Source organism: Ochrobactrum sp. S1502_03, from assembly GCF_044435015.1.
Lineage (GTDB): Bacteria > Pseudomonadota > Alphaproteobacteria > Rhizobiales > Rhizobiaceae > Brucella > Brucella chromiisoli.
Map to the genome: position 1 here is coordinate 1 of NZ_JAYEXN010000025.1, position 47144 is coordinate 47144.

Here is a 47144-nt window from a genome sequence, read left to right on the forward strand (position 1 = left end):
CCGATTGAAATCGAAGGTCATGTTACCCTTTAAATAAGGGGTCCCGTTTGGATGCCGATAACCCCTCAAATGGGGTCCTTATTCCATGCTTAATGACAGCCAGTTGCTGTTGAAGTGCGGCTTGGTTGGGCTGAGGTGCGTGTCGGTAATCTGTATGATCCGCAAGATAAGCTCCTGCGCAGCGCGTTGAATGAGTGAGGCTGCGAATTCTACATGGCTTCTAGGAGCATCAGATGACAAATTGGTTTCAGTTGAATGATCGTTTCATGACAAGCGACTGTCGAACTGATTTGCTTGCCCACTAAAGTTATCTGCCATTATAAAAGGCATTGAGATTGATCATGTGCCTCTCGTTTAGGCGCGTCATTATTCGGTTTTAAAAAGCTTTTTCGCTTGGTTAACTTGTAACATACTGATTTATTTGAGTTATTATAAAAATCAGAGCTATGCGTTAAATGCATAGCTGCATTGTTTTAAAGTTGAGTTGCAAAAACAATAATCACAGGGCATAAAGAATGCATCTCAGCGCTGCGTTTCCTCCTCCCATTTGCGCGCGCTGAGTGTTCCCCTCTGGAGGTTTGCCTCGAAGGCACCTTCAAAACTCAAAGCCAGACATTTGTCTGGCTTTTTTTTGGCTTCGCGCTGAAGTCATTCCTTCCGACACATAAGCGGATACGAAAAAGGGGCCTTTCGGCCCCTTTCATCATTTATATTCGAAGTTGTTAGCGCAGGCTTGCGCAGAAGCGCTGAATGCGTGAGCAAGCTTCTTCGAGCAAGGCATCGGACGTTGCATAGGAAATGCGGAAGTTCGGTCCAAGGCCAAAGGCCGAACCATGAACGACGGCAACGCCTTCAGCTTCCAGCAGTTCGGTGACGAAGTCTTCGTCGGTTTCGATGACCTTGCCAGCTTCCGTCTTCTTGCCGATCAGGCCGGCGCAGGATGGATAGACGTAGAATGCACCTTCAGGTGTCGGGCAGTGGATGCCGCTTGCCTGATTGAGCATCGATACAACCAGATCACGACGAGCCTGGAAGATCTTCTTGTTTTCTGGAATGAAGTCCTGCGGGCCATTGAGCGCTTCAACAGCTGCCCACTGAGCGATGGAGCAGGCGCCGGAGGTCTGCTGACCCTGCACCATGTCCATGGCTTTGATGAGCTGCAACGGGCCTGCAGCGTAACCAATACGCCAGCCGGTCATTGCATAGGCCTTGGATACGCCGTTCATGGTGAGCGTGCGATCATAAAGCGAAGGTTCAATCTGAGCAGGGGTCGTGAAGACGAAATCGCCATAGACGAGATGCTCATACATATCGTCAGTCAGAATCCAGACCTGCGGATGACGAACGAGAACGTCGGTCAGCGCCTTCAGTTCCGCTTCGGAGTAAGCCGCGCCGGTTGGGTTTGATGGCGAGTTGAAGACCAGCCACTTGGTCTTTGGTGTGATCGCCTTCTCAAGTTCGGCGGCTGTCAGCTTGAAATTGTCTTCGATCTTGGTGTTGACGAAAACCGGAGTGCCACCATTGATCGCAACCATTTCCGGGTAGCTGACCCAGTATGGCGCAGGCACGATGACTTCATCTCCGGGGTTCAGGGTTGCCATGAAAGCATTGAACAGGATTTGCTTGCCGCCGGTGCCGACGATGACCTGTTCTGGCTTATAATCGAGGCCATTTTCACGCTTGAACTTGGCAACGATGGCCTGACGCAGCTCAGGAATACCGGCAACGGGTGTGTACTTGGTTTCGCCGCGATTGATGGCGTCGATGGCAGCCTGCTTGATATTGTCCGGCGTGTCGAAATCGGGTTCGCCTGCTCCCAGACCAATCACGTCCTTGCCCTTGGCTTTCAGTTCACGTGCTTTCTGACTGACCGCGATGGTTGCAGATGGCTTTACACGAGAAAGGGCGTCGGCGAGAAATGCCATGATAGATCTCCATAGATGGCAGGATCAGATAACCGGCACCGGGCACGGTCCGGTTTTGCGGACTTTCTATGTCCCATTGGCGCAAGAATCGCAACAAGAGCTTTGCGGTTTCGCGAGAAAATACGGTTTCTCGCGCGATTGTGTTGCTGAAAAGTTCTGATCTATCAGTAATCCGACCCTGTTGCTTCAATGAAACTGATTGGACAGGCTGCACGCAGATCGACATGTTATATCGGCACAGGAGAAGCAGATGCTCACAATCTATTCACAGCTCGATTCCGGAAATTGCTATAAGCCACGGCTTTTGCTTGCAAAACTCGGCAAGCCTTTCAAACATGTTACGGTGTCGGCACTCGACGGTTCAACCCAGACGCCTGAATATCTTGCGAAAAACCCGAATGGTAAAGTTCCACTGCTTGAGCTGGAAGATGGGCGTTTCCTTGCCGAATCAAATGCAATACTTCTCCATCTGGCAGAAGGAACGCCCTACCTGCCAAAAGACGCTTATGAGCGTGCACTGGTTTACCAATGGCTGTTCTTTGAGCAATACAGCCATGAGCCTTATGTTGCCGTGCGCCGCTCCTTGCTGCTTTACCCGGAGCGCGCGCATCTTGCCACGCCGGAGCGGCTGGCATCGACACTTGCGGGGGGCAATAAAGCGCTTGGTGTCATGGAAGAGCAGTTGAAGAAGACGCCGTTTCTGGCAGGAGACAGGCTGACAGTGGCTGATATTGCGCTTTATGCTTATACACATGAGGCGCATCGCGGTGGCTTTGATATGGCGCTCTATCCGGCAATCAATGCGTGGCTTGCGCGTGTTATTGGCGATGACGGCCATGTCCCAATGGGCTGGCTGCCTTGATTTCAGATAAAGAAAAAGGCGGGGTGTTGCCCCGCCTTTTTCTCTGCTTTAGAGGCAAAACTTATGCTGCGACGAGGTTGTCGGCAGACGAACGGCCCGAACGACGGTCCTGTACGATTTCGTACGAAACCTTCTGGCCTTCGTCGAGCGTCGCAAGACCTGCGCGCTGAACAGCGGAAATGTGGACGAATACGTCCGTGCCGCCCTGATCAGGCTGAATGAAGCCGAAGCCCTTGGTCGTGTTGAACCACTTAACTGTTCCCGTAGCCATGGGAAATTCCTTTGTAACATTAGTAGTCGTTAGTCCGTATGCTTCGCACACGTCCCTGTGGATCGAATTTATGGACAGGAGATCGTCAGGAAGCACGGCAGGCCGGGCGGGTCGCAAAGTCACTTGACCGAAAAATCGATGCCAGAATTATATGTGACAATTTTGACCAAGACAAGACAGGCTTTGCTATCTCTAAAGGTCTATTTCTGTATCGCTTTTTCATATTTCAATGTTCAGGTGAACGCTTGTTTCTGCCGAGGCGGGGCCTAACAGGTTTAAAAATATTGCTATAGCATACACCGGGAATTGATTAAGACGCGTTGGAAGAAGTCTGTTATTGAACGCGCGGTTTTTTACCGGCAAATTGTTGCACACATTCGGTGAGGAAAGACGTGGTATCCAAATCAAAGCAGGATAAGCCGCTCAGCGCCGAGCATCCGCTTCGTGACCGGTCCAATAAGGGCAAGCACGACGGCAATGATCTTTTCTCGCATGTGCATATGATGATGAGTGCATTCTGGGTTTCCCCGGTTCGCAACACTCTGATTGCAGTTGGAACCGGAATCTTTGTTCTGATTGTTCTGATCGCGGTCGGGCAGGTCGCCATCAACCGCTGGAATGTGCCCTTTTACAACGCGTTATCGGATCGCAATCTGAGCGCTTTCTTTCATCAGCTGTTGATTTTTTTCGCTATCGCTGGATCAATTCTTATCCTCAACGTGTCGCAGACATGGCTCAACCAGATGTTCAAGCTCAAGCTGCGGGAGGGACTAGCGCGCGATCTGGTGGGGCAATGGTTGCAGCCGGGGCGCGCCTTCCGGCTGGCAAAGGCTGGCGAGATCGGTGTTAATCCCGATCAACGCTTGCAGGAAGATGCGCGGCATCTGGCTGAAACAACCAGCGATCTTGGAATCAATCTGCTGCAATCGACCGTCATTCTGGTTAGTTTTGTTGGGGTGTTGTGGTCGCTTTCGAGCGGCTTTGTCTTTCATGTCGGGGGCTACAGTTTTTCCATTCCCGGCTATATGGTCTGGGCAGCGGTGTTTTATGCGGGTTCGGCATCGCTGCTGTCATGGTTTGTTGGCCGCAGTCTCGTCAATCACAATGCCAACCGCTATGCGCGTGAGGCTGATTTCCGCTTTTCGCTGATGCGGGTCAATGAGCATATCGATGCGGTGACGCTGGCCCGTGGTGAGGCGGATGAGCGGCGAAGGCTTTATCGTGATCTTGATGCTGTCTTGGTCGCAATCAAGCGGATCGTCATTGCGACGACCAATCTGACATGGGTGACGGCTGGCTATGGCTGGTTCACGATCGTTGCTCCCATTCTTGTTGCCGCACCGGTTTATTTTTCAGGCGGACTGACATTTGGCGGTCTGATGATGGCCGTGGGCGCTTTTACGCAGGTGCACAATTCGCTGCGCTGGTTTGTCGATAATTTTGGCGCCATCGCTGATTGGCGCGCAACGCTTTTGCGCGTGGCAAGCTTTCGGCAGGCTATTTTGCGCATGGATGAAATTGGCCATCCTGATCAGCAGATTGCGGTTGCGACCAATGAAGAGGAAAGCCTGACAATCGATAGTCTGTCGATTGCTTCCCCTGAAGGATGTCTCAATCTGGTTGAGAAGAAGGTTGTCATCAATCCCGGTGAGCGCCTGCTTGTAACGGGGGCGACCGAATCCGAGCGCAGCCTGTTCTTTCGGGCACTTGGCGGCTTGTGGCCGTGGGGCAGTGGACGCATCGGAATGCCTGCGGGAAACCGCGTGGTGTTCATTCCGCATGCGCCCTATATCCCGCCGGGCAATCTGCACGATGCGGTTGTTTATCCTTTGAACTCTGCTGACTTTTCAAAAAATCAGGTTGCCGAGGTGCTCAGACTGGCGGGACTTGAGCGGCTGGTGTCGCAGATCGACCGCCCGCTGCGCTGGGATCGGACGCTGACGGCTGACGAACAGCAAAGCCTCGCCTTAGCGCGGCTGGTGCTGCAAAACCCTCACTGGGTCGTGATTGATGGAACGCTGGATGGAATGGATGAAGAGGCGCGCAGGCGCGCTTATGGTATTCTGGAAGGGCCTCTGAAGGATGCTTGTGTTATTCACATTGGGAAAGGCATAGACCATAATGGCTTGTTCAAGCACAAGCTTCATCTGGAAATGGATTTGCAGGCCGATCCATTGCGTTTGCCGTATCAGAACTAAAGTTTTCGAAAGCGTTTCCTGTTTTGATCGAAACATCGGAAATGCGCCATCTATTTTTTCATGCATTACCCCACGCAAAACCGCTTCGTATTTTTGCTGCAAATGCTCCAATAGCAAAGGCCGCAGATTTTCATCTGCGGCCTTTTTCTTCTGCAAGCCGTGCTTATGTGCGGAAGTAATCCTGAAGCGGACGGACTTCCATTGAGCCAGCCTTAAGCGCTGCAATCGCGTCTGCGGCCGAATCTGCACCAGCCATTGTTGTATAATATGGCAGTTTTTGCATCAGCGTTGCGCGGCGGATCGACTTGCTGTCAGAAACCGCACTTGCGCTGTCGGTCGTGTTGAAGACCAGGTGAATCTGGCGATTGCGGATTGCGTCTTCAACGTGTGGGCGGCCCTCAATAACCTTGTTGATCTTGGTCGCTTCCACGCCATTCTCTTCGAGGAACTTCTGAGTGCCACCGGTTGCCATAACCTTAAAGCCGATGTTTGCCAGTTTGCGCACCGGACCAAGAACACGTTCCTTGTCTTCGTCACGCACCGATACAAAAACCGTGCCCTCGCGGGGCAGTTCAACACCTGCACCGAGCTGCGCCTTGGCAAAGGCCAGCGCGTAATCATAGTCGAGGCCCATGACTTCGCCGGTTGAACGCATTTCCGGTCCGAGCAGCGTGTCAACGCCAGGGAAGCGGGCAAATGGGAACACGGCTTCCTTGACCGCAATATGCGGACGCGAAGGAGTCTTTGGCTTGCCACCATATGCGCCGAGCGCTTCTTCAAGGTTTTCACCGGCCATGATGCGGGCTGCAACCTTGGCAATCGGTGTGCCGATGGTCTTGGCGACAAATGGCACAGTACGCGAAGCGCGCGGGTTCACTTCAAGAATGAAGATTTCGCCGTCCTTGATCGCGAACTGAACGTTCATCAGGCCGCCAACATTGAGCGCCTTCGCGAGCAATGCTGTCTGGCGTTCGAGTTCGGTGACGATCTCTGGCGAAAGCGTATGGACCGGCAGTGAACAGGCAGAGTCACCCGAGTGAATACCAGCTTCTTCGATGTGCTCCATGATGCCGGAAACAAAACTGTCCTTGCCATCGCAGAGGCAATCCACATCCACTTCGATTGCCTGTGTCAGGTAGGTATCGAACAGGAGCGGGTTCTTGCCGAGCAGCGTGTTGATCTGGCCGGTCTTGTCGTTTGGATATTTGGCCTTGATGTCTTCCGGTACCAGTTCTGGAACCGTGTCGAGCAGATAGGCTTGCAGGCTGCGTTCATCGTGAATGATCTGCATGGCGCGGCCACCCAGAACATAAGATGGGCGCACAACCAGCGGGAAACCAAGGTCTGCTGCAATCAGGCGTGCCTGTTCAACCGAATAGGCGATGCCGTTCTTCGGCTGATTGAGTCCCAGCTTGATGAGCAGCTTCTGGAAGCGGTCGCGATCTTCTGCAAGATCGATTGCGTCGGGCGAAGTGCCGAGGATTGGAATGCCGGCCTTTTCAAGTGCATTTGCGAGCTTGAGCGGTGTCTGGCCACCAAACTGCACAATGACGCCATGCAGTGTGCCTTTTTCCTGTTCGACGCGCAGGATTTCCAGCACGTCTTCTGCCGTCAAGGGTTCGAAATAGAGACGGTCCGACGTGTCATAGTCGGTCGAAACGGTTTCCGGGTTGCAATTGATCATGATGGCTTCGTAATCGGCATCGTTGAGCGCGAAGGCCGCATGGCAGCAGCAATAATCGAACTCAATGCCCTGGCCGATACGGTTTGGACCCCCGCCGAGAATGACGACCTTCTTGCGATCCGAAACTTCGGCTTCTGAGCGTGGCTGGCCAACAAAAGGCGTTTCATAGGTCGAGTACATATAAGCGGTTGGCGAAGCGAATTCCGCAGCACAAGTGTCGATGCGCTTATAAACCGGATGCACGTCAAGATAATTGCGCAGCTTGGCAACGTCTTCGGCATCTTTGCCAATTAGGCTTGCAAGGCGCGCATCGGAGAAGCCCATCGCCTTCAACATACGCAGATTTTCCGTGTCCTGTGGCAGGCCATGTTCGCGAATACGGGCCTCGGTATTAACGATGCCTTCGATCTGCTCAAGGAACCATGGATCGATCTTCGATACGTCATGGATCTGCTCTGTGCTGAGGCCGAGGCGCATGGCCTGAGCGACCATGCGAAGACGGTCTGGCGTTGGTGTGCCAATGGCTGCACGGATTGCGTTCTTTTCGTCGCCTTCCTCGATGTTCGGGATAGCGATTTCATCCAGGCCCGTCAGGCCGGTTTCAAGGCCGCGCAGCGCCTTCTGCAAGCTTTCCTGGAAAGTACGGCCAATCGCCATGACTTCGCCGACCGACTTCATGGCGGTGGTCAGGATTGGCGATGAGCCGGGGAATTTTTCAAACGCGAAGCGCGGGATTTTGGTGACGACATAGTCAATCGATGGTTCAAACGATGCAGGCGTTGCGCCGCCGGTGATGTCGTTGTCGAGTTCGTCCAGCGTGTAGCCAACCGCAAGTTTGGCTGCGACCTTGGCAATCGGGAAGCCGGTTGCCTTGGAAGCCAGCGCCGATGAACGCGAGACGCGTGGGTTCATTTCAATGACGATCATGCGGCCATTGGCCGGGTTGATCGCGAACTGGACGTTGGAGCCACCAGTTTCAACGCCGATCTCACGCAGCACCGCAATCGAGGCGTTGCGCATGATCTGGTATTCTTTGTCGGTCAGCGTCAGGGCAGGGGCAACGGTAATGGAATCGCCGGTGTGCACGCCCATTGGGTCGAGGTTTTCGATTGAGCAGATGATGATGCAGTTATCCGCCTTGTCGCGGACCACTTCCATTTCATATTCCTTCCAGCCAAGAACCGATTCTTCGATCAGCACTTCAGTGGTTGGCGATGCATCAAGGCCGCGCTCGATGATTTCAAAAAATTCCTGACGGTTGTAAGCAATACCACCGCCGGTGCCACCAAGCGTAAAGCTTGGGCGGATAATCGCCGGAAGGCCGACAACATCCATCGCCTGTGCAGCTTTGGCCAGCGCATGGCTCATATAGCGCTGCTTGCGCTCGACTTCGCCAAGCTGCCATTCAGTTTCAAGCTTATCGAGTGCCTTATCCAGATCGTCGCCTGAATATTGCGCCTTGACTTCGTTGCGCTTCATTTCGTGGCGCTTGCGATCTTCGTCCTTGATTTCGGTCGCATTGGCGAGCATCGACGTCGGGGTATCGAGGCCGATCTTTTCCATGGCTTCGCGGAAAAGTGCGCGGTCTTCTGCCTTATCGATCGCTTCTGCGTTTGCGCCGATCATTTCAACATTGTAGCGCTCAAGAACGCCCATACGGCGGAGCGACAATGCCGTGTTGAGTGCCGTCTGTCCGCCCATGGTCGGCAGAAGCGCATCCGGGCGCTCCTTGGCGATGATTTTAGCAACGACTTCGGGTGTGATCGGCTCAATATACGTCGCATCGGCCAGATCAGGATCGGTCATGATCGTTGCCGGATTGGAATTGACGAGGATGATGCGGTAGCCTTCCTCTTTCAACGCCTTACAGGCTTGTGTGCCCGAATAATCGAACTCGCATGCCTGACCGATAACAATGGGGCCCGCGCCGATGATCAGGATCGATTTGATATCTGTACGTTTCGGCATGGGGGCGTATCCTTGTTCTTAGCCTGCCAGAAAAGCCCGCACGGTTTTCCGGCGGGTTGGCAGAGGTATATTCTGTGGGCTAAGTGGGCCTTATAGGCAATGATGATCCAAAGCGGAACCCCACAAATGCCCTTATTTAAAAGAAAATGCGGGCATTGACCAAAACTTCCTGGCGATGACGCCTGTTATGGTCTCTCATTGATGCGTTTGTTGCAGTTGCGTCTTTGTTTGTGATTCCTGCTCATTTACTTTTTATGTTGCTGTGCCAAGAGTTTGTGCGACAATTGCCAGTAATAGATTGGTGCTGCCCTCTCATGGGCTGGCACGGTGAAGGGGAGTTGGTCCATGCGTTGGCAAGGCCGTAGACAAAGCGATAATGTTGAAGATGTTCGTGGACAACAAGGCGGCGGTGGCGGCTTTAGTGGCGGTGGCATGGGCGGCGGGCCAGGTTTTCGCATTATGCGGGGGGGCGGTATTTCCGGCATTGTTATTCTTGTCGTGCTGTTCTTTGTGTTGCGTGCGATCGGCATTGATCCGATGCCATTCCTTTTTGGCGATGGCAGTATTCAGTCCACGCAAACGAGCCAGCAGAGCAGTGGCGGTAAGGTTGCCAATGATGAGGCAACCCAATTTGCCCGGACGATTCTTGCTGAAACCGAAGATACCTGGAGCGGTATTTTCCAGTCGCGCGGACAGACCTACACGCCGCCGACCATGGTTCTATTTTCGGATGGTGTGCGCTCTGCCTGCGGCATGGCTTCATCGGCTTCTGGGCCGTTCTATTGCCCCGGGGATCGCAAGCTTTATCTGGACCTCACATTTTTCAACGAGCTCGCGACCAAATTCGGCGCATCTGGTGATTTCGCCAATGCCTATGTGATTGCGCATGAGGTTGGGCATCACGTTCAGAGCCTGCTCGGCATTCTGCCGCGCTTCAATCAGATGCGCCAGCAGATGAACGAAGCGCAGGCCAATCAGATGTCGGTTCGGGTCGAATTGCAGGCCGATTGTTTTGCCGGTGTCTGGGGATATTACACCAACCAGAAGGGTATTCTGGAGGCGGGTGATCTCGAAGAAGCAATCAATGCGGCCCACCAGATCGGCGACGACACACTGCAAAAGCGCTCTCAGGGTTATGTGGTGCCGGAAAGCTTCAATCACGGCACGTCTGCGCAGCGCGCCAAGTGGTTCCAGCGCGGCTTTGATAGCGGCAAGATTGATTCCTGCGATACATTCAGCGGTGATGTCTGAAATTAAAGCTGCATGCAGACAAAGAAAAAGCCGGGATCAAATCCCGGCTTTTTCATTTCTTAACAAAGTCTTACTTCGGTGCTCTCAGGTATTGATTCACGCAGCCTGTTCGCGTTCCGGCAGGAGTGCTTCGCCCTTTTTCTCGCGGATCAGATTAATGAACCGACGGAACAGATAGTGGCTGTCCTGCGGGCCGGGAGAGGCTTCCGGGTGATGCTGTACGGAGAACACAGGCTTGCCGATGACGCGCAGGCCGCAATTGGTGCCGTCGAAAAGTGACACATGGGTTTCTTCCACATGGTCCGGCAGGCTGTCGGAATCAACGGCAAAGCCGTGGTTCATCGATACGATCTCAACCTTGCCGGTGGTGTAATCCTTGACCGGATGGTTTGCCCCATGGTGGCCCTGATGCATCTTTTCAGTCTTGGCACCAAGCGCCAGTGCCAGCATCTGGTGGCCGAGGCAAATGCCAAAAACCGGCAAGCCGCTATCAACCAGCTTTTGGATGGTTGGCACGGCATAGCTGCCGGTTGCCGCTGGATCGCCGGGGCCATTTGAAAGGAAGATACCATCCGGGTTATAGGCAAGCACATCTTCTGCGCTGGCCGTTGCAGGCAGAACGGTGACCTTCGCACCGAGGCCTGAAAGCAGACGCAGAATGTTGCGCTTCACGCCGAAGTCGAGGGCGACGACATGGTATTGTACATCAGACTGTTCGCCATACCCTTCACCCAGCACCCATGGTGTCTGATCCCATGTCAGGCTCTGGCCGATGGTGACATCTTTGGCGAGATCGAGGTTTTCAAGACCGCTCCATTGGGCGGCACGGGTTTTCAGCGCTTCGATGTCAAACTTGCCTTCCGGGTCATGCGCAATGACGGCATTTTGCGCGCCGCGCTCACGAATAAGGGCGGTGAGGGCGCGGGTATCGATGCCGGCAAGGGCAATGACGCCGCGATTCTTAAGCCATGTATTCAGGTCTTCCGATGCGCGGAAATTGGAAGGGGTGGTGATGTCCGCTTTGAAAATCGCACCGACTGCGCCGTGGCGGTTGGCGGGCGTCAGGTCTTCAACATCTTCCGCATTGGTGCCGACATTGCCGATATGTGGGAAGGTGAAGGTAACGATCTGGCCGGCATAGGATGGATCGGTCAGGATTTCTTCATAGCCGGTGAGGGCAGTGTTGAAGACAACTTCTGCTTCAATCGCACCCGTTGCGCCAAGGCCCTGACCTTCAATGACGGTGCCGTCAGCAAGTACGAGAACGGCGGTTCGCTTTGCAATTGTCCAGGGTGCTGTTTTCGATGGGGCTTCGGTCATGGCGTGCACTCCTGCGTGGTTTCGCGTTTGCCGTCTGGCGCGCGTTTTGGTTTATCAGTCATGCGGCATGTATCCGTGTTTCAACCTCTCATTGTGAGCAGCTTGAAAAAAGGAGTTTCCGGGGCCATATATGCGCCAAAACACAGCGGGGATTAAACTTCCCGCCGTGAGCACATGCCGATGTCCTGCTAAGCCCTGACAAATAGAGAAACTTGGACGCGCGGTCAATCGCAGGAACGCAAGCTTTTTACGAAAATTTGGGATTGGGTCTATTCCGTCATACCCAGCTTCAACCCCTAATCCTCAACAGGCCCTAAGACGTGTGATTGCTTATGGCCCCGCTTTTGGACTAGAAGCGGTTCTAATTGAACATTTTACAGATATTAGGAGAATAATATGCTGCGCCAGGAGATTTCTCAGGCAATGACCGATGCCATGAAGGCACAGGATAAGCTTCGCTTGTCGACGCTGCGTCTGATCATGGCTGCGGTTAAGGATCGTGATATTGCCAATCGTGGTGCAGGCAAAGATCCGGTCGGTGATGAAGAACTGCTTGGCATTCTGGGTAAGATGGTCAAGCAGCGCGAAGAATCTGCACGCATTTATGAAGAAGGCAATCGGATTGAACTGGCCGAAGGTGAGCGTGCCGAAATCGCGATCATCAGCGATTTTCTGCCAACGCAGATGAGCGATGACGAGGTTAAGGTGGCCTGTGAGGCGGTCATCGCCGATATTGGTGCACAGGGACTGCGCGATATGGGTAAGGTTATGGCCGCTCTTAAAGAACGCTATGCAGGACAGATGGATTTCACCAAAGCCAGTGCGCTGGTGAAAACGCTGCTGCAGTGAGATGCGTAGAACCGCCTAGCGGCGGTTCGATCCTCAACTGAAATGCCGGGGCACGCAAATGGTCATGTCTGCTTGCCTTGGATTGGCGATATTTCGAACGTTTTATATTGCCGGAACTATCTTCCTGAAGCATTCTGGTCGTTCACCCGTCAGGCATTTTGTGACGCAAACAAACCAAAATCGGATGAACGACCATGGAAACCACCCAACTGCATCGCGGTCGGCTTATCGACCATATTCAGCTTGTTGTCCGCGATATCACGGCCAGTCAGAATTTCTACACGGCTGTTCTGGCGGTGCTGGATATCCCTATTGTAACGACGGCGGACGACTACTTCTGGGCTGACGAGCTTGTTGTGTCGTCGGCGGATAGTCCGGCCGCACTCGGTGTATTGACAGGACGCCACCATCTGGCCTTTCAGGCAAAGGATCGTGCAACAGTGGATGCTTTCTATCGTGCTGCACTGGAAAATGGTGGGCAGGATAACGGTGCTCCTGGCGAGCGCCCTTATCATCCCGATTACTATGCGGCTTTCGTTCTCGACCCCGATGGCAATAACATTGAGGCCGTCTACCATGGAAAGGCGCGACGCAGCGCACCCTCTGTGGTGATCGATTTTTAATGCTTGCTGTTACGAGCCTTGTTTCGCTGTTTTCAGGCGTGTGGTGCTGAGCAGGCCCTGTTCCTCAAGAACCGGATAAGCCATTGATGCCAGCAGTGAATTGATCTGCTTGAGATCGCGAATGGTATCGAGATGAATCGTGCTTGTTTCGATGCTTCGGGTCGAACCATCGCGAAGGCGCGAGAAGTGGCGCATGCTTGTCTGCTTTTCCAGTTCGCGCAGATTGTCTTTTTCCTGTACGAGCTGGCGGGCTGTGTGCCCGTCGCGAGAGACGATCACATTAAAGGCCATATGCGCATTGGCGAGCACCATGGCGTGGAAGTGGGTGAGTTCCTTCCAGCCTTCCTCGGTGAATTCGAGCTTGTGATCCATCTTCTTTTGCACATGTGCGAGCATGTTGCGCACGATGATGTCGCCGACCTGTTCAAGCTTGACGCAGGCGCCCATCAGTTCCTGCATGCGCAGCGCTTCAAATTCATCCAGATCCTTGCTTGCAACTTTTGTAAGATAAAGCTTGATCGCGGCATGTTTTGTATCAACCCGGTCATCAAGAGCTGCCAGTTCATTGATGCGTGTCTGATCGGGCTTTTCATAAAGGTCGATAATACGGCGCAGCATCACTTCAATCGTGTCACACACGCCCACGACTTCACGTGTTGCATTGGCAAGTGCCTGTGAGGGCCGGTCGAGAACCGCCATATCCAGTGCACTGTATTCTTCGAATTCAACCGGCTGAATGGGTGCGTTTTTGTCAGCGTTGAGGTGGACGAGTGCGTCGGTGGCGCGCAGAACCAGCCCCGACAGCGGAATGCCTGCAACCATGACAATGACGTTGAACAGAATATGCGCATTGACGACCTGCGAGACCGGATCGCCGCCCAGAAAACCAATCGAGGGTTTGAATGTCTCAAACAGGATCAGGATCACCAGCGAACCGGCACCACGCATCAACAGATTGCCAAGAGGCACGACGCGCGTTTCCGGCGGTGCATTTCGGGTCAGGATGGGGGCGATGATTGACGAGCCGAGATTGACGCCCAGTACCATAACCACGGCCAGTTCCGGCGCGATCAGTCCGCGTGAAGCGAAAGTGGTGAGCAGAATGACGGCTGCGATACTTGAATGAAACAGCCATGTCATGAGCGCTGCCAGAAGATAGGCGGTTATCGGATCGCCGGACAGATAATCGACGATGATGGGCAGCAGCTCGCTTTGGCGAAGCGGTTCCGTTGCCTGCCCGGTCATTTCCAAAGACATGATGAGCAGCCCGATACCCACCAGAATGCGGCCAATCTGTCGCCAATCCCGTCGCTCGGTGGTCATGAAAATCGCAGTGCCGGAAACAAGGCAGAGCGGTACCAGTAGGGTCAGGTCATAGCTTAGAATTTTGACGACAAGTGCCGATCCCAGTTCGCCGCCGCGCACGGCCATCAGGCCAGCGACGCCGCTCACAATGCCTGAACCGACGAAAGAGCCAACCAGCAGCGTTACAGCGGTCGAGCTTTGCAAGGCGATTGCCAGCGCAAGGCCAAAGGCAATTGAAAGCAGGGGATTTTGCATCTGGTTGCGCAGACGACGGCGCAAACGATCGCCATAGGCGCGCTCCACTCCTGTTCGCACCATGCGCGTCGCCCAAAGCAGGAGCGCGACTGCACCAGCAAGATGCAAAAGGACCAGAGAACCGTTCACGAAAAATCCTTTCGGCTTGGGGGTGAAAAATGAAAACTCGTCAGGTTAAGCTTACGCAACGAAAAGAGAAAAAATATGTTCCGGCTAATGATTATTTGAAAGAATATGGGCTGGAAATGGCCTTAAATCAAGCGTTCCTATTGTAATGTGACAGGTATATGACAGTTTTATGAATGTCGGAGCCGCGTCCAATCATTATCCTTATCCGCTTTACAGCATGTGATTAGCGGGGAGGGCCGCTTGTGTGCGATGGACTGTATGATTGTGCGGGCCTATATGTATGTCAGTCTGCATATCATGCTTATCTGACCCGAAAGTGACAATCGTAATGCGTTTTCCGCCCTCCTTTCTTGATGAGATCAGAGATCGCGTGCCGATTTCGACGCTGATCGGAACGCGCGTTTCATTTGATCGGAAAAAGAGCAATCCGCCGAAAGGTGATTTCTGGGGCTGCTGCCCGTTCCACGGAGAAAAGACGCCGAGTTTCCATTGCGAGGATCGCAAGGGGCGTTATCACTGCTTTGGTTGCGGTGTGACCGGTGATCATTTCAAATTTCTGACTGAGCTTGAGGGCGCAAGTTTCCCGGAAGCAGTTGAGCGCGTCGCCGATATGGCGGGCGTGCCGATGCCGGCGCGTGACCCGGAGATGGAAAAGCGCGAAGCACAACGCGCAACGCTTTATGATGTGATGGAATTGGCTGCGCAGTTTTTTGAAAGCCAGTTGCAGGTTGCAGCCGGAGCGAAGGCGCGTGCCTATTTGCGCGACCGTGGGCTTTCCAGTGCAACGCAGCAGACATTCCGTATTGGGTATGCGCCCGAATCGCGCAATGCGTTGAAAGAATTTTTGGCCTCCAAAGGCGTCGCCAAAGATCAGATTGAGGCGTGTGGTCTTGTGGTGCATGGTGAAGGCATCGCTGTTTCTTATGACCGCTTCCGGGACCGCATCATGTTCCCGATTGAGGATTTGCGCGGGCGGATTATCGCCTTTGGTGGCCGTGCACTTTCAGCCGATGCGCCTGCGAAATATCTGAACTCACCTGAAACCGAGCTCTTTCATAAGGGGCGGGTGCTTTATAACGGGCTGCGTGCGCGCAAAGCCTGTCAGCCGCAGGGGGGCGAAGAGGCCAAGGCGATTATCGCGGTTGAGGGCTATATGGATGTGATTGCGCTTGCGCAGGCTGGCATTCATCAGGCTGTGGCGCCGCTTGGAACGGCGCTGACCGAAGAGCAGCTTGAATTGCTTTGGCGCATTAGTCCTGAACCGATCCTTTGTTTTGACGGTGACGGCGCAGGTGTGCGTGCAGCCCATCGTGCGGCTGATCTTGGTCTGCCGAGTTTGCAGCCGGGAAAATCACTGCGCTTTGCTATGTTGCCGGAGGGCCAGGACCCGGATGATCTGGTCAAGGCGGAAGGTCCGTCGGCGTTTTACGCAGTTTTGCGGGATGCCAAGCCGCTGGTCGATCTGGTGTGGACGCGCGAAACGGCAAGCGGCGTGTTTGATACACCGGAGCGTCGTGCAGAGCTCGAAGCACGCTTGCGCGAAATTACCAATCGCATCGCAAATGAGGATATTCGACGCCATTACAGTCAGGAAATGCGCGACCGGGCACAGGCGTTTTTCGGGCAGCGGCGGCAGAACAATGGCGGAAATGCTTTCAATCGCGACAAAGGCAAGGGTCGGGGTGCGCAGGGCGGTCGCGGAGGGGCAGCCGCCTTTGGTGGACGCCTTGCTTTTTCAGACAGCCTGACGCGGTCTAATGTGGTGAAGGGGCGAAATGCGCCTTTGCGCGAAACAGCCATTGTCCTGATGCTGCTCAATCATCCGCGTTTGATTGAGGAAGATTTCGAGGCGATCGCGGCTCTTGATCTTGAGCATGACGCGTTGAAGGTGTTGCATTTTGCAATGCTTGATGTTCTCGCATCAGCTCGTGTGGAAGATGGCTTAGCCATGCGCAAGGCGCTGGTCGCGGCCGGTCATGGCGAGCTGATCGAAATGCTTGAAGCAACGGTGCGCCGGACACGGGAATGGACGGCGACCGCACAGGCTGCGGAAGATGATGTTCGCGAAGCCTTAAAACAGGCGCTTCACTTGCATCAGCGCGCGCGCACCCTACATAGGGAACTGCGCGCTGTCGAAGCATCGCTTGATAGCGATGAAACGGGTGAAGTTTTTGCCCGTCTCATCGATATTCAAAAGCAGATCGCGCAGGCAGAAGCAACCGAAGCTCTCATCGATGGGTTTGGATTGTCTTCAGGACGCAGTGCCGGTTCGTCGTAACGCTATCCGAATCACTTTGCGCCGATGCGCCGTTGAAATCGCTGGATTTGTAAGAATTTGGGACGGTTGAGGGCCTGAGGCGATGACGCGACAATAAATGATTCGCTTTTTAGAGCCGAATCAGGTGAGTCGCTCTTGACGCGCGGCGCAAATGGCGGAATCACGACAGTTCAAACAAGGAATAAAGAACTGATATTGCAGAAATTACCTGAATGAGTTCCTGAATTCTTCCTTGATGGGCATCAATCACAGACCGGGCAGGGCCTTTATGGCGACCGTCAATACCGGATCTACCCACAGGAATTTGCAGACTGCAGGATCCGTTAATGAAGGCAGGGTTAATCCGGCATTAACGTGAAATCAGCTATTCGCAGAATCAACAGTTAAACGGCGCTCTCGCAAAACCGTTTGACCACTCTATATATCTTATACGCGACCGGTGTCGCCTGGAGACGAGCAATATGGCAACGAAGGCTAAGGAAAACGAAGAAGCCGAAGTCGAGCGCGAAGGTGCGACCGACGGGCCGCTTCTCGACCTTTCTGACGATGCTGTCAAGAAGATGATCAAGGTTGCGAAGAAGCGCGGCTACGTCACCATGGACGAGCTGAATGCCGTGCTTCCTTCCGAAGAAGTGACATCTGAGCAGATCGAAGACACGATGGCTATGCTGTCGGACATGGGCATCAATGTTGTTGAAGACGACGAGCAGGAAGCTGATCGCGACGATAACAATGAGGATGAACAAGAAGAAGGCGGCGATCTGGTTGAGGCAACCGGCACAGCCGTTGCCGCAACGACCACAAAAAAAGAGCCGACTGACCGCACCGACGATCCTGTGCGCATGTACTTGCGTGAAATGGGAACTGTGGAGCTTCTGTCGCGTGAAGGCGAAATCGCTATTGCAAAGCGCATTGAAGCCGGTCGCGAAACGATGATTGCCGGGCTTTGTGAAAGCCCGCTGACATTTCAGGCCATTATCATCTGGCGTGAGCAGCTGAATGAATCCAACATTTTGCTGCGTGAAATCATTGACCTTGAAACCACCTATGCCGGCCCAGAAGCCAAGCAGGCTCCGATTGTCGAGCGCGTGGAAGAAGAAAAGCCACGCGATGATAAGGGGCCGCGCCGTTCGCGAGATGACGACGACATTACCAATGTCGGCGGCGATATGCCTGCGGAAGAAGAAGAGGATGATGAGGACGAAGCCAATCTGTCGCTGGCAGCTATGGAAGCTGAACTGCGCCCGCAGGTTATGGAAACGCTCGACCTTATTGCCGACACCTATCGCAAGCTGCGCAAGTTGCAGGATCAGCAGGTTGAAAGCCGTCTGGCTGCCACCGGCGAACTCTCATCCAGTCAGGAACGCCGCTATAAGGAGCTGAAAGATCAGCTGATCAAGGCGGTTAAGTCGCTTTCACTCAACCAGAACCGTATCGAACAGCTCGTTGAACAGCTTTATGACATCAACAAGCGTCTGGTTCAGAATGAAGGCAGGCTGCTGCGTCTGGCCGAATCCTTTGGGGTTCGCCGTGAAGAATTCCTGAAAGAATATCAGGGCCACGAGCTTGATCCGAACTGGATTGAGCGCGTCAGAACATTGACTGCACGCGGCTGGAAAGATTTCGCGACGAAAGAAGAACGCGCAATTGATCGGCTGCGTTCGGAAATTCAGATGCTTGCTACTGAAACCGCGATTTCGATTGGTGAATTTCGCCGTATCGTCAATCAGGTTCAGAAGGGCGAACGCGAAGCAACCATAGCCAAGAAGGAAATGGTGGAAGCCAACCTTCGTCTCGTGATCTCGATTGCCAAGAAGTACACCAACCGTGGCCTTCAGTTCCTTGATCTTATTCAGGAAGGCAATATCGGCCTGATGAAGGCGGTTGATAAGTTTGAATATCGTCGTGGTTACAAGTTCTCGACCTATGCGACATGGTGGATCAGACAGGCAATCACCCGTTCGATTGCCGATCAGGCGCGTACCATCCGTATTCCGGTGCACATGATCGAAACGATCAACAAGATCGTTCGTACATCGCGCCAGATGTTGCATGAAATCGGTCGTGAACCAACGCCGGAAGAACTGGCTGAAAAGCTCGCGATGCCGCTTGAAAAAGTGCGCAAGGTTCTCAAAATCGCCAAGGAGCCAATCTCGCTTGAAACGCCAGTGGGTGATGAAGAAGATTCACATCTGGGTGATTTCATCGAAGATAAGAATGCGCTGCTGCCCATCGATGCAGCCATTCAGGCAAACCTTCGCGATACGACGACCCGCGTTCTCGCTTCGCTCACGCCGCGTGAAGAGCGCGTTCTGCGTATGCGTTTCGGTATTGGCATGAACACTGACCACACGCTTGAAGAAGTCGGTCAGCAGTTCTCGGTGACGCGTGAACGTATTCGCCAGATTGAAGCGAAGGCGCTGCGCAAGCTCAAGCATCCGAGCCGTTCGCGCAAGCTGCGTTCGTTCCTCGACAGCTAAGATTTTTTCGCCCGATACCGGATACGGTGTCGGGTGATGTTCTTAAATAGAGAAGGGAGGGAGCGATATGTCTTTTTTGAAGCGTCTTTTCGGTAGTGGTTCTGCGGATGAAACTCCAGTGGCACCAAAAGAAGCCGGACGCCTTGAACACAAAGACTTCCTGATCGTTGCAACACCTTACAGCGAAGGTGGTCAGTATCAGGTTTGTGGCGTTATCTCGAAGACGATCAACGGGGAATTGAAAGAGCATCGCTTTGTGCGTGCTGATCGTTGTCCGGGGCTTGAGGATGCAGCCAGTATCTCGCTCAACAAAGGTCGACAGATTGTTGACGAGCAGGGCGAAGCGATTTTTCGCTGAGCTGCCTGCAAGAGAATCGAAAAAGCCGCCCACGAGAATGGGTGGCTTTTTTTATTGCATTGTGAGTGTGGCTGACAGATGCAATCGAAGGAGCGGGCAATCGGAAAGGGCGGCGATTTGCCCATGCCAATTTATGCAAAACCGCTACGCACTTTTGCTGCAAATGCTCTATATGCAGCCCTATGAATAAGAAACCTTTCTGGCAGACCAAATCTCTTGAGCAGCTTACCCGTAAGGAATGGGAAAGCCTGTGCGACGGTTGCGGACAGTGCTGCCTGCATAAGTTGCTGGATGACGACACTGACGAAGTCTACTGGACAACGGTGGCTTGCACGCTGCTGGACGCAGATAGCTGTAAGTGCAGCGATTATCCCAATCGCCGTGCCAGTGTGCCGGACTGCGTGTTTTTGACGCCAGAGATTGTTTATGAGGTCAACTGGTTGCCTGCGACCTGCGCCTATCGACTGGTTGCAGAAGGTGCCGATCTTTATTGGTGGCACCCGCTGGTTTCAGGATCACCGGATACGATTCATGAAGCAGGCGTCTCTGTTCGTGGCCGGGTGACAGCATTTGATCACGAGCTTGAGGACGAAGAGGAATATATCCAGCACATGGTCCCGCTCGATTGATTGGCTGATAGGCAGATTACTTGAGTTTACTGTTGGCGACTTGATCAGATTTTCAGTGTGAATACCCAGATAAAGTGCTGATTTAAAATGGTTTTATAAAATTACGCTACGGTCTTAATCTATCTGAATATTATATGAACACGCCCTTGGCTTTGCGTTCACATTCATTCGAATACTTATCGGATGTTCTGGGTGAGGATCGCCCAATGAAAGTTCGAAAGGATTTTAAGATGTCCGCACTGTCGGTCAAATCATTCATCGTCACTGCTGCAATCGGTCTCGCTGTGGTTTTCACCGCTGGTGCATCGGCAAATGCCGCATCGCCTGCATCCGCTCCTTCGGTCAGCACCGCGAAATATTCCTCAGGCATCAATATCGATTATCGTGGTCATCGTCATCGTGGCCCGGCTTGTTCTGTTGAGAGTGCCAAGATGAAGGCCCATCGCATGGGTATCCGCAACGCACGGGTTATTCATCGCGGTAAATCTGTTCAGGTTAGGGGTTTCCGTCACGGTCGTCCGACGGGTGTCGTCTTCGCAAATGTGCGCGGTTGCCCGATTATTCGATAGAGCGCGTTTCGGTTTTCTTAAATCAGAATTGTGAAAGCCAGCCCGATTGGATCGGGCTGGCTTTTGCTATTGTCGTTATTCCTTGATCTCGAAAACGACGTTAACGGAAACATTATAGCTATTCTCGCCCGCAGCAATAGGAACTGAATCCTGAGGCGCGGCGTTGGCCATCATCTTCATCTCACGCGCGATTGGCATTGGCATTGGAGAGCGGCTCTGCTCGCTGATCTCAAGGACACGACCAAGACCAACGCTTGCCGCATCAGCGAGCGTTTTTGCCTTTGCAATCGCATCAGCCACGGCGCGTTTGCGCGCTTCGTTGATTGTTGCTGACGGATTGTCATTCACGAAAGTCAAATCACCGCCCTGATTGACGCCGAGTGTGACCGATTCATCAAGGACATTGCCGACCTTGGACAAATCACGCACACGAACCGTCAGGCTGTTGGAGACACTATATCCGCTGATCTTAGCCTCTTTCAGGCCATTCTTGTCATCAGGATAGATATAGCTCGGCTGAATATTGATGCCGCTCGTCTGAAGATCACGGTCTTCGACCCCTGCCTTTTTCATTGCATCGAGCACTTTGGCCATTGCTTCATTGTTGGCCGTCATTGCTTCGCGGGCTGTTTTCGCATCGCGCAAAACGGTGAGATTAAGAATGGCCATATCCGGGGCAGCCGTCATTTTGCCTTCGCCCGAGACGGAGATACGAGCAGGCTGTCTCGTCATCTGATTCTCCTGTGCTGCGGCTGGCAATGACAATGCGCCTGCAAGCATGATTGCCGAAAGTGAAGTGGCAAGAAAGGTAGTAGCGCGCTTATTCATAAAATCTCCTGTAGAGAATGTTGATGCAGCCGGTGTAAAGCAGTCTCCGTAAAGATCCATTTCTGCTTTGCCATTAGAGTACTCAGCTTGACCGAAAGTTATTAATTCCTTTCAGAGTACGCTTTTCTTTATTTAAGTCCCCCCTAAAGGAAAATATTCCATTATTTGACGCGAAATGCAGAATAATTGCAACTAAACGCTTCAAATTTGATGTGTTTTTGTCCTGAGTTGCATGAATGGCAATCGAATATGTGCGTATTAGGGCAAATCGTATAATTGACAGCTTGTGTCCAGCGCTTCTTTGCGGTACGTGCAGAGTTGCGTGGGGCCTGTAGCTCAATTGGTTAGAGCCGGCGGCTCATAACCGCTTGGTTGGGGGTTCGAGTCCCTCCGGGCCCACCATTTCTGTCTTCGGACGTTGTTTTTCCATTGTTTTTTCCTCGATTTGTCTCACCGGAATTTCGGTTCGATGAAAGTGGGACGTTTTTGCGGGCCACGTAGGTCTTCCGACGCTCAAAACCGGCATCAATTATGCGCTTGGATTGGGCGGCTTTGGTGTAGTGCTGCGCCATCTTGGAATCAGACCAGCCGAAGATCGCCATCAACTGATGTTCGGTAGCACCTGCCTCGGCGAGGATGGTCGCGGACGCCTTTCTCAGGCCGTGCGACGAGCATTCCGGCAAATCGGCATCGTTGCACCACTGGCGCATCTTGTTGCCGAAGCCGTTGCCGCTGAACGCCTTGCCGTATTCGGTAATAAGGAAGGTCGGCTGATCATGCGTAATCATCGCGTCCAGTGCCTCGCGGAGCTCGTCTGTGACGGGCAGGCTGAGGGACTGTGCATATTTGCCGGAACCCTTCTCCGGCATGAATTCGATACGGTCGCCGACCAGGTTCCGCCAGCCGAGCTTGACGAGATCGGAGCGCCTCACGCCCAGATTCAGTATCAGTTCCATTGCAAGCCGGGCTGTGGAGCCGAGCGGATAAGCAGCGCGATAGCGCGCCAACTCCGCTTCGCTCCATGTGTGGAAGCCGGGAGACTTATGGATTTTGGTGACGCCGTTCGCGGGGTTGAAGGTCGCCAGCTCGGCGCTGATAGCCCAATTGAAAAGCGCCTTCAGATACTTCACCAGCTTGTCAGCCGCACCGGGCGTGCCGCTGCGCTTCATCTGGCTGGCTTCGATGTCGGATTTGCGAATCTTCTTGAACGGCAGTTCGCCCACATTGACGCAATAGCGATTGAGAACGCTCTTCTTGTCTTTCTGCGTGGCCGGAGACTGGCTTTGAAACGCCTTGGACCGATAATAGGTCTCGACAAGCCAGCGAACCGAGCCGGGCTCCAGCCTTGAAATCGGGACCGTGTTTTCACCACGATCGCCAGACAGCACGCGGTGATATTCCTCAGTAAACGCCTGGGTGATGCTGCCGGCCTCGTCCAGATAGGCGGACGTCATCCGGTACTTCGGCATACCTGGCAGGCGGAGATAAAAGCGCTCGTTGCCGTGCCGATCGACATCCCGCGAGCAATATTTGAAGGGGACGCGCTGATTACCCGACCGCGTGATCAAACGGGTTTTCGCCATCGTCTTCGTCTCCGCTCAAGCCCTGTTCTTTGATGTCGTACCAGGACGCGCGGATTTCCTCGGCATCCCAACGGCGCAACGCGCCGATCTTCACACCTTTCGGCATCAGGCCACGGCGAACCCAGTCGTCAAAGGTGCCCGTCGAGACGTCGAGAAGTTCCGCCGCACGGACGCGGCTAACCGCAACCTTGTAAATGGGCCGTGGGGCCAGCGCTTCAGCTTGCTGCTTCATGTGCCGCTCCTCACGCTCTGGAGGCGTTGTCAGCAAGTGCCAAAGCCTTCTGCTTGGGCTCGACCATATTCGCCGCGAGATACTCATCCACGGCGTTTTCCGGCAGAAACAGGCTACCGCCGATCCGGACATGACGGATCTCCTGCTTGGCGATCAGGTTTCGGATGCGAGCAACCGGCCATCCGGAACGATCTGCGAGTTGTTTGGGTGATAAAAGCTGAGAATGCATAACTGCCCAACTCCATAGAGATAATTCGACACAAGACAGAACGAATCATATAATCGCACTAACCGCAACAGTTTTATCGCATTCGAGATATTTTGATGCAAGACGGATTTATGGAGGCGATGGGGCAAAGGCTTGGGAAAATTCGAAAGGATTCCGGGCTGAAGCAAGTGCCCTTTGCAGAAGCGCTTGAGGTCTCGCAAAGCGCTTACAACACTTACGAGCGCGGAAATCGCGAGATGCCCGCGAAGCTTCTCCGCCTTTTGCATTTAAAATTCAATGTGAATCCCGCCTGGATGCTTACGGGAGAAGGAAGCCCCTACAATCGGGACAAGGTCGACTTGTATCACCAGGTGACGGGGGCGGTTAACGCTTTCATCGCAAGGGAAAACTGTCAGGTGGAACCGGATAAGCGCTTGAAGCTCATCCGGTTCCTGATCGACTACGCCGAACAGCACGGCGAATTCACAGAGGAAATCGCAGAAAAATATTTGAGGTCAGCGATATGAGTAAATCGAGCTTCGAAGAGCAGATAATGCAGGGCGCCTACGCCCTTGGTCGTCAATGCGATCAACTTGAATCCGAAAAGCGACGGCTGGCAAGGCAATTACGCTATGCACAGCATTCGGCCCGGCTCAAGAGCCTTTCAAAGCAATACGATTTCGGAATGGTCTTCTTCGCTGCAATGGGAGCCGTTTCGCTTATCTTGTTTGACGCAAACAGCGGCTCCGAAGCTTGGATAACACCAGTGCTGAGCCTGTCGCTCATTCTGTTTGCGTGCGGCAATGCGCTGCGTGGCCGGAAGATGGTCAGCCGTATCAGAAGCTTTGATGACCGCTTCGGTAGCTGGCAGTTCTAACGGCAATTATTCAACCCACTTTGATGGGTTGAATAATTTCGCAAAATGCATTATTTGAACCATTGAAAGGGTCAATTAATGCGCTTAACGCTCCAAACCCATTTTGACGGTGAGTGGCATCACGCCGCGACATTGGAACTCAAGGACGACGCGGCCGGGTTCCAGAGCGCGTCGATTGTCGATTACGATCTCGACTATTTCGTCACCGTGGCATCGGCGGAGTTTGCGGCTGGAAAGACGGTCCGGGACCATCGCGCCTTATCCGTCCGTTATCCCGTCGATCTCGAAAACCGATACAGCCGCAGCTGGCCGCCCTTCCTATTGGACCTCATGCCGCAGGGACACGCGAGGCGAAAACTTGCGGAGCACCTCGGTCTTACTGAAGGTTCGCGCGCTTCTGATCTGCCGCTGCTTCTCCGATCGGCGACTGGTGGCATAGGCAATATCCGCATCAAAGAAGCGGCGGACGCCGAAGTGGAACGGCTGCGCGGTGTTGAGCGCCAAGGGGTGACAGAAGCGGAAATCCTTGAGCGGTCCGATCGCTTCATGGAAGTCGCCGACCGCTTTGGAATGCTCGCCTCCGGCTCCAGCGGCCTGCAAGGCGAATGGCCGAAGGTCTCGATGACGCAGGCGAATGACGGTCTATATTATCCTGACAGCTTCGTGACCGATGATGAGGCCGTGCGCCACGTCATCGTCAAGCTGGTACGCAGCAACGAGCCCGTGGACCGTCTTATCCTCGAAGGCGAAGCTCTTTATTCGCGAATCGCTCAAGAGATCGGTCTAAATGTCAGCGAACCATCGACCTATGCCGAAGGCGTCTTGATCATTCCCCGTTTCGACCGGAAGAAGAGAGAAGGCGTCGGAACCATCCGGCTGGGGCAAGAAAGCTTGGTATCAGCGATAGGCGTCGCCGATTTCGGCCATGTCGGCACGCATGAAGCCTATATCGACGTTCTCCGCCAATATTCTGCCGATCCGTTCTCGGACATCGTCGAATACCTGAAGCGCGATATTGCCAACCTCGGGCTTGGCAATCCAGACAATCATGGCCGGAACTCTGCTCTCAGCAAGCACCAGGACGGCACAATCCGTCTGTCTCCGCTCTTCGATTTCGCGCCTATGCGGCTCGCCAAAGAGGGGATCGTTCGATCCACCCGATGGGCCATGATGCGTGACGGTGGTCGTGATCATCTTCCCGATTGGAAGCGCATTTGCGGCGAACTGATGCCTGATCCTGCTGAGCAGAAAGCGCTTGCTGTTGCGCTTTCCGAGTTTGCCGACCATCTGCGCCAGGCTCCGGCAATGGCGAAAGATATGAGCACGCATCCGGACATTCTGGATCGTGCGATGGGGCGATGTATGGAGATAACAGACAGCGTTCTGGCGGCGTGCCAGTGATACCGAAAGACAGCTAAATGGCTCGCTGGAAGAAACCAACGAAAGATGAGATTCTTGAGAATCGGCGAACGCTGGCTGAGCGTGCTCGAAACGGGGATCTAAGGTTGCCTGGTGCGGTTGCAGAGATCCGTAAGGGTTTTGGCATGACGCAAAGTGAGTTTGCCAAAACGCTATCGCTTACTAGGCGCCAAGTTGCTGAGATAGAAGCCGGCACTGCAAATCCGACGTTGGAAACGTTGGATAAAATCGGGCGGCTATTCGGTTTCGGAGTTGGCTTTGTTCCGCGGAAACCGGGATCCGCGATAGCGCGAACAGAATAGCGAACCAGATCGCGAGAACGTCTGACGCCTTGATTGAACTCGAAGGGGGTGACAACCAACTATTTGAGCCGAATTTCGTCGATCTGGCTTTTCGCTTCTGAGCTCAATTGCCCACTTTCCAACGTCTCGATCAAGCGGCCTGGAAAATGCGTCATGTACCACTGTTTCTTAAGGTTACGATGCGCCGCGTAGCCCTTGTCGGACAACATGCCCCAATGCTCCCAGTAGTATTTTTCTCCACCAATTCGAAGCGTGAAATCAGGCAAGAAGAACGTTCCGTCTTCAGCGTAAAGCGGCTCCTCGTAGGTGAAAGGCACTCCAGCTTGGTGGAGTAGATTTGCGATGATGACCTCTGATTTCGAACGAACCATGTCGCCGCTCAGCGCCTCATGGATCTTTCCGCTTTGATACCAATCACTTCTCGCCAACAGGCGGTCGTTGACTGTCCTAAAGTGCCCAAATAGCGAAGACGAAACCAGCAAGCTTTGGGCGTTTTCCTTCCTTCGCGCTTCAAGCAATGGCGAAAGATTGCCCTGGATATAAAGCTGACAATGTCCTTGCGCGCGCGTTAATGCTGTATAGAGCAACTCTCCTGAAAGCGGCCTGCGCGAAGCAGGTAGTATCACGAATGTATGAGAGAACTCGCTTCCTTGCGATTTGTGTATCGAAATCGCGTAAGCGAGTTCGAGGTTGTTTTCGACGCTCTCCGAGGTGAACTTTCCCTTCGTCGAGGTAGGAATCTCGCGTCCGTAATTAACGCAGATCTTGTCTTTCCGCGCGAATTTCACTTGAAATCGCTTAAGTCGCTTTTTGCTGTAACCGGAAAAGACCTTCTTCAGATCGGCTCGATCGAAGTTGTGTGGCTCAACATACCCGATCTCTCCGTTAAACAACTCAACTTGACGAGATTTTGCCAGAGCAAAATCGTAAGCCCAAATTCCCCGGCGGGATGTCCTGTTCTGGATCTGAATCACCTTGTCGTTCAAGGTAATTCCATCAACAGCTCCCACTCTATCAATCAGATCATTGGTGAGGATTGATTGCAGCTCGATGTTCAATGCCTCGACGCCGTGGAGCTCCCCGCGATGTGGCGTTAAAACTTGAAGTCTCTCTGGTTTGTTTTGCATGACTTCATTTCGCCAAAGCTTATATACCTGATCGTCGTCGGTATTCCCTGGAAGAACAGAGACTATATCAGCAACCAAACTCGCGACTAGTTCATCGGCTGAATTCCAATAGACCACGTCCAGGTCTTCATCGATCTTGCCGCCCTGATGCACTTTCTGAAGGAGTTGCTCAGCCGCAGGCGAAGTCTGCTCGCCATGAACAGCGGAATCCACCAGGAATAACTCGGCGAGACCGAGTATGCCCTGGCCTTTTGCGTCGAGCCGATTTTCCATCTGGCGCATATTGGTTTGTAGTACCGCCAGGTTGGGTGCTCCCTCCTTGCGTAGCCATTCGATGATGTCGGAAAAAACGCGTCCGCGACCAATGGGTGGGAGTTGATTATGGTCGCCTACCAGGATCAGTCGTTTTACATTCTGCCATTCGATAGACCGGAAAAAGGTAGCTGCGAGGGCCAGGTCGAGCATGGATGTCTCGTCGATAACAATCGTGCCTTCGAGATCAGCGCATTTTCCTCCCCATCGTTTGAATGTGAGGTTGTCGTTGAGCCATCCGTTTGATGCCAGGAATGAATGGATTGTCGAGACGTTGACGCCGCCAATATTGTATCGCTCGAACACTGCGCGCACGCGATCAGTCGCCTTGCCGGTCGGTGTCATCACATTGATCGGTGCTCCGGTACCTTCGACCTGGCGAATGGCTTTAACGATGGCGCGGATAATGGTGGTCTTGCCGGTTCCCGCGCGGCCGGAAACGACCGATAACGGCAACCTGAAGATCTGGGAGCACTGGCCAGCCTGAGCTTCCACTGCCAGCCGGTATTCGTCGCCGCCCTTTTTGGCCAATGAGGACTCATCGTCGGAAACGGCACGAAGCCAAAAACCCTCAGGAACCGGGCGTGGAAGCGTGATCGGTGGCCGATCAAAAAGCTCGGTCAACGTTTTGTCTACGGTCCTTTCGTCCTGGAAGACATGCTTCAAATAGAGATAAAGCCTATCGTCTTCCTTTCTCAGCACGAGCGCCTTTTCAAGAGGCTCGCGGTCAACTTCGAAATAGCGCAGACTGAAATTTTGCCGCTTCCACTCGGGCAACCGATCCATACGCGCATTGATTTCTTTGAGGATGATGTCTGCCGGGCGAAAAGTCTGGTTCGGCTCGCGCTTTAATTGCTCAACACAAAGGGAGCGCAGTCTTCGAGGATCGTCATTGAGCATGTCGCAGAGGACCTCGCCGCCCAACTCCGGCGATGGGAAGACACCACGATCAATCGTGCTCCAAGGAATAATATCGTCAGGCCCATCACCGATGAAAAACTCGCTCAACAAATACGGGTCTTCAACGATGGATGACAAGCTCTCCGGAAGGCCATGCGCGGCGCGCTTCTGTCCGACGATGCTCTGCAATTGATCAAGGTAGAGGTCAATCCGAACCGCTATCGTCTTGAGAAGGGCCTGTACATCATCCTCAAGCAATTGCCAGGAGCGCGACACCCGCTTTAGAGCAAGGCCAGTGAGTTCCAGTTCAGGGCAGTCTTTTCCGGTTTCCAGGGCATTGAAAAATAGCTCATAGGCTTTCTTCTCCTCACCACGATCACAATACCACTTGCCGTTTTTGATGGAGCCGCCTGCATCAAGAAGGTCCATCACGGTCAAAAGTCCCGGATACAGGCCGCGACGCTTCCAAAGTTTTGCGACCTGGGCTTGCACCCACTTGGCGCGAGCATCCCAGTCTTCATTGGTGTCACCGACTTCCTTCAGTCGCGCTATGACATCGAGCATCTGCTCAAGCATGCCGATGGTTACGTCGTCGGTGAGATGACGGGCCCCATATTTACAGCTAGCAGGATTTTCCGGCGTGACCAGAAGACTGTCTAGAATTTCGGGCTGCTCACGGTAGGCGTGATAGGGAATGCGAAACCCTTCGTTTGGATAATGCGATGTGACGTTTCGCGCCCATATCATGCCATCCGCATAGTTCTGACGAACGTACTCAGAGGGATTGGAATAGAAGAGCGGCTCTCCGATCTGCTTCACGCGAGAAACGCCGACTATGACATACTTCGGATCGTTTTCGTCGGTAAACGGGTTGGAATGGTTGGCGTAGTAAAAGATGAGGCTCTCATCCTCCTCCAGTTCCGCAAAAAATTTGTCCGCTCCCACCCGGCGCTTGTTATTGTCGAGACGGCCATCGGTATATACCTCTTCACCGTACATGGCTTCGTAGGGCCAAACGCAGACCGAAGATGGAGGAATATCCCATTCTTCGCGCTCAGCGCCCCCGTAGAAAAAATCGGGCGGATTGGAATAGCCGCGGATAGCATCGGGCCCGAAAGCGTTGATGCTATATATGCACGGTGGCAAATGTTCGCTTTTCAGCTTGCAGACGGCCTGCCCAGAACAGGCTTTCTCCTGTTCCAAATCGCGCTCCCGGTGGATCAAATCCCCGGGAAAGGACTTCATGCCGACGCAGTAGGTGTTCTGTTCAGGCTTCGAGCAGACCCTCCCATTCCATCCATCATCGTGCCAAGCAACGCGCGCAGTGAGATGAGTGGTCATGGTTTAGTCCTAATTGAGGGCCGTATTTGATATGGCTGCACGTAATTCTTCTATTCGAGTTAACGCGGCTGCCACTTCCGCCGTCGAAGGGCTTGGTGCTCCATCATGGCTTTGTGGGTTGAGAACGCCGGTTCGCATTGCGCGAAGATCGGCCACAACAGGCTTCAAGGCTGCTCGGGATGGTTTTCCGTCGATCCAAGCATCGATCGCATCAAGAAAATCGTCTGTATTCAGATCCTTTGGGTCGACCTTAAATCGCAGTTTCAAACTCCGCTTTTCTGCAAATCGCCGGAGGCACCCTTCAAATGCGCGTCTGGCACTGTTTGCGGCGGCTTCGATGCTAGTTGTCTTCAAGACGGTTGCATCAGCAAGCGCATCAGCTACTACATCGCCATTGTGCTTTTTCAGCGTAGGCGTTCCCTTGCCATTATTCCCATCGGCTTTCACTTCAAGCCACTGCCACGGATCAGTCTTCTTGAAAAAGTCCTTGGCCATGTCAAACCAGACGCGGTCATGGGTCAGGATGACAATCTGCCAGTCAACGAAATACTTCTGCAGAAGCCTCAAAACCGGCATGCGGTTATCATGGTCCAATCCAATCAGGACGTCATCTAGGACAAGCAATTTCAGTCGGTTGGCTCCATCAGTCGGCACGCAAGCGAGGCGCCCAGCGAGATAGACTGCCAACGCGAGGGCCGATAGACGTGCCTCATTGAGAAAGTTCTGCGGGATGTGCACCCCATGTGTGCCGAAAATCACCTCAGGATAAAGCGTCTGCCCCCGTATCGCACGATCTCGCTTGAACCATGCATGATTGTAGGTGACTCCGGAAAAGGTCATGGAGTCCACCGTGACGGCATCGCCGATCAGTTCCTTTAAAAGACCTGCCAAGTGCGGTTGCAGTGCGTCCAAGGCGCCCCGTAGCCCTTTGCTGAAAGCAGAGCAGTTCTCTGTTATCGAATCCAGCTTATAGTTGTAGTTGGAAGGAATGCTTCGTTTAGTTTTGCTCCAAAGCTCCCCAATTGTTGTGTTCGTACCGCCTTCGACGGTGATCGGGAAGTCGTGGAGAATCCGCTCGACAACGATGTCAAACAGGTTCGGCCGATCATCACCATGGATATAGTTTGTGTCGAGCAAAGCGCGATAATCGAGGACTGATTTTCGTATTGCCGTCTCAACGACACGAGGATCAGACCCCGTAAACGCAGATCCTGGGTGTTTTGCCTTTAGCCAATCGACGGCCGGCGTGCCGTCATTGAACCTTACGCCAATCCTGAACTCGTTGTCGGCATTAGCGTTGAAAACATTCTTTATCGTCTCGAACCTGGGAGCCGACTTTGCAAAGAAGTGCCGCAAAGCTTGGAAAATCGATGTTTTGCCAGAACCATTCTCACCATAGATCAGAATGTTTTTACCCTGCAGGTTGAGGGTTACTTCATGAGGGAAGGCACGGAAAGCACATATGGACACCGACTCGATACGGAGCGGATCTACAGCCGGTGCGGCTGGGGCGACTGCTACCATTGGCGCGGGCGCCGCTGCTTCTCCCTCACTCATTGTTCGCCCTCGATGATACGGACGACATCAATGGCGCGCAGATCGAAGAGCATTCGGTAGATCTCATGTGACGGTACAAAGATTTCGTGAGCGAGCGCCTCTGCCATATCCTTCAACACATCGCCCTCGAGGCCGGAGAGATTGCTAAGGCCGAAGCGATCACAGGCATCGAATAGGCGTATGTTGCGGGCATGCAATTCTTCCATAAAGAATAGTTCGTATACCAGCCCGTTGAGAAGCTGTTCAAACCGCGGATCCTGATGGCCGGAGCTTAAGATATCGGTCAATGCTTCGATTTGAGCCTTCTGTTTCTCTTGAGCGGTAGGAATGGGAACCGTCTCGACATACATCGGCTTGAATTCAAAAAAGCCGCCCTGTTTACTGGAAAACGTCTGCCGCGTTAGCCACCAGGAAACGCTGGAATTGAGAATGCCGAGCAAATAGCGCCAATCTTCATGCGCAATAATGCTGGTCTTGTCGTTGCTGAAAAATCCTTTGGTGTCTGGAGCGTAGTCCACCTTATTCTGTATTGCAGGGACGATGATTTTCGGCTTTAGAAAAGCTTCCCAATAAGCAACGTTATCCTGGATCTCAAACCACTGATACGAACCAGCCTTCCGACCATCCCATTTCTCGTCGTCATTCCAATTTGACGGTTTTGGTTCTAGTCGCTCGCGATAGGCATGTAGATGGTTACTAATTGCCGGATAGGCTTCAATCTCAAGGCCGCGGCGGGTAAAAATCAGCCACAAATCCTGTGGCTCTACCTTCCATCGCTTCACATCTCTGCCGCGAAGAAAGGGCTTGATGATGTCCGCCGACCTTGGATCTTCTTGGATTAATCGGTCCTTGGTCTCGCCATCGATTACGAAGGCATCATTGAATCCCGTTTTGATGCCGTAATACAATCGGCCTTCAACATATTCGCCAAGAGGCTTACCCGCCTTACGAATGCGTCCTAATAAGTTGCGCTTTACCTGCGGTTCTAGCTGCCACCCTTTGGCATCATCCAGCGCCTTCTGGGGCACCTGAAACGCATGGCTACGGAAGAGCTCCGGGAATTCCGAAATGTCTTTGCGCCCCAGGTCTGCTGGCCAGTTCCAGGCAAGGAGAATATCTTTCTCGTTCGGCGCAGCTACAACTTTGGTGCGCTTGGACGCGACGATAATTGTGGGGTAGGCAATCGCATCGAAGACATCGGCGTCGCCGAAATCGATGATAGAGCGAATTTGCGCGTTGCGGCCAATCCATCGACGAATGTTTTGGCCATAGGCGGCGCGGTACCATTTGTTCGAAGTAATGAATACGAAGGAGCCGCCAGGCTCTAAGAGATCCAGCCCGCGCTCCATGAAGTAAACAAGATAGTCCGCTGTGCCTGCGAAACTCTGGTACAGTCCATAGGCGTTTTTGCGGCGCTTGTTCTCGTCGGCTCGCTGTTTGAAGTATTCTTTGTCCCCGCCGATTTTTTCCTGTCGCACATAGGGCGGGTTAGCCATGACGATGTTGAATTTCTCACGCAACCCGAACATCCATTCCGGATCGAAGAAGTCAGCGGAAGCATTCTGGTCGAACGGGTCCCAGCGGGCGATCTGCTTCGCAGTTTCCTCCGGTAGGTCATGGGTCTGGCTGAGTAGGTCGGAGAGCTTCTCACGCAGCTGATTGATCTGCTCTTTCGCCTTGTTTTTTGTCCGCCGGTTGCGCGCGCCAAAATATCGTTCGTTCGCATCCACCAGCGCTTTTTCGGTAATGTCGATTTCGGGATTGCGGAGGAGGTCGCCCTGACCTCGCTCAATGGGTCGTAGGGCATTGGCCGCCACCAGACGGGTTTCCAGATTTGGCAGCGGTGTGATGTTCAGATTGTCTGCGTTTTCGTCGATTTTCTGGCTTACCACCAGCGAGATGAAGAAACGCAGCTTGGCAATCTGCACGGCGATCGGCTGGATGTCGACGCCGTGAATGCATTTGTCGATGACATAAAGCTTGCGAGCATAATCCGGGAAATTGCTGGTCTCGGAAAAATCTCGGTCGAGCTTTTCGAGCTGATCCTTTAGCGCTTCGATCTGTTCGCTCTTCGCACCGATATCCGGGCTCTGCTCGGCATGCTGTAACTGCCGGACCAACGGTTCCCGGAGCGCAGCTTTCCAACGCCTGTTGTCTGGATCGAGGCGCTTCAGAATATGGATTAGCTTTTGCAAAAGACCCATGGGAAAGGCGCCAGAACCACAGGCCGGATCTATGGCCCGAACGCCTTCGATCCGCGCAATCAGCGCATCTTTTTCTGACCCCGTGAAATCGTATTCTGTGTCCTCATAGCTCAGGAGTGCTCTGAGCCGCGCTTCGGCTGCAGAGGAATCAGTCCCCTCGCTGCTCGCATTTCCGGCGTCATTGTCCCGCGCCAAACTGAGCTCGCCAGGAACCGGGCCGAGATCGAAGGTCTCATTGATGTTCTTGTGGTTTTGAATGCCACGATCGTCGGGCTGCTTCCTCTTCTCAAGAGCCGGCCTCAAATAACCGACCAGGGCTTCATCGACCATGTAGTCGACGACCACGCGCGGTGTGTAGAAGGAGCCGGACTTCTTGCGGGCGGTTGTGGAAGTATCCTCGTTGTAGCTGGCGATCAGGTTCTCGAAAACCTTGCCCAAAAGTTCCGGATCGAGTGCCACTTCCTCGTCATATGGCGTATTTTCCTCGACCGTGAACTTGTAGCTCTCGAAAATACGGATGATGCCATCGACTTTGTACCCAGTTTTGTTCGTGCCGTTGGCCTCATTCAATGGGGTGTTGACGTCATCTCCTTGTTCAGCAACGGCGAAAAAAACCTTGTTTGGTACGTAAAGCGTATTCGACTTTCGCTCCGAAAAGCCATCAGCACGAATAACCTTCTGACTGCCCTCCATGCTGATCCACTTGTTGAGATCATCATTTCGGGCCAACTCGGCGTCCGAAACCTCCCGGTCTAGACATTCGAACAGACCACCGTTGAGGAACGGCACCCTACGAAAAATCTCCAGCGCCTCATCGGGCTGACGAAAGGCTTGCCTGTAGCGAAGAAATGTCGAAATCAGGTAATCCGGTGTCCGGCCGCTTTCTGCAGCATCAGATCGCCAATTCCGCCCGTCACCTTCCATTTGGGTGTTGAGGGTCGCAAAGAACAGGTTCTGGAGTATCGCCTTGTAATAGGAGCTGGCTTCCCGATGCTTCTCTGGGTCCTGAACCAGTAGTTCCCGTAACTGGACGGCATTGAAAAGTGCGTCCGGGACCAGACCCTTTTCCTTGATGAACCAAACGAAGATCAGTCGAGTCAGGAGGCGGATCACCGAAATCTGATTGAGCTTATGCCGTTCTTCAGAGCCAGCCTTCTGCTCCACTTCTCGCGCAACCGGGAACATGACATGCGGGTGATCTATTGTGCCCACGGCCCAAAGATACCAGTCGGAGAGACGCCGATAAAAGCGCTTGTTGAGCTCCTCGGCTGAGAGGATCTCTGTCCAAGCCCTATAGAGGTCATCGAAATTGTTGGGCGCCTTCTTGGCGGTCACACCTGCCTGAATATGCAGGTCTGTCAGGATGTCGAGGTGGGCTCGATGTGGGCGTTCGAGATCGACGTCCTTGATCAGAGCCACTTTTCGCGTTGGCTCAATCACGTCACGCGAATTGTCTTTCTTATTGGGGCGCCGGGGGATGACTGAAAGCGTGAGTTTTCCGCCGTATAAGAAGATGATGATCGCAGGCATCGGAAAGAGACGGTTCACTGCGCGGGTGATTTCCGCGAGCTCGGTGCGCGTCCAATCGCGATCCTCCAGATTGATCGTTAGGAAAACGAAAGACTCGATAATGCTTCGGTGATAGTCGCTTTCACCGAGAAAGAGATCCTTTTGCCCCTCCGCAAGCATAGGCAGTTCGTCATTCGTAAGCTGAAAAACGAAGTCCGCGCCCTTCCAGCGATGAGTCCGCGCGTGCTCAGATGTCGCCAGCTTTCCATCACGGTCAACGATTGACAAAAACTGCGACACGCTCCCGTCCAGACGAATGGTCTTTTCGCTGGTATAGCCGAGCGCGCTTAGGATCGCGCGCGCGCCCTCGCGTGGTGCGGCGTGATGGAAGATGCCTAGCGCCTGCTTGATTGCTTGCCTCTGTCCCGCCCGATCAATCATTTTCTGTATGCTTCGCCTTCTTTAATGACCAGCCAGGTGATCAGCTCGAACTCGGTATCGGCTTTACCCGCGTTCGGCTCAAGGACCAATCGGCCCCCACGTTCTGACAACATGTTTCCAATGTTTCTCGATGAAAACTGGGAGGTGATACTATCAATAGCCTTTCCGAGAAGCGCTTCGTAGGCGGTCATATTCTGCCCGCCCTCCGTCTGCCGATCGAACATGGCGTATAGGTCGTGATAAGCATCTTTCTGCCCAAGGCAGAGCGCACGATAGATGTCGAGAACCTGTTTGGCCTGCGCGAAACCATAGGCGACTTCCCCGTTGTCCCGCACGTACACAAGATAGAACGGCTGCAAAGGATTCACCGAGCTGCGGTCTTGCTGATCGCGGAGATCGCGCAAGCAATAAATGACCCCCGGTGTGACAGCCGCATATCCGGGGTGCGGTGGTACCATACCGAAGACGCCATTCGGCAATGCCGGCTCTCGCCGCTGTTTGTGGAAATTGCTAAGTTCGCGCCGGAAATCCTCAAGGGTGAAGTTGCTTAGAGCGACGCTTTCAGTGAAGTCCTCAAGATCGACCACTTCATCCTTCAAACGCAGCAGCTGCTTATCGCGATATCGCATGTCCTCGCTGATTAGTTCTTCGAGACCGGCCACGCCAAGGATATTGTCATCGCTGGTTGCGGAAAGATCCACCAAAGCCATGCGAGCTTCGACACGGCTCTTCAGATTGATGTATTTATTGAGATCATCGGTCGGCCAGAAGTTAACAAGCTGAACTTCTTTGTTGCGACTCCCGATCCGGTCGATCCTGCCGAAGCGTTGAATTATTCTGACAGGGTTCCAGTGAATGTCGTAATTGATCAACAGGTCGCAATCCTGGAGGTTCTGGCCTTCAGATATACAGTCCGTGGCTATAAGAATGTCGATTTCGCCGTCTTTGGGCATGCCGCGCATACCTTCGCGCTTCTTCGATTTGGGCGAGAAATTCACGAGGATTTCGTCGAATCGCGCCCTTCCAAAGGTTGACTTGCAGCCGCTTGCGCTTCCAGTCACGAGGCCGGAATTCGTGCCGAATTCCTCCTTGGCCCATCTCTCGATCTGGGTATAGAGGTAAGTCGCAGTGTCAGCAAAGGCTGTGAAAACAATGACTTTTCGGATAGCGTTTCCGTCATGATTGACGGACGGATTGCGCATCTTCTCGGAAATCAGTTCTTTGAGCTTCAAGAGCTTGGCATCACGATCTGGTCCGACATCCTTTGCATGCAACCGGATATCGTTGAGCTTGACGCGATCTTCCTTCAGCATCTTTAACCAGTCATCGACCTTAAGATGGTCAAGACTGAACCGCTTTGCTCCGCCGACTTCCGAGGGATCGGGATCGTCGTCTTCGAAAAGATCGAGTGTTTCCTGAAACTCCGCGACGTCCACCTCAGCACTTCTGTGCGCCCGCTTGTAGTCCAGCAGTCGGCGTTCAAGCGCCTCAATTCGTTCGATCGTCCGATCCATGGTGATCATGAAGGAATGGATCGAACTCTCTAGGCGCTTAAGGAAGTTCACCTTCATCATTCCAATTAGGAATGTTTCGCGATCCGCCTGAGTGAAATTGCGGACAATGCCGTCATCGTAATGATGTGCAAATTCCTGCTTAAGGAACCGCGCGGGGTTGAAGACAGCCAGTTGGTACTTGCTGATCTGCTCGTTCAATCTGTCATAGGATAGGAACTGGTCCTTGGTATCAATCTGCGGGAAGACTGATATTGGCTTTGCTCGCTTGGGAAACTGGCCGATCTGCTCCAATGAGGCGCTGTAGTAGCGCTGAATGTGCTTACGCGAGCGCGCTATTGAGAGGCCGTCCAGTAGCTTAAAAAGCCCGGACGGCAAACGTTCCATCAGGCGTGCGACATCGCGTTCTTTGGAGCGACTTGCCCAATCGGCAAACACCTTTTGCGAACTAGCGAGCAAATCTTTGAGGTTGCCGATGCCGAGCGTTTCCGAAAACGCGCCGTCTCGATTTTCTGTAATGAAGTAAAGCTGGCTTCGCAAATCCTTTAGATCGTTGTTGACCGGCGTTGCCGAAAGCAGAAGCACGCGCGTCTTTGCCCCCGATCGTATGATATCGGTCATTAATCGCTCATATCGCGATTTTCTGATCAATTTGCCGTCTTCGTCACGTTTCCCTTTCGAATTGTTTCGGAAATTGTGGGATTCATCAATGACGACGAGGTCGTAATTTCCCCAGTTGATGCGAGAGAGGTCAATGTTACCAACATGACCACTCTCCCGAGATAAATCGGTGTGCGAAAGTACAGTATAACCGAACTTGTCTCTCAAAAACGGATTAATGTCGCTGTTGTTATCTGATCTGTATACTGTCCAATTGTCTCGCAATTTCTTTGGGCACAGCACCAAAACGGATTTGTTTTTTGACTCGTAGTACTTGATTACGGCCAGAGCGGTGAATGTCTTTCCGAGACCGACGCTGTCTGCGACAATGCAACCACCATATCGATCCAACTTTTGGACCGCTGCCTTCGCGCCGTCTTTCTGAAAATCAAACAGCGTTGTCCAGATCTGACTGGTCGTGACTGCAGCGTCATCTAGAAGTCCGGCAACGGTATCGTCGGCATCGAGGTAGTTAAAGATCTCCGATAGTGTTTTGAAGTAGATCTCCTCAGGACTGTGATTCTGGAAAATCGCTTTAAGCGCCGATATTACCTGCTGTTTGACGTCGTATGTAAGCTGTTGATCTGACCAAAGTTCATCAAACCACGCTCTTAAATCGTCACGATCGCGATCACTATCCACGACCAGATTCAGCTCGATGTTCGATTTCCCGAATATTCCGAGACCGCTGAGCGTGAAGTTAGAGCTGCCGAGCATTGCATGGTCACGCGAACCATCATCAATATGGTAGAGTTTTCCATGAACCAGTCGTTCACGGACAGACCGTATCTCCGCAATGCTTTCGAGCCAATTTGCACACTCCCTCGCAACAAACCGGTTTTTGAGGCCCAACTGTAGGGTGTGTTTTTCATTCGCCGTCGTTATTGCGAAGGCAGCACCTTCGCCGCCCAAGCTTTCCGCAGACAAATGCGGCTCACCGAACAGAAAGCGCATTTCATGCAGATCAGCCAGCTTCTCCCGGAGGGAATAGTACGCATACATTGAAAAATAAGCCGAAACTGCGCGAAGAGAGCTGCCCTTCCTCAATCTATGTTGAAGAAATTCCGAAGCGGTGCTTCGAATGTAGTTGTCCCTCAGGCCGGATACCGTCATTTCTGCAATCCAAAATACCGCATTATCGAATCAATCATAGATTACGTTTCCCAATTGAGCGACGGTGATTCAATACTAATTCATTTCATTGAGGCACCTATGCTGCGCGTAATGAACGATGAGAAAACATCATCAACGCTTACGCTCGCCAGGGGCCAAAATATCGACAGAGCAGCCAAGGATTTGAAGCACCTGCAGGACTTTTCCAATCTGAGCCGTTGGCTTGCCTGCTTCAAGGTCCACATTGAACCGAACGCCGACGCCGGAGACGCCTGCAAGCTCGTCCTGCCGCAGGTTTTGCTCCTTACGTGCGCTTCTGACCAAGGCGCCGATATCGGCGGACGTTCTGACTTGCTTTGCCATTGTGGATTTCCCGATCGGGAAAATATCGAAACAATGGGCCCCTTGTCGAGCGCAAATTTCCCGGTCGGGAAATTTACCTGAGCGCCGATTGGTGTCAGCTACTTTCGGTCAATTGGGAATGTGTTGTCCGCTGATTGGAAATGATAGCAATTCGTACCCTGTGACAAAGCCTTTGCACACGCATCACACCATCGGATTCCGGTCCAGCTTCCCCCGATAAGCCGGATGCTGGTGCGAGACAATCGCGTCTACAAAAGCGGGCGGTTTCGACCCCGTCAGCATCAGCATTTTGCCGGCCTTCATTTCCAGGATTTGATCGGCGGTCATGAGTTTCTGGCGCTGCTCGGAGGTTGAGGTCTTGCGGCTCTCGCCGAATTTCGCGGAAGACTGTTTCGTGCGGGTCAGTACCGTCTGATCGCCAAGGGCGTTTGCCGCCCAATTGGCGGTTTCGAATTCGGCGCGGCCGAGGCCGAAAATGCGGGTTGTGACGCAGGAGCCGAGAATGCTGGCGGTGTCGCCCTTGCCGTAGACGCTTTCGATCTGGCCCTTGTCCTGGGTGATGAACAGCGCCTCAATGCCGCAGCCGGCGGCGACGTTGGCGATGTTGATCAGCTTTTCCATCCGGCCGAGACGGACAAACTCGTCCAGCACCAAAAGCACGTTCTTTTTCGGCTTCTTGGCACCCTCCAGGCGCACGGCCATGCCGAGAATGATGTTTGTCAGCAGCCGGAGAAAGACGGCCTGGGCGTCCACCTGGTCGAGCGGCACGACCATGAAGAGGTCGGCGCGGCCCTCGAACAGGTTTTCGAGCGAGCATGTGGAGGCGCTGAGGAAACTGCGCAGTTCGTCGGAACGCGCCCAATCGAATGCCTTCTTGATCGTCGTCTTGATCGCACCGCGCTCGTTCTCGCCGGCTGCGAGGAAAGTGGCGGCGGCTGCGGCCGGACGGGTGCCGAATGTCTCCGGCGCACCGGCCCATTCCGTGAGTGTCTTTTCAAAGCCGGCGGAAAACAGCAGGTCCATGACGGTGATCAGGTTGCGATCGGCTTCCGTGCGCCTGGTTATGACGACCTCGATCACGGCGGCAATCATCGACTTCGCCATTTCGGCGAAGTGGGCGCCGTTTCCGCTTTCCGGTCGAACAAGCCCCTCGGCAATGACCTCTATGTCGCGGACCAGGTGCGCTTGCCGGATATAGTCGAGCGGATTGAAACGGTCCTTTGACGGTTCGATGACGCCGAAGGGATTGAGAACAACGACCTGACGGCCGAGTGACTGCCGATAGCGGCGTGTGACGGCGAAGTTCTCGCCCTTGATGTCGAGAACGGCGATCGGCCCGTCATGGTCGATGATGGCGGGAATCACGACGGACACGCCTTTCCCGGCGCGGGTGCCGGCGATGGCGACATGGTGGCCGGCGCGCCATCCGGTCTTCGGGATGGGGCGGTAGCGCAGCATTGCGCCGCCGGAAAGACCCAGAGGCAAGCCGCTGTCGTTGTGCCGGAGCTGGCGCAATTCACCTCGGTTCATCCACCGGGCACGCCATGGGCCCTGTTTGGAAATGCGGCTCGATGATGCCGGCGCGGCGATCATGATCGCTCGCAGAATGAGGAACAGCGGCACAGGCAGACCGATGGCGAGGCTGGTTTGCACGCCAAGCTTTTGCGCCTCTGTGAAGCGGTCCCATGTCGAAACCATGCCTCGGATGCTCTCGATTCCGGAATAGCCGGCATTTCGCCAAGCCTTGAAGCTGTCGAGCAGGACGCCGGCCGCAATGATCGGGTCGGTAAGGGCGAGAGCAGAAGCGGCAAGGAGGGCAGCCCTCACAGCTAAGCCCGACGCGCTGCGGATGCGGCCCTGGGTGTCTCCCACCAAGGTCAGCAGCGCAAACCCTAAAAACATAACCAGGATTGCGGCGCGCGCGTTCTGGTAAATGGGTGGCCAGAACAACGGTGCCGTTTCCATCAGCAGGAAACCGGCGGCCACGACGGCGATGGAAAGGACATAGCGATAGGGCTGAATGATCAAATTCATGGGTCAAATCTCCAGACGGAAACGAAAATCAGTTGCGGCCGCGACCGGGCGCGGGCGGTCGGGCTGTCACGTTGGCGTCGCGACCGCCTCCAGCATCGCTTCGGCTTGCTCCAGCAGGGCGAACGCTTCCGCCAGCTCGGTTGAGGCCGTGCCACTCGAAGGATTGCCGGAGGCGAGCCAGGCGTTCATGAAGGTAGCCTGTGACGCGATGAGCGATTTCAGCGATCCTTCCAAAGCCGTTTGCCGGTTTACGATCATGTCGGTCGAGCGTTTCTCCAGCGCCTCGAACTGCGCGGTTCCGCTCTGCAAGGCGTTCATCAACGTCTCGACGTAACCCAGCAATTCGCGCTCCAGCGGCGACAGGCTCTCGGGCATCGGTGGTCTGGTCGTTCCGATCATCGGTCAATCTCTCTGGACGATCTTCAGGCATGGGGTTTTGCCGGTCCCTGCCTGACAGGTGATCAGCTGAAGGCGGTTGACGTCCCATGTCAGGACTTTGCCGCTGTTGGTCTGGTTGATCTGCAAGCCCATCTGCCAGAGGCTGGCGCTCTGGGCGCGGTCGATCATCAGACCCGCCCAAAACCAGCTCGCGGTGAAACTCAACAGGATGATCAGCAAGGCCACCGCGCCCATGGTCTGCAAGAACGGCTGCACCATCGAGCGAAGCCGGTTCACGTCCGCCTCGGTCGTTGCCAGTGCCTCGCTCAAGTGCCGGCGGTTCGCGTCCGTGAAGGTGCGGATATCGATCTCGATTGTAGCTTGCGCGCGCTTCACGGCTTCGCTCCAGTCGGTCTCGAAGATCGTCGAGGGCGATGGCGTCGAGCCGGCCTCCGCAGCGGCTGGGCTCGCCAGCCGATCTTTCAAGCGCTCGCTCAAGGGTATTCTCTCGGGTCCAGTCTTCACGGAACAGGTCTCCTTTCAAACGCCAGCGCTCGTCGGTCTCGGGGTCGCGCACTGTGATGTAATTTTTGCCGGCGCGCGGCAGATCGAAACCGGCCGCCGTCAAAGCCTCGGTCATGCTCGGGCGGTCGCGGATGTCGCCGGTCTCGATGCGCTGGACGATCCAGTCATGGATCAGCTCGCGGGCATCGCCGCGCCTGACGCTTTCAATGAGGCTGACGGTCTCGCGGGTGCGCTCCGGCGCCACCGGATCGTTCCAGCCGTGTTCCTTGTTCAGAACATCGCGCAAGGCGTCGTAGTGCTTCTGGTAGCCGGGCGGCGCAATGTTGAGGCTGCGCCCGCTCACAAGCTCCATGCGTGGCGTCACGAAATGCAGCTCGACGCGGCCCTCATGGGTGTGGCGCACCCACAGCATATCGCGCTGGTCGGCTTCGAGGCCGGCAAAGGCAAGACTCTCGAAGGCGTCCATTACCTGCCGTTGCTGGGCGGGGCTCGGCGCGTCCTCCGCCGTGAAGGCGATGACGCCGGCGCGATAGGTCCACTGGTGCGGACAGGCGTCGATCAGCGCGCGCATGCGGTCTGCATCACCGCGCAGCACTTCCGGCAGGGGCTCGCGGGCAAACAGCATGACGTCGCCGCGCTCATCGCGGATCGCGTTGCGGTTCTGGTCGTAAGCGACGACGTCGCGCTCGACCAGATAGTCAACCGGTCCCGATCCGCCGCCCTGGCCGTTTCGGAAGAACTTGATCAGCACGGCGCGCCATCCTTGGCCGTGAACTGTTCAAGGGTTTCCGATAACGCCCGCTCGATGGCGACCAGGCGCGCGGCGACCGTGATTGCGTCGATGGCGGATACTTGGCCCTGCGCCTGGGCCGTGTTCAGCCATCGGGCGACCTGGTTGAGGTTGCCACCGATCCGGGCGACGGCGCGCACCAGTTCCGGGTCCACCTTGGGGACCGGACGGCGGCGGCGCGCCTCGGTGAGGCCAAGCGCTTCCCGCATCAGTGTGGCGAAGGGCAGTCCGGCCCGCGCCGCGAGTGCGGTCAGCGCTTGTTTTTCCGATGAAGTACAGCGGAAAACCACAACGGCATTGAGTTCGCCTTTGGGCGATCGCCGCGTGCTCTTGGTGGGGTTTGAAGGGGAGGCTTGCCTCCCCTCACAAGGCTCCCTGTCGGACGGCTCGCCGTATGACAGGGGTCGCCTTGCTTCCTTCAAATCGCCAGCCGTCATGACGCCCTCCGAAGGTCGGTTTGTCGGGCAGTCTCATCGGCGATGTGGTCACGGCGGCGGCTGAAGAAAGCGATCCAGTCGAGTGCACTCGGGCTTGCCTCGCCCGGTGGCCAATAACCCGGCAAGGCATACCCCGGCTTGCCGGTTTTTACCGTTCGAAGGCCCAAGGCGTCGATCGAAGGAAAGCCGTGACGTCGCAACCAAGTGCGCCATTGCTCGACCTGATCCACCTTGGTCTCGGCCACGAAAACGAGCGGGACGGCTCGCCGCGTCTCGACGCGCGGCGGGGCGTCCTCGCGCGGGTTAGGTTTATAAATTTTCTCTTTCTCTAAGTTTGGTGGACATATTTGTCCCCCTTCGCTGGACACATCTGACCGCCTTTCCGGACGAATTTGTCCGCCTTTGTCAGGGTAAAGGGTGACAACTTTGTCCGTCTTTTCGCGGGCGTCCGATGCACGTAAAATCGACGCCGCTGAGGGACGATATTCTGTGTTGTGCCCGACGCCATTTCCGCGCTGGACCTCGAGCCATCCTTTGACCTCAAGTTCACGGACGGCGCGCTGAATGGTCTTGACGCTCTTGCCGGTCGCGTCGGCAATCGTTTGATAGGACGGCCACGCCTTCTCGGTGTGGCCGTTCAAATGCGTGGTGATGATATAGAGCGCCACGGATCGAGCGCTGTCGCTTAAATCCTTGTCGCAGCTCAACTGCTGAAGCCATTGCAGCTTCACGTCCCGAAATGGCCGCGCCCCGCTCATGCGCGCATCCCTGGCCGCAATGCAACCGTGAAAGAAGGGGCGGAAACGGCCGGAAAAAGTGGGACGGCGGCTTTATTAAGCCATTGATTTTTATAAAATGGGGTCTTCGTCCCACACGGGGTTAAGTTGCTGATTTTCTTGGAATTCGGCAGGCCCTCCGGGCCCACCATTGCTTAAATCATTGATTTTATTTTGTTATTCCCGCCGGATTTTTCGTTTTGTGCACCTAAATGTGCCCCTAAAACGGGTCTGGTCCGAATCATGGATCTTTGGCAGAAACAGAAAGGGTTCTTCTTTCAAATCCGACCGCCTTCAAATCGGAGCGATTTGGGAAAAACCACTTTAGAATTTGGCTGGGGCAACTTTCTAAGAAGGAAGAAAAATGACGTGCTGCAACGCTCGCGGCAGCGGCGTTGGAAGGCTTGATATCGATAAGAATAAGCGGTTGAACATAGCCCCGACCGGCGCCTAATGGATCGCCGGGCGGTGCCAATCCTCTCGCTAAAGTTCTTTCACTTAAGCATTCTTTTCAAAACATCATCCTTTTTGTAGAATTGATGCCAAAGTGCGGCCAGAGCATGTATGCCAGCGACAATAAGAATGAAATTCGCAAGAAATTCGTGAATTTCCTTCACCGTTCCAGCGAGATCTCTATTTGGAACCAAAAACTGAGGAATAGTGAAGATTCCAAAGAAAGAAAGTTCGTTGCCTCTAAGCTCGGCAAGCCAAATGCCTATTACAGGGATCAAAACTAGAAGAGCATAAAGCAGGTGATGTGCGAATTTCGCTGCGGTTTTCTCCAGCGGCGACATCGTATCAGGCAGTGCGGGTGTGCCTATCGAAACTCTGGTGATAATCCTCCAGACCACAAAGGCGAGCAGCAGAAGCCCAACGGAAATATGCAACCACCATATAGTGCCACGTTCCGGAGATCCCCGAGGATAAAAATCCTCACCGAAAGTTATGAGATAGGCAAAAAGGACGAGAAAAAATACTGACCAGTGCAGAAACTTCTGAACCGGTGTGTATGCAGAGCGTGACATAGGAAGCCCCCAGTTTCGAATAGTTCTATGTTTGCTCAAATTACGGCAATCTTTTGTCTATTTATTATTGGGGAGGGAACGAAATTCCAGACGCAGACAGATCTATGCTGAAAGCCAGAAAAGGCTGGTTGGTGTGATGGTTCTTGGCAGGCATCCGGCCGACCGATTGGGGAGGGTGTATCATGTGACGTGAAGTGACAGGCCGGCTAAACGACAATCACGAAACAATAATGCCAGTTGCCGTGAGGGCTATTTCAGTCGCTTAGCGTTTGAAGGTGTAATCTGACAATGCGTTCCTTGGCTAAGATCATAGTATACTGCCGCATCCAGTTGAATGGGCGAGGGGAGATATCCCATTGGAAGTGATTACACGAATGTAGCCTTGGAAACTGATCCCCAATTCAAGGGAGGGGCCTATCCAAATGTTCTGAGTAAAGCCTGCGAGTGGAGGGCTTGCTCCCTCAGCAGTTCGATCAATCGACGTAATCACCTTGTAAAAAATAAAGTTCAAATAAAAAACAGGCACTTGAGTTTTTCAGAGAGAGAGTCTATCCACACCAACACGTTGGGGCGTAGCCAAGCGGTAAGGCACCGGTTTTTGGTACCGGCATTCCCTGGTTCGAATCCAGGCGCCCCAGCCATGAATCACGAGCAAAATCATACGCTTATTGATTTTGCTTCTCTTTCCACTCAGGCGGGAATCTTCAATTTCCTCATATTCGCCGGGTGTGCACTTAACTGTGGCACAGAGCTATGACACATGCTGATTCTCTGGAAACCGGCTTTATGTCGGCTTCAGATGACGGATATGACATGGCAGTCAGACATCAGGTTCAGAATCTTCAGCGACGCGGAAATATTTTTTATTGGCGCACGCGTCTCCCGGCACAGTTGGGACGCAATATTGGTTCGCGTCACCTTGCTTTCAGCCTCAAACAATCTGATCATCGGCAAGTTGGCTACATGGTTCGCAAGCTTAATCTGATGCTGTTTGAAATCGCAGAAAACCCATGACGGGCATTCATGTCGAAAGAAGCTCTTGAAAGATTGTTCCAGTCCGAAATTGTGCGGATGAAAGAGCTGGCTCGGATTGTTTGAACAGTTTCGGGCGTTTCGTTAAGTGGGTTTCGGCCTCGATTATGCCACCACCATCATCGGTGCCAGCGCGTTGAAGTAAGCCTGATCCGGGGTCTGCCAGTCAAGGGATGAATGTGGACGTCGGGTATTGTAAAAGCTCCGATAGCGACCTATTCCCGCGCGTGCCTCGGATACGGTCTTGTAGGCGTGGAGGTAGACTTCCTCGTATTTGATCGACCGCCAAAGCCGCTCGACGAAGACATTGTCTCACCATGCATCCTTGCCGTCCAACGAGATGGCAATCTCAGCTTTCTTCAGCGTGGCGGTGAAGTCGATGGAGGTGAACTGCGATCCCTGATCGGTATTGAATATGTCCGGCTTTCCATAGCGAGCCAGCGCTTTCTCTACCGCTTCGATACAAAAGCCGCCTCCATCGTGATCGACAATCACCACGACAGAACCCGACGACTGAACCAGCCCACGACGGCGCAGAGGTAGACAAAACCACACGCCATGGGGATATAGGTCAGGTCCATCGCTCATACCTGATTGGGCCGGGTAACTGTCATTAAGCATGGAATAAGGACCCCATTTGAGGGGTTATCGGCATCCAAACGGGACCCCTTATTTAAAGGGTAACATGACCTTCGATTTCAATCGG

At 53.8% G+C, this 47144-nt stretch carries 34 protein-coding genes, 2 tRNA genes and 2 pseudogenes; 17 read left to right on the top strand and 21 right to left on the bottom strand.

Annotation, left to right across the window (positions count from 1 at the left end; all coding sequences use genetic code 11):
* Positions 1–722 precede the first annotated feature (722 nt).
* The gene (locus tag VBH83_RS14510; RefSeq protein ID WP_265985526.1) at positions 723–1925 is read right to left on the bottom strand and encodes a pyridoxal phosphate-dependent aminotransferase; all 1203 of its coding nucleotides are present in this window, start codon (positions 1923–1925) and stop codon (positions 723–725) included.
* 250 nt (positions 1926–2175) lie between these two features.
* On the opposite strand from VBH83_RS14510, the gene VBH83_RS14515 reads away from it, so the two are divergent.
* A complete protein-coding gene (locus VBH83_RS14515) occupies positions 2176–2787 on the top strand; it encodes a glutathione S-transferase family protein (protein ID WP_265985525.1) in 612 nt (203 codons plus the stop codon).
* 61 nt (positions 2788–2848) lie between these two features.
* Here the strand turns inward: VBH83_RS14515 and VBH83_RS14520 are convergent, their stop codons facing one another.
* Positions 2849–3058: a cold-shock protein gene (locus VBH83_RS14520; RefSeq protein ID WP_006471898.1), complete on the bottom strand. Its 210-nt coding sequence runs from the start codon at positions 3056–3058 to the stop codon at positions 2849–2851.
* Positions 3059–3450: 392 nt separating this feature from the next.
* Here VBH83_RS14520 and VBH83_RS14525 point away from each other — a divergent pair, with 392 nt between their 5' ends.
* Complete coding sequence (locus VBH83_RS14525) at positions 3451–5256, top strand: ABC transporter ATP-binding protein/permease (protein ID WP_396998364.1); 1806 nt, start codon at positions 3451–3453, stop codon at positions 5254–5256.
* A gap of 163 nt (positions 5257–5419) precedes the next feature.
* Here the strand turns inward: VBH83_RS14525 and carB are convergent, their stop codons facing one another.
* Entirely contained in the window at positions 5420–8908 is a 3489-nt protein-coding gene (gene carB, locus VBH83_RS14530; RefSeq protein ID WP_396998366.1) for a carbamoyl-phosphate synthase large subunit, read from the bottom strand.
* Between the two features lie 345 nt (positions 8909–9253).
* Between carB and VBH83_RS14535 the strand changes: the two genes are divergently transcribed.
* The gene (locus VBH83_RS14535; RefSeq protein WP_396998368.1) at positions 9254–10159 is read left to right on the top strand and encodes a neutral zinc metallopeptidase; all 906 of its coding nucleotides are present in this window, start codon (positions 9254–9256) and stop codon (positions 10157–10159) included.
* Positions 10160–10255: 96 nt separating this feature from the next.
* On the opposite strand, the gene carA is transcribed toward VBH83_RS14535, so the two are convergent.
* Positions 10256–11479, bottom strand: coding sequence for a glutamine-hydrolyzing carbamoyl-phosphate synthase small subunit (carA, locus tag VBH83_RS14540; protein ID WP_396998370.1), 1224 nt, complete (start codon positions 11477–11479; stop codon positions 10256–10258).
* Between the two features lie 396 nt (positions 11480–11875).
* Here carA and VBH83_RS14545 point away from each other — a divergent pair, with 396 nt between their 5' ends.
* Positions 11876–12328 carry a GatB/YqeY domain-containing protein gene (locus tag VBH83_RS14545; protein ID WP_265985521.1) on the top strand — a complete coding sequence of 151 codons (453 nt, stop codon included), beginning with the start codon at positions 11876–11878 and terminating at the stop codon, positions 12326–12328.
* 194 nt (positions 12329–12522) lie between these two features.
* Positions 12523–12951 carry a VOC family protein gene (locus VBH83_RS14550; RefSeq protein WP_396998372.1) on the top strand — a complete coding sequence of 143 codons (429 nt, stop codon included), beginning with the start codon at positions 12523–12525 and terminating at the stop codon, positions 12949–12951.
* A gap of 9 nt (positions 12952–12960) precedes the next feature.
* On the opposite strand, the gene VBH83_RS14555 is transcribed toward VBH83_RS14550, so the two are convergent.
* A complete protein-coding gene (locus tag VBH83_RS14555) occupies positions 12961–14640 on the bottom strand; it encodes a Na/Pi cotransporter family protein (RefSeq protein WP_396998374.1) in 1680 nt (559 codons plus the stop codon).
* A gap of 328 nt (positions 14641–14968) precedes the next feature.
* Here VBH83_RS14555 and dnaG point away from each other — a divergent pair, with 328 nt between their 5' ends.
* The 5 genes from dnaG to VBH83_RS14580 all read left to right on the top strand — a co-directional run bounded on the left by dnaG (position 14969) and on the right by VBH83_RS14580 (position 20954).
* A complete protein-coding gene (gene dnaG / locus VBH83_RS14560; protein ID WP_396998376.1) occupies positions 14969–16918 on the top strand; it encodes a DNA primase in 1950 nt (649 codons plus the stop codon).
* A gap of 461 nt (positions 16919–17379) precedes the next feature.
* Positions 17380–19398 carry an RNA polymerase sigma factor RpoD gene (gene rpoD / locus VBH83_RS14565; RefSeq protein WP_265985517.1) on the top strand — a complete coding sequence of 673 codons (2019 nt, stop codon included), beginning with the start codon at positions 17380–17382 and terminating at the stop codon, positions 19396–19398.
* Positions 19399–19465: 67 nt separating this feature from the next.
* A complete protein-coding gene (locus VBH83_RS14570) occupies positions 19466–19756 on the top strand; it encodes an HlyU family transcriptional regulator (RefSeq protein ID WP_396998378.1) in 291 nt (96 codons plus the stop codon).
* A 182-nt stretch (positions 19757–19938) separates the two neighbouring features.
* Positions 19939–20385, top strand: a complete 447-nt coding sequence (locus VBH83_RS14575; RefSeq protein ID WP_396998380.1) for a YcgN family cysteine cluster protein — start codon at positions 19939–19941, stop codon at positions 20383–20385.
* 230 nt (positions 20386–20615) lie between these two features.
* Positions 20616–20954 carry an antifreeze protein gene (locus tag VBH83_RS14580; RefSeq protein WP_396998382.1) on the top strand — a complete coding sequence of 113 codons (339 nt, stop codon included), beginning with the start codon at positions 20616–20618 and terminating at the stop codon, positions 20952–20954.
* 75 nt (positions 20955–21029) lie between these two features.
* On the opposite strand, the gene VBH83_RS14585 is transcribed toward VBH83_RS14580, so the two are convergent.
* Positions 21030–21782: an SIMPL domain-containing protein gene (locus tag VBH83_RS14585; protein WP_265985514.1), complete on the bottom strand. Its 753-nt coding sequence runs from the start codon at positions 21780–21782 to the stop codon at positions 21030–21032.
* Between the two features lie 325 nt (positions 21783–22107).
* Here VBH83_RS14585 and VBH83_RS14590 point away from each other — a divergent pair.
* A tRNA-Ile gene (locus tag VBH83_RS14590) sits at positions 22108–22184 on the top strand.
* A 200-nt stretch (positions 22185–22384) separates the two neighbouring features.
* Here VBH83_RS14590 and xerC read toward each other — a convergent pair.
* The 3 genes and pseudogenes from xerC to VBH83_RS14605 all read right to left on the bottom strand — a co-directional run.
* Positions 22385–23365: pseudogene (gene xerC / locus VBH83_RS14595) on the bottom strand (tyrosine recombinase XerC); the annotation flags it as partial.
* Positions 23331–23597, bottom strand: a complete 267-nt coding sequence (locus tag VBH83_RS14600) for an AlpA family transcriptional regulator (RefSeq protein ID WP_044458832.1) — start codon at positions 23595–23597, stop codon at positions 23331–23333. The pseudogene xerC and the gene VBH83_RS14600, both read right to left, overlap by 35 nt.
* A 10-nt stretch (positions 23598–23607) precedes the next feature.
* Positions 23608–23826, bottom strand: a complete 219-nt coding sequence (locus VBH83_RS14605) for a helix-turn-helix domain-containing protein (RefSeq protein WP_237853731.1) — start codon at positions 23824–23826, stop codon at positions 23608–23610.
* 95 nt (positions 23827–23921) lie between these two features.
* On the opposite strand from VBH83_RS14605, the gene VBH83_RS14610 reads away from it, so the two are divergent.
* The 4 genes from VBH83_RS14610 (at position 23922) to VBH83_RS14625 (ending at position 26403) form a co-directional block, all read left to right on the top strand.
* Positions 23922–24332 carry a helix-turn-helix domain-containing protein gene (locus VBH83_RS14610; protein ID WP_036585387.1) on the top strand — a complete coding sequence of 137 codons (411 nt, stop codon included), beginning with the start codon at positions 23922–23924 and terminating at the stop codon, positions 24330–24332.
* Positions 24329–24682 (top strand): hypothetical protein, encoded by a 354-nt coding sequence (locus VBH83_RS14615; protein WP_396998385.1) that lies wholly within the window; start codon positions 24329–24331, stop codon positions 24680–24682. Before VBH83_RS14610 ends, VBH83_RS14615 begins: the two co-directional genes overlap by 4 nt.
* A 78-nt stretch (positions 24683–24760) precedes the next feature.
* The gene (locus VBH83_RS14620; protein ID WP_396998387.1) at positions 24761–26083 is read left to right on the top strand and encodes a type II toxin-antitoxin system HipA family toxin; all 1323 of its coding nucleotides are present in this window, start codon (positions 24761–24763) and stop codon (positions 26081–26083) included.
* 17 nt (positions 26084–26100) lie between these two features.
* Complete coding sequence (locus VBH83_RS14625; RefSeq protein ID WP_396998389.1) at positions 26101–26403, top strand: helix-turn-helix transcriptional regulator; 303 nt, start codon at positions 26101–26103, stop codon at positions 26401–26403.
* Between the two features lie 59 nt (positions 26404–26462).
* On the opposite strand, the gene VBH83_RS14630 is transcribed toward VBH83_RS14625, so the two are convergent.
* The 11 genes from VBH83_RS14630 to VBH83_RS14680 all read right to left on the bottom strand — a co-directional run bounded on the left by VBH83_RS14630 (position 26463) and on the right by VBH83_RS14680 (position 45406).
* On the bottom strand, positions 26463–30083 hold the full coding sequence (locus tag VBH83_RS14630) for an ATP-dependent RecD-like DNA helicase (protein ID WP_396998391.1): 3621 nt from the start codon (positions 30081–30083) through the stop codon (positions 26463–26465).
* A gap of 9 nt (positions 30084–30092) precedes the next feature.
* Positions 30093–31640, bottom strand: coding sequence for an AAA family ATPase (locus VBH83_RS14635; protein ID WP_396998393.1), 1548 nt, complete (start codon positions 31638–31640; stop codon positions 30093–30095).
* Positions 31637–35794 (bottom strand): Eco57I restriction-modification methylase domain-containing protein, encoded by a 4158-nt coding sequence (locus VBH83_RS14640; protein ID WP_396998395.1) that lies wholly within the window; start codon positions 35792–35794, stop codon positions 31637–31639. Before VBH83_RS14640 ends, VBH83_RS14635 begins: the two co-directional genes overlap by 4 nt.
* The gene (locus tag VBH83_RS14645) at positions 35791–39078 is read right to left on the bottom strand and encodes a helicase-related protein (protein WP_396998397.1); all 3288 of its coding nucleotides are present in this window, start codon (positions 39076–39078) and stop codon (positions 35791–35793) included. The genes VBH83_RS14640 and VBH83_RS14645 overlap by 4 nt, the downstream gene beginning before the upstream one ends.
* Positions 39079–39210: 132 nt before the next feature.
* Positions 39211–39441, bottom strand: coding sequence for a helix-turn-helix domain-containing protein (locus VBH83_RS14650; protein ID WP_396998399.1), 231 nt, complete (start codon positions 39439–39441; stop codon positions 39211–39213).
* A gap of 183 nt (positions 39442–39624) precedes the next feature.
* Positions 39625–41475, bottom strand: a complete 1851-nt coding sequence (locus tag VBH83_RS14655; RefSeq protein ID WP_396998401.1) for a type IV secretory system conjugative DNA transfer family protein — start codon at positions 41473–41475, stop codon at positions 39625–39627.
* Between the two features lie 28 nt (positions 41476–41503).
* Positions 41504–43129 carry a hypothetical protein gene (locus VBH83_RS14660; RefSeq protein WP_396998403.1) on the bottom strand — a complete coding sequence of 542 codons (1626 nt, stop codon included), beginning with the start codon at positions 43127–43129 and terminating at the stop codon, positions 41504–41506.
* Positions 43123–43605: a MobC family plasmid mobilization relaxosome protein gene (locus VBH83_RS14665; RefSeq protein ID WP_396998405.1), complete on the bottom strand. Its 483-nt coding sequence runs from the start codon at positions 43603–43605 to the stop codon at positions 43123–43125. Before VBH83_RS14665 ends, VBH83_RS14660 begins: the two co-directional genes overlap by 7 nt.
* Entirely contained in the window at positions 43602–44363 is a 762-nt protein-coding gene (locus tag VBH83_RS14670) for a helix-turn-helix domain-containing protein (protein ID WP_396998407.1), read from the bottom strand. The genes VBH83_RS14665 and VBH83_RS14670 overlap by 4 nt, the downstream gene beginning before the upstream one ends.
* 259 nt (positions 44364–44622) lie before the next feature.
* Positions 44623–44856 (bottom strand): hypothetical protein, encoded by a 234-nt coding sequence (locus tag VBH83_RS14675; protein WP_265987078.1) that lies wholly within the window; start codon positions 44854–44856, stop codon positions 44623–44625.
* Between the two features lie 19 nt (positions 44857–44875).
* Positions 44876–45406 (bottom strand): cytochrome b, encoded by a 531-nt coding sequence (locus tag VBH83_RS14680; protein WP_265987075.1) that lies wholly within the window; start codon positions 45404–45406, stop codon positions 44876–44878.
* 566 nt (positions 45407–45972) lie between these two features.
* Between VBH83_RS14680 and VBH83_RS14685 the strand changes: the two genes are divergently transcribed.
* Both VBH83_RS14685 and VBH83_RS14690 read left to right on the top strand, forming a co-directional pair.
* A tRNA-Gln gene (locus VBH83_RS14685) sits at positions 45973–46047 on the top strand.
* Between the two features lie 145 nt (positions 46048–46192).
* Positions 46193–46420 (top strand): DUF6538 domain-containing protein, encoded by a 228-nt coding sequence (locus VBH83_RS14690; protein ID WP_265985463.1) that lies wholly within the window; start codon positions 46193–46195, stop codon positions 46418–46420.
* A gap of 123 nt (positions 46421–46543) precedes the next feature.
* On the opposite strand, the pseudogene VBH83_RS14695 reads toward VBH83_RS14690, so the two are convergent.
* Positions 46544–47052 (bottom strand): annotated as a pseudogene (locus VBH83_RS14695) (IS3 family transposase); the annotation flags it as partial.
* Between the last annotated feature and the right edge of the window lie 92 nt (positions 47053–47144).

What these genes read in the sequence shown, in the direction of transcription:
- VBH83_RS14520 (WP_006471898.1), bottom strand. Translation starts at nt 3,058, where the DNA reads ATGGCTACGGGAACAGTTAAGTGGTTCAACACGACCAAGGGCTTCGGC.
- VBH83_RS14645 (WP_396998397.1), bottom strand. Translation starts at nt 39,078, where the DNA reads ATGACGGTATCCGGCCTGAGGGACAACTACATTCGAAGCACCGCTTCG.
- VBH83_RS14665 (WP_396998405.1), bottom strand. Translation starts at nt 43,605, where the DNA reads ATGACGGCTGGCGATTTGAAGGAAGCAAGGCGACCCCTGTCATACGGC.
- VBH83_RS14510 (WP_265985526.1), bottom strand. Translation starts at nt 1,925, where the DNA reads ATGGCATTTCTCGCCGACGCCCTTTCTCGTGTAAAGCCATCTGCAACC.
- VBH83_RS14625 (WP_396998389.1), top strand. Translation starts at nt 26,101, where the DNA reads ATGGCTCGCTGGAAGAAACCAACGAAAGATGAGATTCTTGAGAATCGG.
- VBH83_RS14570 (WP_396998378.1), top strand. Translation starts at nt 19,466, where the DNA reads ATGTCTTTTTTGAAGCGTCTTTTCGGTAGTGGTTCTGCGGATGAAACT.
- dnaG (WP_396998376.1), top strand. Translation starts at nt 14,969, where the DNA reads ATGCGTTTTCCGCCCTCCTTTCTTGATGAGATCAGAGATCGCGTGCCG.
- VBH83_RS14615 (WP_396998385.1), top strand. Translation starts at nt 24,329, where the DNA reads ATGAGTAAATCGAGCTTCGAAGAGCAGATAATGCAGGGCGCCTACGCC.
- VBH83_RS14630 (WP_396998391.1), bottom strand. Translation starts at nt 30,083, where the DNA reads ATGACCACTCATCTCACTGCGCGCGTTGCTTGGCACGATGATGGATGG.
- VBH83_RS14680 (WP_265987075.1), bottom strand. Translation starts at nt 45,406, where the DNA reads ATGTCACGCTCTGCATACACACCGGTTCAGAAGTTTCTGCACTGGTCA.
- VBH83_RS14580 (WP_396998382.1), top strand. Translation starts at nt 20,616, where the DNA reads ATGTCCGCACTGTCGGTCAAATCATTCATCGTCACTGCTGCAATCGGT.
- VBH83_RS14545 (WP_265985521.1), top strand. Translation starts at nt 11,876, where the DNA reads ATGCTGCGCCAGGAGATTTCTCAGGCAATGACCGATGCCATGAAGGCA.
- VBH83_RS14550 (WP_396998372.1), top strand. Translation starts at nt 12,523, where the DNA reads ATGGAAACCACCCAACTGCATCGCGGTCGGCTTATCGACCATATTCAG.
- VBH83_RS14610 (WP_036585387.1), top strand. Translation starts at nt 23,922, where the DNA reads ATGCAAGACGGATTTATGGAGGCGATGGGGCAAAGGCTTGGGAAAATT.
- VBH83_RS14620 (WP_396998387.1), top strand. Translation starts at nt 24,761, where the DNA reads ATGCGCTTAACGCTCCAAACCCATTTTGACGGTGAGTGGCATCACGCC.
- VBH83_RS14690 (WP_265985463.1), top strand. Translation starts at nt 46,193, where the DNA reads ATGTCGGCTTCAGATGACGGATATGACATGGCAGTCAGACATCAGGTT.
- VBH83_RS14655 (WP_396998401.1), bottom strand. Translation starts at nt 41,475, where the DNA reads ATGAATTTGATCATTCAGCCCTATCGCTATGTCCTTTCCATCGCCGTC.
- VBH83_RS14635 (WP_396998393.1), bottom strand. Translation starts at nt 31,640, where the DNA reads ATGAGTGAGGGAGAAGCAGCGGCGCCCGCGCCAATGGTAGCAGTCGCC.
- VBH83_RS14670 (WP_396998407.1), bottom strand. Translation starts at nt 44,363, where the DNA reads ATGAGCGGGGCGCGGCCATTTCGGGACGTGAAGCTGCAATGGCTTCAG.
- carB (WP_396998366.1), bottom strand. Translation starts at nt 8,908, where the DNA reads ATGCCGAAACGTACAGATATCAAATCGATCCTGATCATCGGCGCGGGC.
- VBH83_RS14640 (WP_396998395.1), bottom strand. Translation starts at nt 35,794, where the DNA reads ATGATTGATCGGGCGGGACAGAGGCAAGCAATCAAGCAGGCGCTAGGC.
- VBH83_RS14605 (WP_237853731.1), bottom strand. Translation starts at nt 23,826, where the DNA reads ATGCATTCTCAGCTTTTATCACCCAAACAACTCGCAGATCGTTCCGGA.
- VBH83_RS14600 (WP_044458832.1), bottom strand. Translation starts at nt 23,597, where the DNA reads ATGAAGCAGCAAGCTGAAGCGCTGGCCCCACGGCCCATTTACAAGGTT.
- carA (WP_396998370.1), bottom strand. Translation starts at nt 11,479, where the DNA reads ATGACCGAAGCCCCATCGAAAACAGCACCCTGGACAATTGCAAAGCGA.
- VBH83_RS14575 (WP_396998380.1), top strand. Translation starts at nt 19,939, where the DNA reads ATGAATAAGAAACCTTTCTGGCAGACCAAATCTCTTGAGCAGCTTACC.
- VBH83_RS14535 (WP_396998368.1), top strand. Translation starts at nt 9,254, where the DNA reads ATGCGTTGGCAAGGCCGTAGACAAAGCGATAATGTTGAAGATGTTCGT.
- VBH83_RS14585 (WP_265985514.1), bottom strand. Translation starts at nt 21,782, where the DNA reads ATGAATAAGCGCGCTACTACCTTTCTTGCCACTTCACTTTCGGCAATC.
- rpoD (WP_265985517.1), top strand. Translation starts at nt 17,380, where the DNA reads ATGGCAACGAAGGCTAAGGAAAACGAAGAAGCCGAAGTCGAGCGCGAA.
- VBH83_RS14515 (WP_265985525.1), top strand. Translation starts at nt 2,176, where the DNA reads ATGCTCACAATCTATTCACAGCTCGATTCCGGAAATTGCTATAAGCCA.
- VBH83_RS14650 (WP_396998399.1), bottom strand. Translation starts at nt 39,441, where the DNA reads ATGGCAAAGCAAGTCAGAACGTCCGCCGATATCGGCGCCTTGGTCAGA.